Source organism: Geomonas paludis (genome assembly GCF_014193585.1).
Classification (GTDB): Bacteria; Desulfobacterota; Desulfuromonadia; order Geobacterales; family Geobacteraceae; genus Geomonas; species Geomonas paludis.
Genome location: NZ_BLXY01000015.1, coordinates 1 through 57,671, shown reverse-complemented (window position 1 = coordinate 57,671; position 57,671 = coordinate 1). Strand labels below are relative to the sequence as shown.

The 57,671-nt window shown below is 63.4% G+C and carries 46 protein-coding genes and 1 other annotated feature (1 of these 47 running past the window's edge); of the genes, 35 read left to right on the top strand and 11 right to left on the bottom strand.

All coding sequences use genetic code 11. The annotated features are described in order from the left end of the window. Positions 1–808, bottom strand: the 5' portion of a protein-coding gene (gene ilvC / locus H7687_RS19700; protein WP_183350602.1) for a ketol-acid reductoisomerase. Its footprint begins 665 nt before the window's first position; only the first 808 of its 1,473 coding nucleotides appear in the window; it begins with the start codon at positions 806–808; the stop codon falls past the left edge of the window. A gap of 165 nt (positions 809–973) precedes the next feature. Between ilvC and ilvY the strand changes: the two genes are divergently transcribed. From ilvY to H7687_RS19610, 18 genes are all read left to right on the top strand, one after another. After that, the gene (gene ilvY / locus H7687_RS19695; RefSeq protein ID WP_183350599.1) at positions 974–1,864 is read left to right on the top strand and encodes an HTH-type transcriptional activator IlvY; all 891 of its coding nucleotides are present in this window, start codon (positions 974–976) and stop codon (positions 1,862–1,864) included. Between the two features lie 271 nt (positions 1,865–2,135). Beyond that, positions 2,136–2,903 carry a 30S ribosomal protein S2 gene (rpsB, locus tag H7687_RS19690; RefSeq protein WP_183350597.1) on the top strand — a complete coding sequence of 256 codons (768 nt, stop codon included), beginning with the start codon at positions 2,136–2,138 and terminating at the stop codon, positions 2,901–2,903. 92 nt (positions 2,904–2,995) lie between these two features. Next, the gene (gene tsf / locus H7687_RS19685) at positions 2,996–3,646 is read left to right on the top strand and encodes a translation elongation factor Ts (RefSeq protein WP_183350596.1); all 651 of its coding nucleotides are present in this window, start codon (positions 2,996–2,998) and stop codon (positions 3,644–3,646) included. Between the two features lie 176 nt (positions 3,647–3,822). After that, positions 3,823–4,545, top strand: a complete 723-nt coding sequence (pyrH, locus tag H7687_RS19680) for a UMP kinase (protein WP_183350594.1) — start codon at positions 3,823–3,825, stop codon at positions 4,543–4,545. Between the two features lie 2 nt (positions 4,546–4,547). Then, positions 4,548–5,105 (top strand): ribosome recycling factor, encoded by a 558-nt coding sequence (gene frr / locus H7687_RS19675; protein ID WP_183350592.1) that lies wholly within the window; start codon positions 4,548–4,550, stop codon positions 5,103–5,105. Positions 5,106–5,223: 118 nt separating this feature from the next. Next, the gene (gene uppS / locus H7687_RS19670) at positions 5,224–5,970 is read left to right on the top strand and encodes an undecaprenyl pyrophosphate synthase (RefSeq protein ID WP_183350590.1); all 747 of its coding nucleotides are present in this window, start codon (positions 5,224–5,226) and stop codon (positions 5,968–5,970) included. A gap of 34 nt (positions 5,971–6,004) precedes the next feature. Then, the gene (locus H7687_RS19665; protein WP_183350658.1) at positions 6,005–6,793 is read left to right on the top strand and encodes a phosphatidate cytidylyltransferase; all 789 of its coding nucleotides are present in this window, start codon (positions 6,005–6,007) and stop codon (positions 6,791–6,793) included. 112 nt (positions 6,794–6,905) lie between these two features. After that, complete coding sequence (locus tag H7687_RS19660; protein ID WP_183350588.1) at positions 6,906–8,063, top strand: 1-deoxy-D-xylulose-5-phosphate reductoisomerase; 1,158 nt, start codon at positions 6,906–6,908, stop codon at positions 8,061–8,063. A gap of 80 nt (positions 8,064–8,143) precedes the next feature. Then, positions 8,144–9,211, top strand: coding sequence for an RIP metalloprotease RseP (rseP, locus tag H7687_RS19655; RefSeq protein WP_183350586.1), 1,068 nt, complete (start codon positions 8,144–8,146; stop codon positions 9,209–9,211). A 5-nt stretch (positions 9,212–9,216) separates the two neighbouring features. Beyond that, complete coding sequence (gene tsaB, locus H7687_RS19650) at positions 9,217–9,909, top strand: tRNA (adenosine(37)-N6)-threonylcarbamoyltransferase complex dimerization subunit type 1 TsaB (protein ID WP_183350584.1); 693 nt, start codon at positions 9,217–9,219, stop codon at positions 9,907–9,909. Between the two features lie 154 nt (positions 9,910–10,063). Further along, on the top strand, positions 10,064–11,725 hold the full coding sequence (gene ilvD / locus H7687_RS19645) for a dihydroxy-acid dehydratase (protein ID WP_183350582.1): 1,662 nt from the start codon (positions 10,064–10,066) through the stop codon (positions 11,723–11,725). Between the two features lie 155 nt (positions 11,726–11,880). Further along, on the top strand, positions 11,881–13,581 hold the full coding sequence (gene ilvB / locus H7687_RS19640) for a biosynthetic-type acetolactate synthase large subunit (RefSeq protein WP_183350580.1): 1,701 nt from the start codon (positions 11,881–11,883) through the stop codon (positions 13,579–13,581). Positions 13,582–13,607: 26 nt separating this feature from the next. After that, positions 13,608–14,099: an acetolactate synthase small subunit gene (gene ilvN, locus H7687_RS19635; RefSeq protein WP_183350578.1), complete on the top strand. Its 492-nt coding sequence runs from the start codon at positions 13,608–13,610 to the stop codon at positions 14,097–14,099. Positions 14,100–14,251: 152 nt separating this feature from the next. Continuing rightward, entirely contained in the window at positions 14,252–14,911 is a 660-nt protein-coding gene (locus tag H7687_RS19630; protein WP_183350576.1) for a phosphatidylserine decarboxylase family protein, read from the top strand. Positions 14,912–14,943: 32 nt separating this feature from the next. Then, positions 14,944–15,696 carry a CDP-diacylglycerol--serine O-phosphatidyltransferase gene (gene pssA / locus H7687_RS19625; RefSeq protein WP_183350656.1) on the top strand — a complete coding sequence of 251 codons (753 nt, stop codon included), beginning with the start codon at positions 14,944–14,946 and terminating at the stop codon, positions 15,694–15,696. A gap of 197 nt (positions 15,697–15,893) precedes the next feature. Further along, positions 15,894–16,147, top strand: a binding site (T-box leader). Positions 16,148–16,264: 117 nt separating this feature from the next. After that, positions 16,265–17,812, top strand: coding sequence for a 2-isopropylmalate synthase (locus tag H7687_RS19620; protein ID WP_183350574.1), 1,548 nt, complete (start codon positions 16,265–16,267; stop codon positions 17,810–17,812). A gap of 301 nt (positions 17,813–18,113) precedes the next feature. Further along, entirely contained in the window at positions 18,114–18,626 is a 513-nt protein-coding gene (locus tag H7687_RS19615; protein ID WP_183350572.1) for a hypothetical protein, read from the top strand. Next, a complete protein-coding gene (locus H7687_RS19610) occupies positions 18,626–20,497 on the top strand; it encodes an MXAN_6640 family putative metalloprotease (protein WP_183350570.1) in 1,872 nt (623 codons plus the stop codon). Before H7687_RS19615 ends, H7687_RS19610 begins: the two co-directional genes overlap by 1 nt. A gap of 246 nt (positions 20,498–20,743) precedes the next feature. Here H7687_RS19610 and H7687_RS19605 read toward each other — a convergent pair whose 3' ends face one another. Both H7687_RS19605 and H7687_RS19600 read right to left on the bottom strand, forming a co-directional pair. Then, positions 20,744–20,947, bottom strand: coding sequence for a cold-shock protein (locus tag H7687_RS19605; protein WP_183350568.1), 204 nt, complete (start codon positions 20,945–20,947; stop codon positions 20,744–20,746). Positions 20,948–21,167: 220 nt separating this feature from the next. Continuing rightward, entirely contained in the window at positions 21,168–22,196 is a 1,029-nt protein-coding gene (locus H7687_RS19600) for an LOG family protein (protein WP_183350566.1), read from the bottom strand. A 161-nt stretch (positions 22,197–22,357) separates the two neighbouring features. On the opposite strand from H7687_RS19600, the gene H7687_RS19595 reads away from it, so the two are divergent. The 8 genes from H7687_RS19595 to H7687_RS19560 all read left to right on the top strand — a co-directional run bounded on the left by H7687_RS19595 (position 22,358) and on the right by H7687_RS19560 (position 30,955). Beyond that, entirely contained in the window at positions 22,358–23,641 is a 1,284-nt protein-coding gene (locus H7687_RS19595) for a 3-isopropylmalate dehydratase large subunit (RefSeq protein ID WP_183350564.1), read from the top strand. 116 nt (positions 23,642–23,757) lie between these two features. Beyond that, a complete protein-coding gene (locus H7687_RS19590; protein WP_183350562.1) occupies positions 23,758–24,285 on the top strand; it encodes a 3-isopropylmalate dehydratase small subunit in 528 nt (175 codons plus the stop codon). A gap of 275 nt (positions 24,286–24,560) precedes the next feature. Beyond that, complete coding sequence (locus H7687_RS19585) at positions 24,561–26,096, top strand: hypothetical protein (RefSeq protein ID WP_246405021.1); 1,536 nt, start codon at positions 24,561–24,563, stop codon at positions 26,094–26,096. Then, a complete protein-coding gene (locus H7687_RS19580) occupies positions 26,093–26,869 on the top strand; it encodes an MlaE family ABC transporter permease (RefSeq protein WP_183350560.1) in 777 nt (258 codons plus the stop codon). Before H7687_RS19585 ends, H7687_RS19580 begins: the two co-directional genes overlap by 4 nt. Positions 26,870–26,905: 36 nt before the next feature. Further along, entirely contained in the window at positions 26,906–27,976 is a 1,071-nt protein-coding gene (locus H7687_RS19575) for an MlaD family protein (RefSeq protein ID WP_183350557.1), read from the top strand. 91 nt (positions 27,977–28,067) lie between these two features. Further along, positions 28,068–28,940, top strand: coding sequence for a carotenoid biosynthesis protein (locus H7687_RS19570; RefSeq protein ID WP_183350555.1), 873 nt, complete (start codon positions 28,068–28,070; stop codon positions 28,938–28,940). Between the two features lie 128 nt (positions 28,941–29,068). Further along, on the top strand, positions 29,069–29,539 hold the full coding sequence (locus H7687_RS19565) for a cytochrome P460 family protein (RefSeq protein WP_183350553.1): 471 nt from the start codon (positions 29,069–29,071) through the stop codon (positions 29,537–29,539). Between the two features lie 141 nt (positions 29,540–29,680). Continuing rightward, entirely contained in the window at positions 29,681–30,955 is a 1,275-nt protein-coding gene (locus tag H7687_RS19560) for a M16 family metallopeptidase (RefSeq protein ID WP_183350551.1), read from the top strand. A gap of 75 nt (positions 30,956–31,030) precedes the next feature. Here the strand turns inward: H7687_RS19560 and H7687_RS19555 are convergent, their stop codons facing one another. The 5 genes from H7687_RS19555 to H7687_RS19535 form a co-directional block, all read right to left on the bottom strand. After that, on the bottom strand, positions 31,031–31,240 hold the full coding sequence (locus H7687_RS19555; protein WP_183350550.1) for a hypothetical protein: 210 nt from the start codon (positions 31,238–31,240) through the stop codon (positions 31,031–31,033). A 22-nt stretch (positions 31,241–31,262) separates the two neighbouring features. Then, a complete protein-coding gene (locus H7687_RS19550) occupies positions 31,263–32,795 on the bottom strand; it encodes a phospholipase D-like domain-containing protein (protein ID WP_183350548.1) in 1,533 nt (510 codons plus the stop codon). Beyond that, the gene (locus tag H7687_RS19545) at positions 32,792–33,532 is read right to left on the bottom strand and encodes an endonuclease/exonuclease/phosphatase family protein (protein ID WP_183350546.1); all 741 of its coding nucleotides are present in this window, start codon (positions 33,530–33,532) and stop codon (positions 32,792–32,794) included. Before H7687_RS19545 ends, H7687_RS19550 begins: the two co-directional genes overlap by 4 nt. Positions 33,533–33,737: 205 nt before the next feature. Beyond that, positions 33,738–35,210, bottom strand: coding sequence for a leucyl aminopeptidase (locus tag H7687_RS19540; RefSeq protein ID WP_183350544.1), 1,473 nt, complete (start codon positions 35,208–35,210; stop codon positions 33,738–33,740). A gap of 24 nt (positions 35,211–35,234) precedes the next feature. Then, the gene (locus H7687_RS19535; protein ID WP_183350542.1) at positions 35,235–36,587 is read right to left on the bottom strand and encodes a class II 3-deoxy-7-phosphoheptulonate synthase; all 1,353 of its coding nucleotides are present in this window, start codon (positions 36,585–36,587) and stop codon (positions 35,235–35,237) included. Between the two features lie 180 nt (positions 36,588–36,767). On the opposite strand from H7687_RS19535, the gene H7687_RS19530 reads away from it, so the two are divergent. After that, on the top strand, positions 36,768–38,270 hold the full coding sequence (locus H7687_RS19530; protein WP_246405020.1) for a C13 family peptidase: 1,503 nt from the start codon (positions 36,768–36,770) through the stop codon (positions 38,268–38,270). Between the two features lie 137 nt (positions 38,271–38,407). Here H7687_RS19530 and H7687_RS19525 read toward each other — a convergent pair whose 3' ends face one another. Together H7687_RS19525 and H7687_RS19520 are read right to left on the bottom strand one after the other, a co-directional pair. After that, positions 38,408–39,790: a TldD/PmbA family protein gene (locus H7687_RS19525; RefSeq protein WP_183350540.1), complete on the bottom strand. Its 1,383-nt coding sequence runs from the start codon at positions 39,788–39,790 to the stop codon at positions 38,408–38,410. Continuing rightward, positions 39,775–40,014: a DUF4911 domain-containing protein gene (locus tag H7687_RS19520; protein WP_183350538.1), complete on the bottom strand. Its 240-nt coding sequence runs from the start codon at positions 40,012–40,014 to the stop codon at positions 39,775–39,777. The genes H7687_RS19525 and H7687_RS19520 overlap by 16 nt, the downstream gene beginning before the upstream one ends. A gap of 212 nt (positions 40,015–40,226) precedes the next feature. Between H7687_RS19520 and H7687_RS19515 the strand changes: the two genes are divergently transcribed. The 5 genes from H7687_RS19515 to H7687_RS19495 all read left to right on the top strand — a co-directional run bounded on the left by H7687_RS19515 (position 40,227) and on the right by H7687_RS19495 (position 51,252). After that, positions 40,227–41,438, top strand: a complete 1,212-nt coding sequence (locus H7687_RS19515; RefSeq protein ID WP_246405019.1) for a COG1470 family protein — start codon at positions 40,227–40,229, stop codon at positions 41,436–41,438. 209 nt (positions 41,439–41,647) lie between these two features. Further along, positions 41,648–47,254, top strand: a complete 5,607-nt coding sequence (locus H7687_RS19510; protein WP_246405018.1) for an OmpA family protein — start codon at positions 41,648–41,650, stop codon at positions 47,252–47,254. Next, entirely contained in the window at positions 47,251–48,474 is a 1,224-nt protein-coding gene (locus H7687_RS19505) for a hypothetical protein (protein ID WP_183350535.1), read from the top strand. The genes H7687_RS19510 and H7687_RS19505 overlap by 4 nt, the downstream gene beginning before the upstream one ends. Before the next feature lie 12 nt (positions 48,475–48,486). Then, positions 48,487–50,271, top strand: coding sequence for a sensor histidine kinase (locus tag H7687_RS19500; RefSeq protein WP_183350533.1), 1,785 nt, complete (start codon positions 48,487–48,489; stop codon positions 50,269–50,271). A gap of 12 nt (positions 50,272–50,283) precedes the next feature. Next, the gene (locus H7687_RS19495) at positions 50,284–51,252 is read left to right on the top strand and encodes a GGDEF domain-containing response regulator (protein ID WP_183350531.1); all 969 of its coding nucleotides are present in this window, start codon (positions 50,284–50,286) and stop codon (positions 51,250–51,252) included. On the opposite strand, the gene H7687_RS19490 is transcribed toward H7687_RS19495, so the two are convergent. Continuing rightward, positions 51,230–52,477, bottom strand: coding sequence for a peptidase U32 family protein (locus H7687_RS19490; RefSeq protein WP_183350651.1), 1,248 nt, complete (start codon positions 52,475–52,477; stop codon positions 51,230–51,232). The genes H7687_RS19495 and H7687_RS19490 overlap by 23 nt on opposite strands. 427 nt (positions 52,478–52,904) lie before the next feature. On the opposite strand from H7687_RS19490, the gene H7687_RS19485 reads away from it, so the two are divergent. From H7687_RS19485 to topA, 3 genes are read left to right on the top strand one after another with little or no spacing between them, the layout of a single operon-like run. Next, positions 52,905–53,897, top strand: a complete 993-nt coding sequence (locus H7687_RS19485; RefSeq protein WP_183350528.1) for a LysM peptidoglycan-binding domain-containing protein — start codon at positions 52,905–52,907, stop codon at positions 53,895–53,897. Positions 53,898–53,916: 19 nt separating this feature from the next. Further along, a complete protein-coding gene (gene dprA / locus H7687_RS19480; RefSeq protein WP_183350526.1) occupies positions 53,917–54,996 on the top strand; it encodes a DNA-processing protein DprA in 1,080 nt (359 codons plus the stop codon). Positions 54,997–55,021: 25 nt separating this feature from the next. Then, positions 55,022–57,364 (top strand): type I DNA topoisomerase, encoded by a 2,343-nt coding sequence (gene topA, locus H7687_RS19475; RefSeq protein ID WP_183350524.1) that lies wholly within the window; start codon positions 55,022–55,024, stop codon positions 57,362–57,364. Positions 57,365–57,671: the final 307 nt, after the last annotated feature.

The following is a 57,671-nucleotide window of genomic DNA, read 5'->3' as shown; positions in this document are numbered from 1 at the left end:
CGCCGTGCTTGAGGGCCTCGGTGATGGTCTCCCAGCCGTACTGGATCAGCTTCACCGCGTAGGGGGCGGCGATGCCGTTCTGGGTCATCTTGTCGAAGCAGAGCAGCGCGCCCGCCTGCAGCATGCCGCAGAGGATGGTCTGCTCGCCCATGAGGTCGGACTTGACCTCGGCGACGAAGGAGGACTCGAGCACGCCGGCGCGGTCGCCGCCCTGGGCGGAGGCGATCGCCTTGGCGATCTCAAGGCCGTCGCCGTTGGGATCGTTCTCGCCGTGCACCGCGATCAGGGTCGGCACGCCGAAGCCGCGCTTGTACTCGGCGCGCACCTCGGAGCCCGGGCACTTCGGGGCCACCATGATGACGGTCAGGTCCTTGCGGATCTGGGTCCCTTCTTCCACGATGTTGAAGCCGTGGGCGTAGCTGAACACGGCGCCCTGCTTCATGAACGGGACGACGGTTTCAACGACATTGGTGTGCTGCTTGTCCGGGGCGAGGTTCATGACGATGTCGGCGCTGGGGAGCAGTTCCTCGTAGGAGCCGACCTTGAAGCCGTTGTCCACTGCGTTCTGGTAGGACTGGCGCTTCTGTTCGATGGCCTCTTTGCGGAGGGTGTAGGAGACGTCAAGACCGCTGTCGCGCATGTTGAGGCCCTGGTTGAGGCCCTGTGCGCCGCAGCCCACGATGACGATCTTCTTGCCTTTGACGTACTCGCAGCCGTTGGCGAACTCGGAAGCGTCCATGAAGCGGCAGGTGCCCAGTTCCTGAAGCTGGCGGCGCAGCGGCAGGGTGTTGAAGTAGTTCTGTCCCATCTTTCCCTCCTGAATATATAGTGTGGTGTGGTTACTGGCGAATGGTGGTGTGAAAGTGTGGCGAATGTATACTAAATTTCACATTGCGTAAATTGATTTGTTGTGCATATTGTGTTGCGTGTGGCGCAATGAGTGGCTGGTGGTATGGGAATGATGGAGGGGTGAATGGATCTGCGGGAACTGGAGATATTTCTTGCGGTGGCGGAGCTTAAGCATTTCGGGCGGGCGAGCCAGGCGTGCAACTTGAGTCCGTCGGCGCTGACGCGCACCATACAGCGCATGGAGGAGGAGCTGGAACAGCCTCTTTTCTTGCGCGACAACCGCACGGTTACCTTGTCTGCGGCGGGGGAGCGCTTTAAGGCGTACGCGCGGCTTTGCCTCAACGAGTGGCAGGGGCTGCGCTCTTCAATGAGGAACGAACAGACCGTGGCGGGGTCGCTATCTATATATGCGTCCATCACGGCGGTCTATAGTCTCCTCCCGGAACTGCTGGAGGCCTACCGGGAAAAATACCCGGAGGTGCAACTGGAACTGCGCACCGGCGCGGCGGAACAGGCGGTGGCACAGGTGCAAAGCGGGGAGATCGATCTGGCCGTGGCTGCCTTCCCGGACGGGCCGCGCTCGAACATCCAGTTCCTCCCCATCGTGACCATCCCACTTATCTTTATAGCGCCCAGACAGTCGGGTGCAGTCGAGGTGCCGGTCAAGGGGGAGTTGCTGGATCTCTCGCGCGCGCCGCTGGTGTTGCCGCAGACGGGTCTTTCGCGCAGGCGCCTGGACCAGTGGCTCAAGGAGCACCGCATCACCCCTAACATCACTTCGGAGGTGTCCGGCAACGAGGCGATCATCGCCATGGTGCGCCTTGGGTGCGGCGTCGGCATCGTGCCGCAACTGGTCCTGGAGCGGAGCCCATTCAGGGACGAGGTGGTCGTGCTGGACAACGCGCCGGTTTTGAAACCCTACGAGGTCGGGCTTTGCACTAGCAAGAGAAACCTGCAGCGACCGAGCGTGAAGGCGTTCTGGCAACTGGCTGAGGAAAGATCGGCTATGGCTTAAGCTGGAAGGGAACGGGAAGAATGGGAAGGCAACAGTCTGAAGGCTTGCTTTGCAGTATCCCTTTTATCAGCTTGTATCCCTGTTAGAGTGATTTGCTGTGAGTCTTTGCGGCTTTGCGTGAGGTGGTTTTCGCCTTGCCTTCGTTTCTCCCCTGTGCTATATAAGTTTGCTGTTTAAAATTCGCACGCCGCTGCAGCTATGCCGGTGGTGCCCGCAATGCGGGTTCCGGCATCGATGGGTGGCGGAGGGAAAACCAAAAGGAGAAGCAAAAATGTCGAACATCACCATGAAAGAACTGCTGGAAGCCGGCGTCCACTTCGGACACCAGACCAAGAGATGGAACCCGAAAATGAAGCCGTACATCTTCGGCGCTCGTAACGGGATCTACATCATCGACCTGCAGAAGACCGTAAGGCTCTTCAAAAACGCCTACAGCTTCGTCACCGACGCGGCCCAGGCTGGCGAGACCATCCTCTTTGTCGGCACCAAGAAGCAGGCCCAGGATTCCGTGGCTGAAGAGGCACAGCGTTGCGGGCAGTTCTACGTCAACGACCGTTGGCTGGGCGGCATGCTCACCAACTTCGCCACCGTAAAGCAGAGCATCGACCGTCTCAAGCGTCTCGACGCCATGATCGCTGACGGCACCATCGAGGCTTACACCAAGAAAGAGCAGCTCAAGCTCGCCAAAGAGCGCGAGAAGCTCGAGAAGACCCTGGGCGGCATCAAGGGTATGGGCAAGGTCCCGGGCGTGCTGTTCGTGGTTGACCCGAAGAACGAAGAAATCGCTGTCAGCGAAGCCAAAAAGCTCGGCATCCCGGTCGTCGCCATCGTCGACACCAACTGCGATCCGGACGACATCAACTACGTCATCCCGGGCAACGACGACGCCATTCGCGCCATCCGCCTGCTGACCAGCAAGATGGCTGACGCAGTCCTCGAGGGTGCTCAGGCTCGCAACGCCCGTCTCCAGACTGGCGCCGAGGAAGAGTTCTCCACCGAGGGCGAGGAAGTCGCTGAAGAGGTTACCGCAGAGGCCTAAGCCTCCCCATCCGCGGCAACCGCACCACCTTTCGATAACACAATGACTAAGAAACCCGCGCCGCCAAGGCGCGGGTGACTGTGGAGGATAACGTGAGCATTACAGCTGCACAGGTAAACGAACTCAGGAAAGTAACCGGCGCCGGCCTCATGGACTGCAAGAAGGCCCTGACCGAAACCAACGGCGATCACGAGAAGGCGATCGACTACCTGCGTACCAAGGGTCTGGCTGCCGCCTCCAAGAAGGCTGGCCGCGCCGCCACCGAGGGCCTGGTCGGCTCCTACATCCACGCCGGCGGCAAGATCGGCGTACTGGTCGAAGTCAACTGCGAGACCGACTTCGTTGCCAAGAACGAGAACTTCCAGGCTTTCGTGAAGGACATCGCGATGCACATCGCCGCAGCATCCCCGCTGTACGTCCGCCGCGAGGAAGTGCCTGAAGAGCTCATCGAGCGCGAGAAGGCCATCTACCGCGAGAAGGCCAAGGAGAGCGGCAAGCCGGCGGCCATCATCGAGAAGATCCTCGACGGCCAGATCAACAAGTTCTTCGGCGACATCTGCCTCCTCGAGCAGGCTTACGTGAAGGACCCGGACAAGACCATCCAGACCGTCCTCAACGAGACCATCGCTTCCATCGGCGAGAACATGACCATCCGTCGTTTCGCCAAGTTCGTGCTGGGCGAAGGGCTCGCCAAGAAGGAGAGCGATTTCGCGGCAGAGGTCGCCGCGGCGGCCGGCGTGTAACACGTTCCAAACGGAGCCGGCCATGAAAATGGGCGGCTCTTTTTTTATCTGCAGCAAGGCAAAAGGCGCTGCGCGGGAGGTTCTTGACCCGGCGGGCGCACCGCATGCGGTACGTCGCTGCGGAACCTGTTCTGCGTAAAGGCTTTTTGCCGTCAAGAAAAGGCAAGGTGACTACGATGGCAGAACCGTATTACAAAAGAGTACTTCTCAAGCTTTCCGGCGAGGCCCTGGGCGGTGAGCAGGGGTACGGCATCGACCCCAACACCATCACCGCAATCGCTCGCGAGGTGAAGCAGGTGGTTGACCTCGGCGTCGAGCTGTGCCTGGTGATCGGCGGCGGTAACATCTTCCGCGGCGTCGCCGCCTCCTCCAAGGGGATGGATCGCGCCAGCGCCGACTACATGGGGATGCTGGCCACCATGATCAACTCCCTCGCCATGCAGGACGCCCTGGAGAAGGTCGGCGTCGACACCCGCGTCCAGTCCGCCATCGGCATGGCCGAGGTCGCCGAGCCCTACATCCGCCGGCGCGCCATCAGGCACCTGGAAAAGGGAAGGGTGGTCATCTTCGGTGCCGGCACCGGTAACCCCTACTTCACCACCGACACCGCGGCAAGCCTGCGGGCCATGGAGATCGGCGCCGACGTGATCCTCAAGGGGACCAAGGTGGACGGCGTCTACTCCGCTGACCCCAACAAGGACAAGACCGCCACCAAGTACGGCACGCTCAGCTACCTGGAAGTGCTCAGGAAGGGGCTCCAGGTGATGGACGCCACTGCCATCTCGCTGTGCATGGACAACAGCCTTCCGATCATCGTGTTCGACGTGACGACCGACGGCAATGTCGTGCGTGTTGTCAACGGGGAACCGATCGGCACTCTCGTCAAAGAAGGAGAATAGACATGATCAAGGATGTCATCGCCGATATGAACGTCCACATGGACAAGACCATAGACTCCCTTAGGAAGGACTACCAGAAGGTCCGTACCGGTCGCGCCAGCACCGCGCTCCTGGACGAGATCAAGGTCGATTCCTACGGGACGCCGTCGCCGCTGAACCAGGTGGCTTCCCTTGCCGTTCCCGAGGCGCGCACCATCACTATCTCTCCCTGGGACAACAAGATGATCGCCCCCATCGAGAAGGCGATCATGAACTCCAACCTCGGACTCACGCCGGCCAACGACGGCAAGGTGATTCGCCTGGTCCTCCCGCCGCTCACCGAGGAGCGCCGCAAGGACATCGTCAAGCAGCTGAAGCGTGACGCCGAGGAGGCCAAGGTGGCCCTCAGGAACATCCGCCGCGACGCCATCGACAAGCTGAAGAAGCTCGAGAAGGACAAGCAGATCTCCGAGGACGAACTGAAGCGCGCCGAGAAGGACGTCCAGGACTCCACCAACAAGTACGTCGCCAAGTGCGACGAGGTGCTGGCCCACAAGGAAAAAGAGGTAATGGAGGTCTGACGGACCGACAGATCGGGGGGGAGCTTGCGCTCCCCCTTGAGCGTCTTTCGTCCGTCCGCCACCACTCCCTCAAGTGAAACCCCCGATCCAAAGGGGATTTTTTGTTTTCAGGATGCTCATGGACCACAGCTTAGACCCGAAGAAACTCCCGAAGCACCTCGCCGTGATCATGGACGGCAACGGCCGCTGGGCCAAGCAGCGCATGCTGCGCAGGATCGTTGGGCATCAAAAAGGTGTCGAGACCGTCCGGGTCATCGTCGAGGAATGTTCGCGCCTGGGGATCGGCTACCTGACCCTGTTCGCCTTCTCGGCGGAGAACTGGCTGCGCCCGAAGACCGAGGTCAAGGCGCTCATGGCGCTGTTGAAGCAGTACATCCGCAGTGAAACCACCCGGATGATGCAGAACAACATCCGCTTCAACGTGATCGGCAACCGCGCCGACCTCCCCGAGGACGTGAATCGGGAAATCCAGGCCACCATCGACAAGACGGCAGCCAACGACGGCATGCTGCTTACCCTGGCGCTCTCCTACGGCAGCCGCCAGGAGATCGTCGCGGCCGCCAAGCGGCTTGCCGGCGAGGTGGCGGCAGGAAGGCTCGCCCCGGAAGAGATCGACGAGAACGCCTTCACAGGGACCCTCTTCACTGCCGGGATTCCGGACCCGGACCTCCTGATCAGGACCAGCGGGGAGATGCGCATCAGCAACTTCCTGCTCTGGCAGCTTGCCTACGCCGAGCTTTACTTCACCGAGGTCAACTGGCCCGATTTCGACAAACACGAGCTGGCGCGGGCCTTCCGCGACTACCAGTCCAGAGAGCGCAGGTTCGGCATGACCAGCGAGCAACTGGTCGACACGCCGTCCTAGTCCATTTCCGGGGCTTGTCCCGAAGGAGTCCGCCATCAAACGACTAGCCACCGCAGCGGTCCTGCTGCCCCTCGTGATTGTTTTCATCCTGAAGGCGTCGGTATTCCAGTTCTCCCTGCTGGTGTCCCTGCTCGCCCTCCTGGGGCTGGACGAGTTCTACCGCATGGCGCTGCCGCAGCGCCGAGGCGAAGGAAGGGCGGCCGCCGTCGCCGGGGCCTGCGCCGTCTTCGCGGTCTTCTCCGCCTCGCCGGTGCTGCCGCTGTTCACCCTGACCGCCCTGGTGCTCGCCTTCACCCTGGTCGCCCTGTTCCGGCTCAAGGACATCAAGCAGGCCGCCCCCGACGTCGCGCTGGTGCTGATGGGCTTTCTCTACGTGCCGCTTTTGCTGGCGCACCTGGTGCTGGTCAGGGCGCTCCCCAACGGGGTCTCCTGGCTGTTCCTGATCATGGTGATCGTCATGGCCGGCGACAGCGCCGCCTACTACGTCGGCTCGACGCTGGGCAAGCACCGCCTTTACCAGGCGGTGAGCCCCAAGAAGAGTGTCGAGGGGGCGCTGGGTGGCCTCTCCGGCAGCGTCATCGGCGCAGTCATCGCCAAGTTCACCTTCTTCCCGGAGCTCTCCATCGGCGACTGCTGCGCCGCGGCGCTCCTTTTGGGTGTGCTGGGCCAGTTGGGCGACCTGTTCGAGTCGCTCATCAAGCGCAGTTGCGGCGTAAAAGATTCCGGCTCCATCATCCCCGGCCACGGCGGGGTCCTGGACCGGCTCGATTCAATTTTGTTCGCGGCTCCGGCAGCTTACTACTACGCCTTTTTCCTGTTTTAAGTGCGAGCGCAGCGCCTGGCGATGACACCGGCGCGATAAGCCCGCGAAGTCGACAAAAAAATCCGCTAGTTAGCCTGCTGTGCCACTTGACTTGAGACATCTGCGAGGGAAAATGAAAAACCTTACCATTTTGGGCTCGACAGGATCGATCGGGGTAAGCACCCTCGAGGTAGTCGCCGCACACCCGGACAAGTTCCGCGTGGTGGCGCTCACCGCGGGGGCAAACCTGGAACTTCTGAAGCAGCAGATCGAAACCTTCCAGCCCGACCTCGTCTCGGTGCTTACGGCCGACAAGGCCAAGGCGCTTAGCCGCTCCCTGAGCGGGAAAAAACCCCAGATCATGCACGGCGTGGAAGGGTTGATCGCGGCGGCCACCGCTTCCGACACCACCATGGTGGTAGCGGCCATCGTCGGCGCCGCAGGGCTCGTGCCGACCGCGGCGGCCATCATGGCCGGCAAGGACGTGGCGCTGGCCAACAAGGAGACCCTGGTCACCGCCGGGCACCTGATCATGAAGATGGTGCGCGAAAAGAACGTGTGCCTGTACCCGGTGGACAGCGAACACTGTGCCGTGTTCCAGTCCATGGCTGGCCACCGCACCGAGGACATCGCCCGGGTTATCCTCACCGCCTCGGGCGGCCCCTTTCTACACTGGGGCAAGGAGAAGCTCGCCAGCGCCACCGTGGCCGACGCGCTGAACCACCCCAACTGGAGCATGGGTAAGAAGATCACCGTGGACTCCGCCAGCATGATGAACAAGGGTCTGGAGGTGATCGAGGCACGCTGGCTCTTCGACATCCCGGTGGATCGGATCGCGGTCAACATCCATCCCCAGAGCATCGTGCACTCCATGGTCGAGTACATCGACGGCAGCGTCATGGCGCAACTTGGTGTGCCCGACATGAAGGGACCCATCGCCTACGCGCTCACCTATCCCGGGCGCGTCGCCTCGGGGGTGAAGCCGCTCGACCTCACGGCGCTGTCGGGGCTCACCTTCTTGAAGCCCGACACCGACCGTTTCCCGGCGCTGAAGCTCGCCTACGACGCGGTGCAGGCCGGGGAGAGCATGCCGGCCGTGATGAACGCGGCCAACGAGATCGCCGTCGAGAGCTTTTTGTCCGGCAGGATCGGCTTCATGGCCATCCCGGAGACCATCGCCAAGGTGATGGACCTGCACCCCCCCCGCTCCCTGCGCTCCATCGAGGAGGTGCTGGAAGCCGACCGCTGGGGAAGAAGGACCGCTAAAGAAGTTCTCGGCTGCACCAATTAACCTTTACCGCCTCGTCCGTCGCCTTATGCCGCTGGGCCGAGGCGCCGGGGTCTACCCGGCCATACCGACAGAGGGACCACATGAGCATATTCTGGGCCATCATCGCTCTCGGCGCGCTGATCTTCATACATGAGTTGGGTCACTTCCTGTTCGCCAAGGCCTTCAAGGTCGGGGTCGAGAAGTTCTCCCTGGGGTTCGGCCCCAAGGTGATCAGCAAGCAGGTCGGCGAGACCGAGTACCTGCTCTCGGCGCTCCCCCTGGGCGGCTACGTGAAGATGGTGGGGGAGGGTGAGGAGGTCGAACTCTCCGAAGAGGACCGCAAACGCTCCTTCGCCGACAAGCCGGTGCTGCAGCGCATTTGCATCGTGGCGGCCGGACCGGTCTTCAACCTTCTCTTCGCCTACGTCATCTTCATCGTCATCTACATGTTCCTGGGGGTTCCCGCCGTCACCACCAAGGTTGGCGAGGTGCTCCCGGACAAGCCGGCGGCGCGGGCCGGCATCAAGACCGGCGATGCCATCAAAAGCGTGAACGGCCGCCCGGTGACCCGGTGGGACGAGTTCGCCAAGATCATCTTCGACGGCAAGGCGGTGCCGGTGCAGCTCGAGGTGCAGCGCGGCAGTTCGCTCCTGAAGTTCACCATGGTGCCGGAAACGACCACCAGCAAGAACCTCCTTGGCGAAAAGGTGACCCGGCCGGTGATCGGCGTGGTCGCCGCAGGCGAGACCGTCACCGACCACTTCCCCCCGGGCGAGGCGATCGTCAAGGGGAGCGCCCAATGCTGGAACGTGATCGAACTGACCGTGCTCTCTTTAGTGCGCCTGGTGGAGCGGGCCATCCCGCTGGACAACATCGGCGGCCCGATCATGATCGTCAAGATGGCCGGTGAGCAGGCCGCGGCGGGAGGGGTGAGCTTCCTCGCCTTCGTGGCGCTGTTGTCGGTGAACCTGGGCGTTCTGAACCTCCTGCCGGTACCGATCCTGGACGGCGGGCACCTGGCCTTCTTCTTCATCGAACTCGTGACCGGAAAGCCGCTTTCCAAGAGGACCCGCGAGATCGCGCAGCAGGTGGGGCTGGTGCTCCTGATCAGCCTGATGATGCTGGCCTTCTACAACGACATCGCGCGCATGATCGCGAGCAAGGCGTAAACCTCGTGAAGATACTCACCGTCGACACCTCCAGCAACTGCTCCTCGGTCTCCCTGAGCGACGACGCGACGCTCTTGGGCGAGTGCCTGCTTGGCGAAGACCGCAGCAACTCCGGGCGCCTCATGGACTCCATCTCGAGCCTCCTCCAGGCGGCCCGGCTCACCCCCGACGGCCTCGACTGCTTCGCCGTTTCCCTGGGACCCGGTTCCTTTACCGGGGTGCGGGTCGGCATCGCCACCGTCAAGGGGCTCGCACTCGCCACCGGCAAACCCGTGGTGGGTTTTTCCTCCCTGGCCATGCTGGCGATGAACCTCCCCTACAGCTCGGAGCAGGTGGCCCCCCTGTTCGACGCCCGGAAGGGTGAGGTGTACGGCGCACTCTACCGCTGCGGCGCCCTTCCCGATGCCGTCGTTCCCGATACGGTGCTCTCCCCGCAGGACTTCCTTGCCCTGGTGAAGCATCCCACCATCTTCGTCGGCGACGGCGCCGTCCGCTACCGCGAAGTGATCCAGGAATCCCTCGGGGCGCTCGCCATCTTCCCTCCCTGGCACGCCAACCTGCCGCGCGCCTGCGCCGGTGCCGTCATCGCACGCGAAGCAGCCCGTGAGGGGAAGTTCACTCCGCTGGCCCAGTTGAACCCCACCTACCTGCGCGCGTCCGAGGCCGAGATCGCCAAGAGAAAGCGCGAGTCTGTTTAACGCCGTTTTAGCCAGTTGACACCTTGGTTTTAATGTATTATCGTGTCCCTTCCTACCGTTTCCGGTAACTGCTCTCAACTACTAAGCTTTTGGTAAGACCAACAGCCGGTTTGGCGATCCTGAACAAGGTTAGCGCCGGCGCAGGGAGAACTGCATGCGTAGCGACATGATCACACAAGGGCTGGAGCGCACCCCGCACCGCGCCCTTTTGAAAGGAACCGGCCTGCCGCAAAGCGAGATGGGGAAACCCTTCATCGGCATCGCCACCAGCTTCACCGATCTCATCCCCGGCCACGTCGGGATGCGTGACCTCGAGCGTTTCATCGAGAAAGGGGTCCACACCGGCGGCGGCTACTCCTTCTTCTTCGGCATCCCCGGCGTCTGCGACGGCATCTCCATGGGGCACAAGGGGATGCACTACTCCCTCCCCACCCGCGAACTGATCGCGGACATGGTCGAGTCCGTGGCCGAGGCGCATCGCCTGGACGGCCTGGTGCTCTTGACCAACTGCGACAAGATCACCCCGGGCATGCTCATGGCGGCGGCACGCCTGGACATCCCCTGCATCGTGGTCACCGCAGGCCCCATGATGAGCGGCCGCGGCGACGCCGGCCGCAAGTACTCCTTCGTCACCGACACTTTCGAGGCCATGGCCCGCTACAAGGCCGGCGTCATCGACGACGCGGAGTTGGCTCGCTGCGAGGAGAACGCCTGCCCGGGCATGGGCTCCTGCCAGGGGCTCTTCACCGCCAACACCATGGCCATCCTCACCGAGACCATGGGCATGAGCCTGCCGCGCTGCGGCACAGCACTCGCCGTCTCCGCGCTCAAGCGCCGCATCGCCTTCGCCTCCGGCGAGCGCATCGTGGACCTGGTGCGTGAGAACGTCACCCCGCGCTCCATCATGACCCGCGAGGCGTTCGAAAACGCCATCCGCGTCGACCTGGCGCTGGGGGGCTCCTCCAATACCGTGCTGCACCTCCTCGCCATCGCCCACGAGGCGGGCGTGGAGCTGCCGCTGAACACCTTCGACATCCTCTCCAAGACGACTCCGCAGATCGCCTCGATGAACCCCGCGGGCGAGCACTTCATGGAGGACTTGGACGCCGCCGGCGGCGTGGCCGGCGTCATGAAGCAACTGGGAGGCAAGATCCACGACTGCCCGACCCTGATGGGGCTTTCCACCAAGGAGATCGTGGCCAGCCTGAAAGGGGTGGACGAGGACGTCATCCGCCCGGTGGACGCGCCGGTCAAGAAGGAAGGGGGCATCGCCGTCCTCTTCGGCAACATCGCTCCCCAGGGCGCCGTCGTCAAGCAGTCCGGCGTGGGCGAGAAGATGATGCAGTTCACCGGCACCGCGCGCTGCTTCGACTCCGAGGACATCGCGATGGCCGCCATCATGAACGGCCAGATCAAGAGCGGCGACATGGTGGTGATCCGCTACGAAGGTCCCAAGGGTGGCCCGGGCATGAGGGAGATGCTGGCGCCGACCGCGGCCATCATGGGGCTTGGCCTGGGCGACTCGGTCGCCCTCATCACCGACGGGCGCTTCTCCGGCGGCACCCGCGGCCCCTGCATCGGCCACATCTCGCCCGAGGCCGCCGTGGGCGGTCCCATCGCCCTCGTCGAGGATGGCGATAAGATCGAACTCGACATTCCGTCCCGTTCCCTGAAGCTGCTCGTCAGCGACGAGGAACTGGCCAGCCGGCGCGCCCGCTGGGTCGCGCCCGAGCCGAAGATCAAGAAGGGTTGGCTCGCCCGCTATGCTAAGGTGGTCACTTCCGCCCACACCGGCGCCATTACCACCGCTGAATAAAACCCCGACCCCCTTTACCAAGGGGCAGAGGGAGGCCCTCCTTTCACCGGGGAGGGTCGGCCTCAGGGGAAGTCTTCATTACTAGTGATCCGGCGCTTACCAAGCGCGGGATCGATCAATAGCGGCAGGTTTCTGCCGCGGCATGGGGGTACTACATGAAGCTGAACGGAGCACGCATCCTGCTGGAGTGTCTCAAACGGGAGGGGGTCGACACGATCTTCGGTTATCCCGGCGGGACCGTCATCAACCTCTACGACGAGCTTTTCTCGTTCAAGGAGATCAGGCACATCCTGCCCAGGCACGAGCAGGCCGGCGTCCACGCCGCCGACGGCTACGCCCGCGCCACCGGCAAGGTCGGTGTCGCCATCGCCACCTCGGGGCCCGGCGCCACCAACACCATCACCGGCATCGCCACCGCCTACATGGACTCCATCCCGATGGTGATCATCACCGGGCAGGTCCCCACGGCCCTCATCGGCAACGACGCCTTCCAGGAAGCCGACATCATCGGCATCACCCGTCCCTGCACCAAGCACAACTTCCTGGTCAAAGACGTCAAAGACCTCGCCACCATCATGAAGAAGGCGTTCTACATCGCCCGCACCGGCCGTCCCGGCCCGGTCGTGGTCGATCTCCCCAAGGACGTCCAGATCGCCCAGACCGAGTTCCACTACCCCGAGAGCGTCGAGATCCGCGGCTACAAGCCGACCGTGGAAGGCCACCCCAAGCAGATCGAGAAGGCGGTCGGCATGATCATGCAGGCCAAGAAGCCGGTGATCTACGTCGGCGGCGGCGTCATCCTCGCCAACGCTGCGGCGGAGCTGGTCGCGGTGGCCAAACGCCTGGGCATCCCGGTCACCACGACGCTGATGGGCCTGGGCGCCTACCCGGAGAACGATCCCAATGCCCTCGGGCTTCTGGGCATGCACGGCACCTACTACGCCAACATGGCGGTGTCCCACTGCGACGTCCTGATCGCCATCGGCGCCCGGTTCGATGACCGTGTCACCGGCAAGATCGCTTCGTTTGCGCCGCACGCGAAGATCGTCCACGTCGACGTCGACCCCACCTCGATCAAGAAGAACGTCCGCGTTGACCTCCCCATCGTCGGCGACGTGCGCGACGTCCTCGTCAAGATGCTCAAGGTGGCCGACGAAATCGGCCCGGATGCGAAGGCCTGCCAGGCGGCACTAGCCCCCTGGATCGCCGAGATCGACGAGTGGAAGAAGAAACACCCGATGACCTACAAGCAGTCCGCTTCCGTGATCAAGCCGCAGTACGTGATCCAGAGGCTGCGCGCCCTGTCCGACCCGGACGCCATCGTGGCCACCGACGTCGGCCAGCACCAGATGTGGACCGCGCAGTTCTTCGGCTTCACCGCACCGAGGACGCTGCTCTCCTCCGGCGGCCTGGGCACCATGGGCTTCGGCCTCCCTGCTGCCATGGGGGCGCAGGCGGGCTTCCCCGAGCGCCAGGTCATGGTGGTCTGCGGCGACGGCGGTTTCCAGATGAACATGCAGGAACTCGCCACCATCGTGCAGAACCGTCTCAACGTAAAGATCGTCATTCTCAACAACAACTTCCTGGGCATGGTACGCCAGTGGCAGGAGCTCTTCTTCGACAAGCGCTACTCCTCGACCTGCATGGAACTTCCCATCGACTTCATCAAGCTCGCCGAGGCCTTCGGCGCCACCGGCCTGCAGGCCACCAAGGTGGAAGAGGTCGACGAGGTCATCAAGAAAGGGTTCGCCACCGACGGCCCCGTACTGATGGAGTTCAAGGTCGCACGCGAGGAGAAGGTGCTGCCGATGGTCCCGGCCGGCGCTTCGCTGACCGAGATGGTGCTTGCCAGCTAATTTGCCAACTGCCTTAGGAGGGTAATATGAGACATACCATTGCTGTTCTGGTCGAGAACGAGTTCGGCGTTCTCTCCCGCGTGGTCGGACTTTTTTCCGGGCGCGGCTTCAACATAGACTCGCTCACCGTGGCTCCCACCAACGACGAGGCGCTCTCCCGCATCACCCTGGTGACCCGCGGCGACGAGCAGATCATCGAGCAGATTACCAAGCAGCTCAACAAGCTGATCGACGTGATCAAGGTGATCGACTTCGAACCTGAGAACGCCATCGAGCGCGAGATGGTGCTGGTCAAGGTTTCCGCGGAGGATCAAAGCCGCGCTGAGGTGCTGAGGATCGCCGACATCTTCCGCGCCAAGGTCATCGACGTGACGCCCAAGTCCTACACCCTGGAGGCTACCGGGGCACCGGCCAAGGTGAGCGCCATGGTCGAGCTCTTGCGCCCCCTGGGGCTCAAGGAACTGGTCAGCACCGGCCCCGTCGTCATCGGGCGCGGCGCCAAGGCCTGGAAGGGGTAGCAGCTTCTTTTCATTGCATGAAAGGCCGTTTTCGGGCTATACTCCCGCTTTGGTGCGCAGGGGCCCGGAAACGGCCTTTTTCCGTCCCGGTTCCGCGGGGCGCCTCACCGGCTCCCACAGTTCCCGCACGACTACTTAACAAGAGGTACTAGATGCGCAACACAAATACCCCCGTCGCAGTCGAGGGGTACCCGTTCATCGCCGGTTTCGCCGCAGTTGCGGCCCTGCTGGCGCTGCTTGGCCAGTTCCTGCATTTCGGCTTTTTCATCCCCGCAGCGCTTTTCCTGCTGCTCGCCCTGTTCTCCGTCTTCTTCTTCAGAAACCCCGAGCGCACCACGCCTGCCGGTGAAAACGTCGTGGTTGCTCCTGCCGACGGCGAAGTGATCTTCCTCGGCAAGGTGACCGAACCGCACACCGGCGCCGAGATGGAAAAAATCAGCATCTTCATGTCCGTCTTCAGCGTGCACATAAACCGCGCCCCCATCACCAGCAAGGTGGTCGACTCCTTCTACAACAAGGGGAAGTTCTACGACGTGCGCGACGAGCGTGCGACCTTCGAGAACGAGCAGCAGGGTCTGGTGCTGGAATCGGCAAGCGGTTTGCGGATGGTGGTGGTGCAGGTTGCCGGGCTGATCGCGCGCCGCATCATCTGCTACGCCAAGGTGGGGGATCAGCTGACCCGCGGGCGCCGCTACGGTCTGATCCGTTTCGGCTCCCGGCTGGACGTGTACCTGCCGCTGGGGACGCGCATTGACGTAGTCATGAACCAGAAAACCGTTGCCGGTGAAACCGTGCTGGGGATACTGCCGTGAGCGAAGAGAGACCGAAAGTAGAAAGGGAAGGGATGCGCAAGGGGATTTACATCCTCCCCAACCTGTTCACCGCCGGAAGCCTGTTCGCCGGCTTTTACTGCATGGTGTCCACCGTGAACGGCGACTACCGCACCGCCGCGCTGTGGATCCTGGCCTCCTCCATCTTCGACGGTCTCGACGGCAAGGTGGCACGCCTGACCGGCACCGCCAGCAAGTTCGGGGTCGAGTTCGACTCGCTGGCCGACGTGGTTTCCTTCGGCGCCGCGCCGGGGCTCCTCATGTACTGCTGGGCCTTGAAGCCCTTCGGGCGCCTGGGGTGGCTGGCCGGATTCCTGTTCCTCGCCTGCGCGGCGCTCAGGCTGGCGCGCTTCAACGTCCAGGTGGAAACGGTGGAAAGCAAGCGCTTCGTCGGCCTCCCCACGCCGGCTGCTGCCAGCATGGTCTCGGCCACGGTGCTGTTCTTCTACCACATGGGGTGGCCCGCCTCGTACAACAAGCTCGCCATCCTGGTGCTGATCTACTTCCTGGCCCTGCTCATGGTGTCCAACGTCAAGTACTACTCCTTCAAGGATCCCAGCCTGATCAAGAGGCAGCCGTTCGCCATCCTCGTGCTGGCCGTGCTGCTTCTGATCGTGATTGCCGCTGAACCGGTGATCATGCTCTTCACCATCTTCATCTGCTACATCCTCTCCGGTCCCATCGGCTTCCTTGTCACGTACCCGCGCCGGCGTCGCCTGGAGCGCGCCATGCACCGCGGCCACGAGGGGATGAAGAAGAACCATTAACGGCAGGTTCTACGTTCTAGGTTCTACGTTCTACGTTAACCAGAACGGGGGATGTGCCGGCAGGTCGAATTGGAGTTTTACGCGATCAAAAGAACACGGCGTTGTCATTGCGGCAACGCCGTTTTAGTACCGGCTTTACGAAAATAAAACAAAAAGCGCTTGACAGCCGTCGGCGCCTTTTCTATTATCTCCCGAAACTAAAGGCAGTGATGAGGAGTAGTAGCCTTTCCCTTCCCCTACAGAGAGCCGGTGGTTGGTGCAAACCGGTGAGGAAGCAGGTGAACTCGCCTTGGAGCCGTCGTGGTGAACAACGGTCGTTCTATTTTCCTGAAAGGGGAGCGACTGCTGCTAGCTGCGGCCGTCGGCCCGCGTAAAGGGCGCAAGAGGTCCGTCTACCAGACGGATGAATGAGGGTGGTACCGCGGAAGCTTTCAAAGCCTTCGCCCCTTACTGGGGCGGAGGCTTTTTTATTTCGGCCTGCTGGTTTTTGCCACCCGGTCTGTTTTAATTAGCAGGCGGGGAAGGGCAGGCTAACGAAGCAGCATAACCACACAAGGGGGAAGCGCAAGTGAACAACACGGAACCGAAGACCATCAAGATCTTTGACACCACACTCAGAGACGGGGAGCAGTCCCCGGGCGCCAGCATGAACATCGAGGAGAAACTCCGCCTTGCCAAGCAGCTCCAGAAACTGAACGTGGACGTCATCGAGGCGGGTTTCCCGATCGCCTCCGAAGGGGATTTTGAGGCGGTGAAAAAGGTGGCCCAGACCATCAAGGGGCCGGAGATCGCCGGTCTTTGCCGCGCCGGTTTCAAGGACATCGATCGCGCCTGGGAGGCCCTGAAGTACGCCGAGGACAAGGGGCGCATCCACACCTTCATCGCCACCTCCGACATCCACATGAAGTACAAGCTGCAGATGACCCCGGCCCAGGTGCTGGAGGCGGCAGTGAAAGGCGTCAAGCGCGCCCGCTCCTACACCGCCAACGTCGAGTTCTCCTGCGAGGACGCGGTCCGCACCGACCTCAAGTTCCTCGCCGAGGTGGTGGGTGCGGTCATCGACGCCGGTGCCACCGTGGTCAACATACCCGACACCGTCGGCTACACCATACCCTTCGAGTACTTCAACATCATCAAGTACCTGAAGGACAACGTGAAGAACATCGACGATGCCGTCATCTCGGTACACTGCCACAACGACCTCGGCCTCTCGGTGGCCAACTCCATCGCCGCCGTCCAGGCCGGTGCGGGGCAGGTCGAGTGCACCATCAACGGCATCGGCGAGCGCGCCGGCAACTGCTCCCTGGAAGAGTTCGTCATGGCCATCAGGACCCGCGGCGACATCCTCCCCTTCAGGACCAACGTGGTCACCGAGCAGCTTACCCCGGCCAGCCGCCTGCTCACCCAGGTAACCGGCATCGCCGTGCAGCAGAACAAGGCCATTGTCGGCGCCAACGCCTTTGCCCACGAGGCGGGCATCCACCAGCACGGCATGCTGATGGACAAGTCGACCTACGAGATCATGACCCCCGAGTCGGTCGGCCTCAAGGCGAGCGCGCTGGTGCTCGGCAAGCACTCCGGCCGCCACGCCTTCAAGAAGAGGCTGGAGGAACTGGGGCACGACCTGGACGAGGAAGCGCTGAACAAGGCGTTCACCCGCTTCAAGGCCCTCGCCGACCTGAAAAAGGAGGTCTACGACGAGGACCTCGACGCCATCGTCGCCGACCAGACCAAGAAGATCGACGAGAAGTACAAGCTCTCCCACATCACCGTGACCTGCGGCTCCTTCGCCGTCGCTACCGCGACCGTGCAGATGGAGATCGACGGCATGCAGGTGCGGACCGCGGAACTGGGCGACGGCCCGGTCGACGCGACCTTGAAGGCGATCAAGAAGCTCGCCAAGCGCGACGCGCAGCTTTTGCAGTACAACGTGGGCTCCATCACCGGCGGCACCGATGCCCTCGGTGAGGTCACCGTGCGCATCACCGAAGGGGAGCGCAACCCCGTCATTGGCCGCGGTTCCTCCACCGACATCATCGAGGCCTCTGCCAAGGCCTACATCGACGCGCTGAACCGGCTCTACTTCGCCACCGACCGCGACGTCGAGTCGCTTTAAAACCTAAAAGCGGAACGCAGAGGACACAGAGGTGCACTGAGGACACAGAGGGAAAACCTTCTTTCCCTTTTTCTCTGTGCCCTCTGTGGACCTCCGTGACCCCTGTGGTAAAGCCTTTTGCCCCGCTCTTGCAGTTGAAACTGTGAGTGCGGGGCTTTTTATTGCCCTGTCAGGTGCGATACCCCTGCTCTTCGTTTTTCTTTACATTTTTTTACTGTAATTGTTATTACTACTGTGTAATCTTAAGACTCATTTCACTAAACCTTTTTCTACGCCATCCGATCCATTAGAGGTGACAACCATGTCCAGTGGTCTCCGCTTCTGCCTTGTCGCTTTGACTGTGGCCCTGACCTGTCTGACTGCTCATGCTTTCGCCAAGAAGCCGGCTGAGCTATGGTCCTTCTTTTATTTCGACGGCACTGCCTTTGTAGCCGGCAGGCCCGCGCCGATGACACCCTTCGTCGCGTTGAGGGACGGCTTCCTCCCGGTAGTCGAGACCAGGGACGAGCGGATCAGGGAAGTGAAGATGCCCGAAGGGACCGGCGCCTTGGTCGGCATCTGTTACGTCCAGTCCCACGGCGGGAAACTCCAAGCGGCAGGAGGGGTCGACCCGGTTCCCATGCTGCCTGTGCAGGTGTTGAGCGGAGACAAGGCGGTCGCTGCTGTCCAGAGTGACAGTAACGGTTTCTTTATCGTCAACTTGGCGCCAGGAACCTACAGGATTAGCGGCAACAACCGGTTCACGGAAGTCACTGTTGTGAAAGGTAAGGTAATATTTGCCCCGCTGCGGGTGGGGAAAAGGATGGTGGATTGATGGGTAAATTCTGCAAACTGCTGGTCGCTCTTGCAATTCTCGTTCTGACTTCCTCTCAGTGTGTTGCTGCCAGTTTGGATGACTACTACCTCGAGGCTTTTGGCCTGAAAACGGACAACATTCTGGCCAAGGCTCTTCTCGATGTCCAATCTGTGGGAGCCAAAGCCGTCAAGTGTAACACCAACCTGAGACATTCCTTAAGAAGGGACTGGAGCAAACTCGAAAGCAGCACGCAGACGGCTTTGAAGACCGTACTGGAAACGCCGCCGGTGCTCGCTGCTCCCGCCTCGGTCATCTCCTCAGGTGGCCATTTCAGAATTCACTACTCAACCACGGTAGCCGGAGCTCCGGACCTTGCTGCGATCAATACGTACACCGGCCTCAACCTGGTCAGCTACGCCGCTTGGGCTTCTATGGTCGGAGATATATTCGAAACGGTCTACAACTATTACCTGCAGCACGGCTACCATATGCCGCCTGCTTCGCCGTATGATGTCTACATGCATACGCCCACTAGCTCCAACCGTTTGGTGTATGGATTGACCTCGGACCTGAACCCTGTCCCCTCGGCATCTTACCCGCACGCTTTCAGCAGCTTTATCGAAGTCAACAAAGACTTTACCGCTTCGGTCTTTCAGCCCACCATTTACACACCTGTACAAAATATGGAAGTAACAGCTGCGCATGAGTTCCATCATGCTATCCAGTTTGGTTACAACGGCTACTTTGACTACTGGTATGCGGAGATGACGTCAACCTGGTACGAAGATGAGATCTTCGACGATGTCAACCAGGCATACGAGTATCTGGAAAGCTACCTCTTATACGACCCCCAGTCGGTCGAGCCCCCGCCGGTCGACCCCCATTCCGTCTCGCTTACCGCTCCCAGAGACGGGGCTACAGAATATGCAAGGTGGATCTTTAACCGTTCACTCGCTGAGGAGCACAACACTATTGATGTCGTGCGCAGCATCTGGGAAACGCTTGCTGGGGTTTCACCTGTAAACACCTCAGTAGACATCAACATGGTTCCGGTGATTGAAGCCAGCCTTAACGCCTCACCCTACAACAGTACTCTTGCCACGGACTTCTGGACCTTCGTGAAAAAACTATATTCGCGCCAGTGGACGACCCACCTTGCCGATTTGGCGCGGATCTCGCCTCCCAGCATGCTGGGTAATTACAACACCTATCCAGTGCCATCGCACAAAGTGACCTTGCCGCGCTACAGCTTCGCGTTCTACCGCTTTGTGCCTTCCTCACAGTCCTTGACTGTGACATTGAGCAAGACCCCTGGCATACAGGCCATGCTCTTCAAGAAAGCAAGCGGCACGGTGACCGAAGTCCCCTTGGACGCGGGAGGCACCAGCTATACCGTGAGCGACTTCGCTGCCATGAACCCTTTTACCGACGAAGTGGTTTTGCTGGTCGCCAACACGACCAACACTAATAGCCACGAGGTGAGTTTCAGCACCGACGGCAGCACCTCTACCGTTACCGACCCCACCGTGACCACTGGCGGCGGTGGCGGAGGCGGCGGGGGAGGGTGCTTCATCGCGACTGCGGCCTACGGCAGCTACCTGCACCCCAAGGTTGCGGAGCTGCGGGCGTTCCGGGACCATTACCTCCTGACCAACGCGCCGGGGCGGATCTTCGTGGCGGCCTACTACCGGCTGAGCCCGCCGATCGCCGACGTGATCGCCCGGCACGAGTGGATGAAGAGCGGGGTGCGGTGCCTGCTGTTGCCGCTGATCCTCGCGGTGGAGCATCCGGCGGCGGCGTTGGGGCTGCTGCTGTTGGTTGCTGGGGCGTGTCTGCGCTGGGGCGTTCTTTTCCTGAAGGGGAGGGGGCGGGAGGCTGCGGCGGCTTGAGAGTCGCCCTCACCCCTGCCCCTCTCCCGAAGGGCGAGGGGGTGGACCAGCGGTTTTTATTGAAGAGGCGGGCGAATGATTATTCGCCCCTACAGGTCTTGCCCGCAGGCCACACCGGCAGGGACAACACCGGGCAGGGACAACACCGGGCAGGGACAACAAAGTTTACAGCAGTGTCGGGTTAGACTACAAAAAAAAGGCCCCGCCGGGATTCCGGCGGGGCCTTTTGACGCTCGAGGCTAACTCTTAGCCCAGCTTCTTGACGTTGGCTGCCTGCAGACCTTTCGGCCCGTTGGTCACGTCAAAGGAGACAGACTCCCCTTCAGCCAGGGACTTGAAGCCTTCCCCGGTGATAGCGGAGAAGTGCACGAACACGTCCTCGCCGTTCTCCTGCTCGATGAAGCCGAATCCTTTCGCGTCGTTGAACCATTTAACTTTGCCCTGTGCCATTGTCCTGCCTCCTTTTCTAACCTCCGGAACTCTGCCGGATCTACGTTTGATGCTGCAATTTCCGGAAGGTTCTTGGGCTGGAAATGGCTCAAAGTGGCGGTAACCCTTTGGCTTTTCGGCGCGGCAAACTTCCAGAATCAGCTGCTGGGATAAAAATTAACATCGTGTAATAACCTTGTCAAGAAAATATTTACAAAACGTTTTTTTCAAAGAGACTCTACTAAAAGGTGTTTAACCTCCTAATGAAGGCAATGAGCAGGCCGTAGTGCTGGTGGTGGAAGCGGAAGGCGATGCGCGGCAGATCAAGCAGATCCGGCTCGTCGGCCTCCTCGGGGCGTGCACTAATGAGCTCGATCCGGCTCCCCTCTAATCTCAATTCGGGGAATTCGTTCTCCAGCATTTCGATCTGCTCCGGGGTGAGCACCTTGGTGAGCCGGATGATGAGCTCGCCGTTGACGAAGCGAATAGAATGGTAGTTGGTGTAGAAGTCGTCGATGACCTGGACTGCCTCTTCGTAGCTCTTGGTGATGGTGAAGATGGAGAAGTCCTCGGCGGAGATAAAGCCCATAACCAGCAGCCTTTCCTTGATGAACCGGAAGAAGTGCTCCCAGTAGCCTTCCTCGTCGTCCACCAGAACCAGTGGTTTGGGGCTGGTCTTGCCGGTTTGGACCAGGGTGAACACCTCCATGGCCTCGTCCAGCGTGCCGAAGCCGCCCGGGAAAACGGCGATGGCGTCGGATTCTTTTACGAAGGCGACCTTGCGGTTGAAGAAGTACTTGTAGGTGATCAGCCTCGGGTTCTTCAGCATGATCGGGTTGGCGCTCTGCTCGAAGGGAAGCTTGATGTTGGCGGCAAAGGAGGCCTCGCTGCCGGCTCCTTCGTTGCCCGCCTGCATGATCCCGCCACCGCCGCCGGTGATGATCATGTAACCCTTGTCCGCCAACAGCCGGCTGAACTGGATGCATTTCTTGTACATGGGCTCTTCGGGAAGGGTGCGCGCGGAGCCGAAGATGGTGACTTTCTTCTTCTGCCGGTAGGGTGCGAACACCATGGTGGTGTAGCGCATCTCCTTCATCGTGTTGCTCAAAAGCTTCAGATCTGCCAGGTAACTCGTGTCCTGCCCCGCCTTGAGGGCCGCGATGATCATCTCGCGCGTCTGGTCGGGGTGGTGCACCCCTCCCGCCTTCTGCATCAGCTCGTCGATCATCTGGTCGATTTCATTGTTTGTTCTGTTGAAACGAAGTTGCATACGGGGCTCCCAGTTGGATTGAGGGGGCCATTATAGCACGGGTATATCTACAGGCAAATGTTTAATAACATTGAACAATTATTAGTTTGATTTGTTGCTGTTATTTTATTATCTTGGCTGCTGTGAAAAACCATTCCAACCGTTAAAAGGAAGCGCAATTTATGGGTATGACTACGGCTCAAAAGATATTCGCGGCCCATCTGGTTGATGAGCCTTTTGCAGGAACCAAGGTGCTCGGCATCGACGTGGTCATGTGCCACGAGATCACCACCCCCATCGCCATCGCCGACCTCATGGCGCGCGGCAAGGACCGGGTCTTCGACAAAACCAAGATCAAGGCGGTCATCGACCACGTGACCCCGAGCAAGGACTCCAAGACCGCCACCCAGGCCAAGATGCTCAGGGACTGGGCGCGCCGCCACGATATCAAGGATTTCTTCGACATCGGCGCCAACGGCGTCTGCCACGCGCTCTTCCCGGAGAAGGGGTTCATCCGCCCCGGCAACACCGTGATCATGGGTGACTCGCACACCTGCACCCACGGCGCTTTCGGCGCCTTCGCCGCGGGCGTCGGCACCACCGACCTCGAGGTCGGCATCCTGAAGGGGGTCTGCGCCTTCCGCGAGCCCAAGACCATCAGGATCAACCTGAACGGCACCCTCCCCAAAGGGGTCTACGCCAAGGACGCCATCCTGCGTGTCATCGGCGAGTTGACCGTGAACGGGGCCACCGACCGCGTCATCGAGTTCGGCGGGCCGATCGTGGACGGCATGACCATGGAGTCCAGGATGACCCTGTGCAACATGGCCATCGAGGCGGGGGGCACCTCCGGCATCTGCGCCCCTGACCGCGTCACCGTGGACTACCTCTGGCCTTTCATCTCCGACTCCTTCGCTTCCAAGGAAGCGGCGGTCGCCGAGTACAGCAAGTGGGCCTCCGACGCCGACGCCGAGTACGACAAGGTGATCGATCTGGACCTCTCCAACCTGACCCCGCTCTGCACCTTCGGCTACAAGCCGGACCAGGTGAAGAGCATCGACGAGATGGCCGGCCAGCCGGTGGACCAGGTCTACCTTGGTTCCTGCACCAACGGCCGTCTCGAGGACCTGAGGGTCGCCGCCCAGATCCTCAAGGGGAAGAAGATCGCCCCGACCGTGCGCGGCATCCTCTCCCCGGCAACCCCGCAGATCTACAAGGATGCGGTGGCCGAGGGGCTGATCCAGATCTTCATGGACGCAGGCTTCTGCGTCACCAACCCGACCTGCGGCGCCTGCCTGGGCATGAGCAACGGCGTCCTGGCCGAGGGCGAGGTCTGCGCCTCCACCACCAACCGCAACTTCATGGGCCGGATGGGCAAGGGGGGCATGGTGCACCTGCTCTCTCCGGCGACCGCCGCCGCCTCCGCCATCGAAGGCAAGCTTGCCGACCCGCGCAAGTACTTGTAAGCAATTGACAATGGAGAATTGACGATTGACAATGACGGACCGTCGTTGCCTTTGTCCCAGACCATTGACACACTGACAACGAAAATGCGGGAGCTCCCGCTAGACAGGAGATCGATATGAAAAAATTTGGCGGCCCGGCCCTTTTCCTGGACCGTAGCGACATAAACACCGACGAGATCATCCCGGCCAAGTACCTCACCGAGATCACCAAGGAGGACCTCAAGCCGTACCTGCTCGAGGACCTCAAGCTCCCGGGCTTCGACCCCAAGAGCGAGAAGACCTACGGCGCGGGCGCCGTGGTGACCCGCGCCAACTTCGGCTGCGGCTCCTCCCGCGAGCACGCCCCCTGGGTCTTCGAGGTAAACGGCATCAACGTGGTCATCGCCCAGTCCTTCGCCAGGATCTTCCGCCAGAACATGTTCAACTGCGGCATGGCGGCCATCGAACTCTCCCCGGAGAAGATCGACCAGCTCTTCACGTACGCCGGCGCTGCCGACGCCGCGATCGAGGTGGACGTGGCCAATACCACCCTCACCATCAAAGGGGGAGGGCGCGAGGAGTCGATGCAGTTCGAAATCTCTCCGTTTGACAAGGCGCTGGTTCTTGCCGGCGGCTGGGTCGACTACGCCGACAGCAAATATTGATCGACCCCCACTCCAAAGCAGATCATCATTCAGCGAGGCAGGAGACAGACGTTTCCTGCCTCGTTGTTTTTCGCTTCAAAGCTGGACATTTGCCGAAGTAGTGGCATAACTTTCGCGTGGAGTTTTAGATGGTGGCTGCTGAAGCGGAAATTGTCCAGAAAGCGCTCCTCTAGATTCATTCGTGACTGCCGTCCAGACTATATTTTGATTGACTATGCCTGATTGCAGCAGTTACTATCCAAAATCCATCTCATTATTCAAGTCGTAAGAGGTACATGACACGTTCCACGTCGTCCATAACTGCGTTGTCCGCTCTGCTATTCCTGGCAACCGTGGCTTGCGCCGATGCGCAGCCCGAGTCGCAGCCGGTACCGAGGCCTGAGCCTGCGGCCGAGCAGAAGCCCGAGCAGAAGCCAGCGCAGGTGTCCGAGGAGAAAGGGACCATTTTCACCTTGTGGCCCCTGATCGACTACCGCGAGAGCCCCAAGGAGCGCTTCAGCAATCTCGCCATCCTCGGCCCGTTGTTCAAATACCAGAAAAACGGGGACGACAGGGACGTCGCCCTGCGTCCGCTGTTCTACACGACCAGCCACGCCAAGGAGCAGGCTTCCTCTTCCTACTACCTCTATCCGGTGGCAACCAGGGACAAGACCCCCGAAGCCGACAACTTCGAGGTGCTGCAGCTGTTCAGGACCTCCAGCTACCGCAAGCAGGAATCGGAGCCGGAACGGGAAAAGTCGACCATGCTCTTTCCGTTCTATATCTCGGGCGACTCGAAGCAGCACGGCCACTACCGTGCCTTCTTCCCGATCTACGGAAACATCTATGAGCGCTTCTGGCGCGACGAGTACCACTTCGTCATGTTCCCGCTGTACGGGAGCACGGTGAAGAAGGGAACCACCACCAGGCACTACCTCTGGCCCATTTTCTCCACCACCTCCGGCGAGAACGAGTCCGGCTTCGGCGTCTTCCCTCTCTACGGCGAATCCCACAAAGAGGGGGTGTACCAGAAGCGCTTCGTGCTCTGGCCGTTCTACACCTCGGAGAGCAGCGGGCTAAACACGGACAACCCGACGCGGAAGAAGTTCATCTTCCCGCTCTACGCCTCGACCGACTCACCCAAAAAGACCTCGCGCAGCTACCTGTGGCCCTTCTTCGGCTACACCGACGACCGCGGCAAGAAGCAGGAGGAGGTGGACTACTTCTGGCCCTTCTTCACCAAGGTGCGCGGCGAGAAGAAGAACAGCGACAGCTACCTGCCGTTCTACTCGCACGAGACCTTCTCCGGCGGCGAGAAGAGCTGGTACCTGTGGCCCTTGTACAAGCACGAGGAACTGAAATCGGAGAACTTCGGGCAGGAACAGGACCGGATCCTGTTCTTCCTGTACCGGGATAACCGCGAGTTCTGGCCTAAGGACGGCAACGAGCGGCGCCGCACCGCCATGTGGCCGCTGTTTCTGTACCGCAAAAGCCCCGAGGGGGTCTCTTCCTTCTCCTTCCCCGCCCTCATCGAACCGGTCCTGGACAAGGAAGGGATCGAGAAGGATTGGGCGCCCTTGTGGCGCATTTACCAGAGACGCTGGGATCAGGCAGGTAACTCCACCTCGACCCTGCTCTGGAACCTGTTCTGGCACGAACGGCGCGGCAGCGACCTCGCCTACGAGTTCTTCCCGTTCATCTCCTACCGTGATACGGCCAGGGAGAGGGAACTGAAATTCCTGAAGGGGCTGGTAAGCCTGAAGCGCGATGGCGGGCAAGAGGAGCTGAGTCTCTTCTGGCTCCCCTTCGGACTGAAATGGGGGGATAAGTGACCCAAGTTTTCGAACCGCTAGGCAAGAGGGTGCTCTACTTCTACCAGGTGCTGGGGGAGATGACCATCCTCATGGGGAAGGTCGTGTATTTCATACGCGAGGCGCCCCGCAACATCCCGAGCATCCTGACCCAGATGGCCATTATCGGCTGGGATACCCTGCCGGTGGCATCGGTCATGGCGTTCTTCGTGGGGATGGTGCTCGCACTGCAGACCGGCGTGGAGTTGCAGAAGTACGGCGGGCAGAACATCATCGGCGCCATCGTCGGCCACTCCATGGTGCGCGAGCTGGGACCGGTCATGACCAGCTTCCTGGTGGCCGGGCGCTGCGGTTCGGCCATGGCGGCGGAGCTGGGCGTCATGACCGTGTACGAGGAGATCGACGCGCTGAAGACGCTGGATATCGACCCGGTGCGCTATCTGGCCATGCCGCGTTTCATCGCCTGCATCATCTGCGTCCCCGCCCTGGTGCTCTACTCGGACCTGATCGGCATCACCGGCGGCGCGTTGATCAGCAACCTGCACCCGCAGATCTTCGTCTCCTACGCCACCTACTACGACAGCCTCACCGCCGCACTCAAGATGAAGGAGATCGGCATCGGCCTCACCAAGTCCATGTGCTTTGGCGGCATCATAGCGCTGGTCTGCTGCTACGTCGGCTTCGCCACCTCGGGGGGCGCCCGTGGGATCGGCCAGTCCACCACCAGGTCCGTGGTGCTCTCGTTCATGCTGATCCTGATCGCCGACTACGTGCTGACCAGGCTGCTCATGTAGCACTTTTACGTTTTCCGTTTCCGGAGGAATAGATATATGGCTCTATCAGTCGAGAAAAAGGTCGGCATGTTCTTCGTGTTCGGTCTCATCATACTGGGCGTACTGCTCGAGGTGGGGGAGAAGTGGAACCCGTTCGAGAAGAAGATCATGTACCGGACCTACCTCACCAGCATCACCGGCCTCAAGGTGGGCGACCCGGTCCGCCTGGCGGGTGTCGACGTCGGGCGCATCACCAAGATCATCGTCCTGAACGACAAGATCGAGATCGACTTCGAGGTGAAACCGGACACCCGCATCAAGGTAGACACCGTGGCGGGACTCAGGCTCACCAACCTGTTGGGCGGGCAGTTCCTGGGGCTTTCCTTCGGCTCCCCCAACGCTCCGCTCTTGCCGGAGGGGGGGACGGTGCGCGGCAAGGATGTCGCCAACATAGACATCATCGTGGACAACCTCTCCGACGTGGTCAAGGACACCAAGGTCCTCATCAACAGCCTGAACAAGAACCAGGAGGACGTGCTCAAGAAGGTGTCGGGGATGCTGGACGAGAACCGCGGCAACCTGAGGGATGCCATCTCCAACATCAGCAGCATCACCGGCAAGATGGATCGCGGCGAAGGCTCGCTGGCCATGCTCCTGAACGACAAGAAGCTCTACGACGACGCCTCCAGCGCGGTGAGCAGCCTCAAGGTGGTCTCCACCAAGATCGAGAAGGGGGAGGGGACGCTCGGCAAGCTGGTCAACGACGAGACCGTCTACAACGACGCCTCCGCCTTGATCAAGGACCTGAGGAGCGGGGTGAAGGACCTGAACGCGGGCATGAAAGACGTGAAGGACATCACCGCCAAGATCAACAAGGGCGAAGGGACGCTGGGCAAGCTGGTCTACGACGAAAGCCTCTACACCGAACTGCGCGACGCCTCGAAGAACGTGAAAGAGATCACCCAGAAGATCAACTCCGGCCAGGGGACCATCGGCAAGCTGGTCAACGAGGACCAGCTCTACCGCGACACCACGGCCACCCTCAAGAAGGCCGAGCGCGCCATGGAAGGGCTGGGGGACTCCGGCCCGATCTCGGTGCTCGGCTCCATCGTCGGGACCCTGTTCTAACAATCAAACAACAGTGCTGGCGGCGTGGGGGCGGAACAATCCGCCCCCACGTTTGCGTGACGCCGCCTTTTTCTATAAGGAGCTCTCCGGCATGACCCACATCCTCGATATCGCAGTGGGGACCTTCACCATGCGTCCCTACGTGTTCGCCTTTTTCGCCGTCTACCTGGTGGCGGCGGTACTGCACCTGGGGTGGAAAAAGACCATCTGGTTCACCGTGTGCGGCTACCTGGTCGCCTTCGCCTCCGAATTCTCCTCCATCAATACCGGCTTCCCCTACGGCTGGTATTACTACGTCGACGTGACCCGCGACCGCGAGCTCTGGATCGCCGGCGTCCCCTTCTTCGACTCGCTTTCCTACGTTTTTCTGACCTACTGCAGCTACGCCACCGCCCTGTTGGTGCTGGCGCCGGCCAAGCGGGTCAAGGGGGACCTAGTTCTCCTCGAGACCGGCCGCATAAGGCGCTCTTTCGCCGTGCTGCTCTTGGGCTCGCTGTTCCAGGTGTTCCTCGACATCGTCACCGACCCGGTCGCCCTGCAGGGGAGCCGGTGGTTTTTGGGGCGGATCTACGGCTACCGCGAGGTCGGCACCCATTTCGGCATCCCGATGTCCAACTACTTCGGCTGGTGGCTGGTGAGCGCCCTGCTGGTCCTGGTGCTGCAGATGATCGACCGCATGGGCTCCGGCAAGGAGCGCCCCGCCGGGGTCGGCGCGGCACCCTACCGCTCGCTGTACGGCCCGTTTCTCTACCTGTGCGTGATCGCCTTCAACCTCGGCGTCACCTTCTACATCGGCGAGAACCTGATGGGGCTCACCGGCCTGTTCATCTTCACGCTGCCGGTGGTGATGACCCTGGTGCTTTTCCGTCAGAAGCTGGACCGCTACCACAAAGACGAGCTGGCGGCCCACCTGGCCGATTACCCCTGGTCGCCGGCCGCTTCCGGACCCGACGGCCGCACCTGAACGGGATTAAATATCTCCAATTACCGCTTTGAACGGGACGCCGCCGTGTGGTATCCCTGTAGGGGCGAATAATCATTCGCCCATCCTGTCCGCGCAAGGACCAACTTTTCCGTCTTAGGAGGCCTGACATGAAAAAGACGCTTTCGATCCTCACCCTCGCCACCGTCCTCGGTGTTGCCGGTGCCGCCTGCGCCGCCGACTCGCTCCCCAAAAACTACGAGAAGTGGGAGAAAAGCAAGGCCAGGGTCATCACCGACAAGAAATCGATGTTTTACGGCATCCACTACATCTACGTGAACAAGAAGGCCATGCCGACCTACAAGTCCGGCGGCGCCAACTACCCGGACGGAAGCAACTTCGTCGCGGTCAACTACTCCATCAAGGAGGAGGGGGGCAAGCAGGTGCCGGGCAAGAAGACCATGATCGTCATGATGCAGCGGGACAAGAAGGCGCAGGAGACCGGCGGCTGGCGTTTCGTCGGCTTCACCCCGGACGGCAAGAACTCGGGGCTGGACGGCAAGCGGGACTGCTTTAGCTGCCACGAAAAGGACGCCAAAGACCGCGGCTTCGTCCTTTCCCGTTACACCGACTTCAAGTAAGCTCTACCATTCCCTCGATCTCGACAACGCGCCTGCCGGTCCACCGGCAGGCGTATTTTTCCCTGACTGTTTTCCTTAAGGCGCCGTGTTATAATTCCTGACAGCGAAACCGAAACGATTCCACAGCTTTAAGGAGCTTATATGTTTACTTCGTCGACTCCCCCAAAACTTCGCCTCACCACGCTCCCCAACGGGGTGCGGGTAGTCAGCCAGCAGATCCCGGGGATGCAGAGCGCCGCCATCGGCATCCGCATCGACAGCAGCACCCGCAACGAGCAACCCGACACCGGCGGCGCCTCCCACTTCATCGAGCATCTCCTCTTCAAGGGGACCCCTAGCCGCACCGCCGACCAGATCACCGACGAGTTCAACAGCATCGGCGCACGCGCCAACGCCTACACCAGCCAGGAGGAGGTCTTCTACTACGCGGTCTCCCTCGCTTCCATCATCCCGGCCACCTTCGATATCCTGGCCGACATGTTCGTGCACTCCTCCCTCCCCGAAGAGGAGGTGGAGAAGGAGCGCGGCGTGGTGCTGCAGGAGATCCTGATGAACCAGGACAACCCGAGCCGGTTCATCTACAACCAGTTCCACCAGGGCTTCTGGCAGGGGCACCCGCTGGGGACCCCGATCCTTGGCACCGCGGAAACCATCGGCGCCATCTCGCGTGAGCGCCTGATGGAGCACAAACTGTCCAACTACCTGACCAACGCCACCATCGTCTCGGTTGCCGGCAACGTGGACCACGACCAGATCGCCGAGCAGGCGGCCCGCCTCCTGGGAGAACTCCCGACCGGGACGCCCAAAGGCAAGAAGGCCGCTGCAGGCTACCGGGTCGCCGTCGGTGACCACGTGCACTACACCCGCACCATGGAGCAGACCCACTTCTACATGGGCTATCCCCTCCCGCCCGCGGGCAACGAGCATCGCCACAAGTTGGCCGTCTTTAACCAGATCCTGGGGAGCGGCATGAACTCGCGCCTGTTCCGCGAGGTGCGCGAGCGCCGGGGCCTCGCCTACACGGTCTACTCCATGATGTCCTCCTACACCGATTCCGCCGGTCTCATGATCTACGCCGGGACCGGCCCGGAACGGGCCCAGGAGGCGGTGGACGTCTGCCACGCGGAGGTGCTGCGCTTTTGCGAGGAAACGGTGACCGATGAGGTCCTGGCGGCCGCCAAGGAGCAGATCCGTTGCGCAAGACTGATGGCCCTGGACGACTGCGAGACCCAGGTGCGCAGGATTTCCAACACCACCTCGCTGTTAGGCGCGCCTGAGCCGATCGAGTCCTCATTGGAGGCCGTTGCCGCGGTGAGCGCCGACGAGGTGCGGGAGGTGGCACAGTTGCTGTTCAGGGACGTGGTGCCGCGCGTCGAATCGGTGGGACCGGGAGAAGGGCCGGGACTGCCCCGCTAGGGGAACAGGTGCCGGAGAAAATGGAAAGGGGCGAGATGACTCGCCCCTTTTTTTGCGCCTGCCTGAAACCGATCGTCAACTCATCTCGTCGGTGTCCCCGCACAGGTGCGGGAAGTGCTCGTGGTGCATCTCGTGTTTCAGCCCCTCGATGGTGCCGCACGTGGTGCAGAGGTATTTTTCGCTTTGATCGCTGTACACGTTGCGTTCGCAGGACGAGTTCCAAACCCTGACGCCGCAGGAATGATCATCCATCTCGACTCCCGTCTGTCTCCTTTCGCCTGTCATGTCGGTCGCCTCCTCTCCCTCGTTAAAGCCCGATGATCATCTGGCTTAATTTAAATATACCCCTTGCGAAGGAACCAAGCTCGGATTTTGTGAGGCTCTCGAAGATGAGCTCGTTGCCAACCGGGTGCTCCGGGTCCACCACCCGCTGGATCGGCTCCAGGACCTCGGGGAGATCACTGTTCTCGAAGGTGGTGTCGGGCTGGTAGCGGCACAGGCGGGCATCGTGGTCATCGGCCAGGCACTCCAGGTGGCGGGTCAGGTTTTCCACGTTCTCGAAGCGCCAGTCCTCGCCGCAGCCCAGAAGCCCGGCGTGCTCGGCGAGCAGCGAGGCGCGCAAGCCCCGGATCGCCGTCATCAGCTCCTCCTTCCGGCTCCCCGGCTCCGCTTCCCAGGCCACGTTGAGCTCCGTATCCAGTCCCATGCTGCGGTTGGTGGCGTTGGCCGACCCTATGGTGAGGAAGCGGTCATCGATCAGGAGCAGCTTGCTGTGGATGAAGGTCATCTTGCGGTTGCCGTGGTCCATCTCGGCCGAGGAGTAGACGCTCAGGGTATGCCCGGTCTTCCCGGCCACCTGCTGCAGGGCGCGGATCATGCGCATCTGGGGCAGCCCCAGGAACAGCTCCTCGGTGAGCGGCAGCCGGTCCGGGAGTATCATGATGATCTGCAGCGGGGGGCGCTCGGCCATGCTCATCCGGGCCACCAGCGACCAGAACACCACCTGCGAACTGAAGTATTGGTTTTCCAGGTAGATGAGGTGCTGCGCCGACATGATGGCGTTGACGAACAGGTGCCGGATCTCGTGCACCTCGCGCTGGTTGGTGAGCGGCGTGCGCGCGACGGTGCGGCAGACCGCGACCCTGGACGTGGGGAGGGGAAAGGCCCCGGCAGGAAGCGTCGGCGTCAAAGCCCCCGCCTGAGGCAGCTTCAGTTCGCCGCCTCCCGAGTCCCGCCAGCGCTGCCGGAACAGCCCGAGCAGGACACCGACCACCGGCCCGGTGTGATAGGTCTGGATGTCATGGTAGGAGCCGTACCTGGCGCCGTCGACGTCGACCCGGTCCGGGTTGTCCTTCATGTGCCGGCGGTCGTCCCAGCGTGCGGAGCAGATGTCCATCCCCCCCACGTAGGCTATGGCGCCGTCGGCGATGACGAATTTTTGGTGGTGGGTGGCGCCGGTCGCGTGGACGCTGTCGAAACGAAACTGCACCCGCTTGTTGGTGGTCCAGTTGAAGATGATGTCCTGGAACCACTCCCTTTCCAGCGAGAAGACGGTGCTGAAGTCCCAGGCCAGGATGTAGATATGCAGCTGCGGGTTCGCCTGGCAGAGCCGCTGCAGGAACTGCAGGAACCTGGTGTCCCCGATGGCCCCGTGCTCCTCGTCCCCGCGCAGAAGGCGCACCTCCGAGTCGAACTGCCATCCGGCCAGGAGCAGGTAGCTGCGAGCGGCCAGGGCGGTGTGGTAGAAGGCGCGATAGTAGTCTTCCGCGTCGACCAGCACCCCCGTGTCCTCCACAGGGTAGATGCCCATGCAGTTGGTGCCGGGTTTAAGTACGGTCATGGCAGCTCCAGCGTGACGACCAACGGCAGGTGGTCCGAGGCGACCCTGGTGAGCGGCGTGCGCGGCACCCAGACCTGGCGCACCTTGAGCTCCCGCGACACGAACATGTGGTCGATGCGCATGAAAGGGAGCTGTGAGGGCCAGGTGCCGCGGGGGAGGCGCCCCTTGAGGCCGCGCTGCACGTCGTGCAGTTGCCGGGTCAGCAGCCGATACACGGGTGAGCCGGCCATGGCGTTGAAGTCGCCGCACAGCACTACCGGGTGACTGCATTCGGGATGTTCCAGCCATTCATGGCCGGTGATCGCCCGCGCCTGCTGCATCCGTTCGCCCCGGTTCAGCCCGAAGTGGGTGGCGAGCATCTGGATGACGTGGCCGCGCAGCGTCACCTCGGCCCAGATGGCGCCGCGGCGCTCGAATGACGGGCGCAGCGGATCGGTCGGCACCGCGCCCGCCCTGATGAGCCGGACGTCGCCGCGGCTCAGCACGGCGTTGCCGTAGCCCCCTTCCTTCAGGTGGATGGAGGAGTGGAAGTGAAACGACATCTCCAGTGTCATGGCGATGAGGTGGGCCTGGTCGATCATCTGGGTGCGGGGCAGCCCGGCGTCGAGTTCCTGCAGCGCCACGATGTCCGGGTTGCACCGGTCGATGACCTCGGCGATGCGCAGCGGGGAGAGCTTACGGTCGGTCCCGATGCAGCTGTGGACGTTGTAGGTCATCACGGAGAATGTCTTGGGCATGGGGGGCTCCCGGGGCCTGCGGCCCTAGGATTAAAAAGCTTTTATAGAGTACATAGCAGGTGGGGGATGTCAATCGGAGCACTGTCGGACGTCTGACTGGTCTGACTGGTCTGACTGGTCTGACTGGTCTGACTGGTCTGACTGGTGGGGCTGGTGGGGCTGGTGGGGCTGGTGGGGGCGCGCCCGGTGACGGGCGCGCCTATCTTTATCGCGCCTGCAGGAACTCCAGCAGCACCCGGACGCCGACGCCTGTGGCGCCTTTGGGGCCGTAGGGGCGGGCCTTGTCGTTCCAGGCGGTACCGGCGATGTCCAGGTGGGCCCAGCGGGTGTCGCCGACGAACTGCTTCAAAAACCACCCCGCGCTGATGGCGCCGCCATCCCTGCTGCCGGCATTCTTGAGGTCGGCGACGTCACTCTTCATCACCTCGCCATACTCCTCCCACAGCGGCAGGGGCCAGACCCGCTCGCCGGTCTCGTCGCCGGCCCGCTTCAGGGCATCCACCAGGCGCTGGTCGTTCCCCATCAGGCCGCTCGCCTCATGCCCCAGGGCGACCACGCAGGCACCGGTCAGTGTGGCCAGGTCGACCATGGCGGCCGGCTTGAACTGCTGCCGGCCGAAGTGGAGCGCATCGCACAGGATCAGGCGACCCTCGGCGTCGGTGTTGGTGATCTCGATGGTGGTTCCGGACATGGAGGTGAGGATGTCGCCGGGCTTGAAGGCGTTGCCGTCGGGCATGTTCTCGGCGGTGGGGATGATCCCCACCAGGTTCACCGGGAGCTTGAGCCGTGCCGCCGCTTCCATTGTCCCGAGGACCGCTGCACTGCCGGCCATGTCCGTTTTCATCGCCTCCATGCCGGCGCCGGGCTTGATGGAAATGCCGCCGGAATCGAAGGTGATCCCCTTGCCGACCAGGGCGACCGGGCGCCCCTTGCCGCCGCGGTACTGCAGCACGATGAGGCGCGGCGCCACGGCTGCCCCTTTGCCGACGCCGATCAGGGCATTCATCCCCATCTGCTCCAGTTCTTCCTGCTCGTAAACCCGGCACTCCAGCCCGTTACGCTCGGCCAGTTCCCTTGCCGCCTGGGCCAAGTAGGCGGGGGTCACCACGTTGCCGGGGTGGGAAACCAGGTCGCGCGCCAGCGTGACGCCGTCACAGATGATCCGGGCCCGCTCCAGCGCCTGGCGCCCGGTCGCCTCCTGGTCGGAGGGGAGCAGCACGGTCATGGTGTCGAAGGCAAAACGCTCTTCTTTTTCCTTGGTCTTGTACTGCTCGAAGCTGTAGCTGCCGAGCAGCATTCCCAGCGCCGCGTTACCGGCGGCCTCAGGGGCGGCAACGGCGAGGTGCAGGGCGCTGCTGAAGGAGGAGACGCGCGCTCCGCGCAGCGCGGTCACCGCGTTGCCGGCACCCTGGCGCAGGCGCTCGGCGCTCATGTCCTTTTTCTTCCCCAGACCCACCAGCACCAGGCGTTCGGCGGGGAGCTTCCCCAGCGTATGCACCACCTTGGCGGAGCCGTTCTTGCCGGTGAACTCCCGGCTCTGCGCCAGGCGCCCGAGCAGCCCCTCGAGAGCGGAGTCGCAGTCGTGGTACAACTGGTCCTTGTCATCCTCGAAACAGCCGAGGACCAGGGCGGAGGTGGTGTGCCGCAGCGGATGGGCAGAGCTGATTTCGGTTTTCATGGGAGATACCTCGCTAGGGTTTGGTTACTTGCACGGGTGCAGCATCTCGGCCAGCTCGAAGGCGAGCTCCACGCTTTGTTCCGCGTTGAGGCGCGGGTCGCAGTTGGTCTGGTAGTTCAGGTGCAGGTGCTTGTCCATAAGCTGCCTGCTGCCGCCGGTGCACTCGGTGACGTGGTCGCCGGTCAACTCCAGGTGCACCCCGCCCGCCACGGTTCCCTCGGCCTTGTGGATCTCCCAGAAGGTCTTGATCTCGCGCAGGATATCCTCGAACTTGCGCGACTTCTGCCCGAACTCGTTCTGGTAGGTGTTGCCGTGCATCGGGTCGCAGCTCCAGACTACGCGGTACCCCTCGCGGCTCATCTCGCGCAGCAGCTTGGGGAGGTAGTTGGACACCTTGTCGGCGCCGAAGCGCGTGATCAGGGTGAGGCGCCCCGCTTCGTTGTCCGGGTTCAAGCGCTCCACGATCGCCTTGATGTTGTCCAGGTCGTAGTTGGGACCGATCTTCATGCCCAGCGGGTTCTTCACGCCGCGCAGGAACTCGATGTGGGCCCCCTCCAGCTGCCGGGTGCGGTCGCCGATCCAGAGCATGTGGCCGCTGCAGTCGTACCAGCCGCCGGTGGTGGAGTCCATGCGGGTCAGCGCCTCCTCGTAGTCGAGCAGCAGCGCCTCGTGCGAGGTGTACAGGGTCACCTGGTTCAACTGCGGGGTGTGCTGGGGATCCAGGCCGATGGCGGTCATGAAGTTGATGGTCTTCCAGATCTGGCGCACCAGGTCCTCGTACTTCTGGCCGGCGGGGAGGGCGTCCAGCGAGGCGCGGTGCCAGGCCTGCACCCGGTCCAGCGCGGCGTAGCCGCCCAGGGTGAAGGAGCGCACCAGGTTCAGCGTGGCGGCGGCGCGGTAGTATCCCTCCAGCATGCGGCGCGGGTCGGGTGTTCTCGCCTCCAGGGTGGCCTCCGGGCTGTTCACCATGTCGCCGCGGTAGCTGGGGAGCTCCACCCCGTTCACCATCTCGGTGTCTGAGGAGCGGGGCTTGGCGTACTGCCCCGCCATGCGCCCGATCTTGATGACCCGCTTCTCGCCGGCGTAGGCGACGACCACCGACATCTGCAGGATGACCTTCAGCAACTCACGGATGTCGGGACCGGTGCAGCGGGAAAAATCCTCGGCGCAGTCGCCGCACTGCAGCACGAAGGCGTTGCCGTCGACCGCCTCGGACAGCTGTGCTTTCAAGGTCTGGCACTCGCCCGCGAAGACCAGCGGCGGCAGCTGCGACAGCGTTTTCAGGGATTCGTCCAGTGCGGGCCCTGCCGGCCACACCGGCTGCTGCAGGGCGGGAAACGAGCGCCAGCTCGATTTGCTCCATTTCGTGGTAGGCATGCTGAAACCTCTTTCATCGGTGAGAATGGGTATCCGTGGCAGGCGCGCAGGCGTGCCGGCGAACGCGTTGCAATGGTAGCAGGATTGCACCGGATTGAAAAACTAAAAAGTTAATAAAATCAATGAAGGGCATGTTAAAGACTCTTCCAAACCGGCGCTGTCGTGGTATGATGCACGACCATGACTGAGGATCGCCGCACCGACATGACACCCGATGGCCCCACCGAACCACCTGCCGAAACTGCGTCCGACACAGCTTTCGAGACACAGCCGTACACCGCGCAAGACAGTGCACCTGCCGGGCCGGTAACGCTAAGAAGCACCCTGTCCCGCTTCCGGTCCGATCTGTACGGCGGCCTGCGCGGCGCATGCTTTCTCCGCTCCGGTTTCGAAAAGCTCGACTCCACGCCGCTGAGCCTGGTGCTGTTGATTGTCGCGGACCTGGTGCTGAATCTGCTGGTCTCCCTGCTGCTGGTCGGCCGCGGCGGGAACTTCTCTTTCTACTCGGTGCCGTACTTTCTTTTCTACCTGCCGCTTTTCCTGCTCTTCGGGATGGCGGGCCGGTACCTGGTGCACCGTCCCCTGGCCATCTCCGGCATCGCCGCCGCGCTGGTCGCCTTCAGCATCCCCATCGAGGTCTGCCACGGCATCCTGGAGTGGCTCGCCCAGTGGCGCCCCTTTGAACGGCTCTCGGACCACCTCGCCGCCCCCCACTACTACCGCTTCTTCGGCTGGTGGCTCGCAGCAGCGCTGCTATTCCTGCTGCGCCTGGAAGGTCCCCGTGGAGTTGCGCGTCGCCTCCGGTTGGTGCTCCTGTTCCTGGTGCTGGTGGCGGTGCCGCTCTATTATTACCAGCGCGGCGACCTCTGGGTGAGCAAAGAGGAAGGTAACGAAAGCGGCGCATTGACGCTCACCGACGAGGTGCTCACCGCACAGAACCGGCTCCTTGATGAGCAACTCGCCCCCCTGCTGCCTGGGCGTCCCGGCCACCCCGACCTCTATTTCATCGGCTTTGCCGGGGATGCCTCGCAGGACGTCTTCCTGAAGGAACTCAGTGTGACCCGGCAACTCTTCGATACCCGCTTCGGAACCGCGGGGCGGTCGGTGCTGCTGGTCAACAACCCGCAGAGCGCCACCGCGCTCCCCTTCGCCACGGTCGGCAACCTGGAGCGTGCCCTGGTGCGGGTAGGGGAGGTGATGAACCGGGACGAGGACGTACTGTTTCTGTACGTAAGTTCGCACGGTTCCCGCGACCACGAACTGGAGGTGAGCAATCCTCCCCTGGAACTCAAACAGGTGACGCCGGAACTGCTGCGGCGCCTGTTGCGCAAGGCGGGGATCAGGTACAAGGTGGTGGTGGTGTCGGCCTGCTTCTCGGGAGGGTTCATCCAGCCGCTGCAGGAAGACGGCAGCCTGCTGATCACGGCGGCGGACGCGACCCACGAATCCTTCGGCTGCGGTTTCGGGGAGAACTACACCTGGTTCGGGGAGGCCTTCGTCGGTGACGCGCTGCGCAGCACCTACAGCTTTACCGATGCCTTCGAAAAGAGCCGCGACACCATCAGGAAATGGGAAACAGAGAAGGACGAGACCCCGTCCAACCCCCAGATCTGGGCCGGGAAGGAGATCTGGCCGGTGTTGAAGAGGCTGCAAAAGGAACTGGAGCAGCGGGGAGCAAAGTAGACAGCAGCTTCGGAGGGGGACTGGCTCCGCTAGGTGCCTGTCCCCTTACTGTTTGGGCAAGGTGGCTGAGCTGGAGGGAGCGTTCCGCTAAGAGGGACAGGCACCTGGCGGAGCCAGTCCCTCCCCGGCGCGGAGCCTTACCGCGCACCGCCGACGGTGATGGCGGGGATGAGGAGCGTCGGCTGCGCGTCGGAGACCGGCACGCCCTGGCCGTCCTTGCCGCAGGTGCCGATGCCGAAACCGAGGTCGTTGCCCACCATGGCGATCCGGCGCAGCACCTCGGGGCCGTTCCCCGCCAGGGTCGCTCCCCGGACCGGTTCGCCCACCACGCCGTTCTCGATCAGGTATCCCTCGGTCACCTCGAAGACGAAGTCCCCGTTCACCGTGTTCACCTGTCCCCCGCCCATGCGCTTCACGAACAGGCCATTGGCCACGCTCTTGACAATCTCCGCCGGATCGCTCTGGCCCGGCGCGATCAAGGTGTTGGTCATGCGCACGATGGGGCGGTTGCGGTAGGACTCGCGCCTTCCGTTGCCGGTGGAGGCGCAGTTATCCTTCAGGGCCGAGAGCCGGTCGTACAGGTATCCCTTGAGAATGCCGTTTTCCACCAGCACCGTTTTCCGGGCCGGCGTCCCCTCGCTGTCGAAGCCGAAGGAGCCGCGCGCGTAAGGGATGGTGGCGTCATCGATGACCGTGATCAGTTCCGAGGCGACCTGCTCCCCGATCCTCCCCCGATACACCGAACTCCCCGCCTGCACCAGGTCCGCCTCCAGACCGTGGCCGATGGCCTCGTGCACCATGGTCCCCCCCGCCTCGCTGGAAAGCACCACCGGGAACTGCCCCGCCGGAGATTTCCGCGCACCCAGCATCATCACGCCGCGCGCCGCAGCCCTGAGCGCCAGTTCCTCGACCGGGCAATCGTCGAAGAGCTCGAAGCCGCGGGCGGCTCCCACGGGTTCGTACCCGGTCTGGGTCACGGTGCCGTCCTGCGCCACCACCTGGGTGAGGAAGACGGTCGAGCAGGAGCTCTCCTCGTGGAACTCTCCCAGCGAGTTCACGCTCTGGGTCTTGACCCGGGTATCACGGTACACCGCCAGCACCTGTCTGATGCGCGGGTCGTAGCCGCGCGCGGCGCGGTCTGCCCGCCCTACCAGCGCGACCTTGTGCGCCAGCTCCACCTGGTCCGGCGGGATCGCCACCGCATATCCCTGCGCCGACTTGCGTACGCAAAGATTGAAATCGGGGTGGGGGACGCCGCTGCGCACGCCTCGGCTCACCGTTTCGGCCAACTGCAGCAGGGAGTCCTGGCTCAGCTGGTTGGTGTAGGCATAGGCGGTCGAGAAGCCGGAGATGACGCGGATGCCGATGCCGCGGTCCGCCGCCGACAGCACCCGCTCCACCTTGCCGTCCTCGCAGGTAACCGAGGTGTAGGCGCCGTCCTCGTAGTAGATGTCGGCGAACTCGCCCCCTGCGGCCAGGGCGCGCTTCAGGATCGCCTTGGCGTCTACGCTTTCGAGCACGGTTCACCTGCCTCGGTCACCTCGGTGACCTGTATCTCCTGTCCCAGCGCCTGCATCATCGAGTCCACCTGGTCGGCGAAGCATACCGGGTAGTTGACCCGGACGATGCCCCGCTTGCCGTCCATGGTGCTCATCATGGTCAGCCCCTCGTGGGCCTCCAGGATGTACTTCATGTACACGATGTCGCGATTGGCCAGCTGGTAGTAGCGGTTTGCGGTTTCCATCATTCCTCCCTCGGGCATTGCGGCCCGGTTTCCGTTCATACCATTTGGAACTTCAAAAGACAAATTTTCTTTCCCCTTGGTTGCCTATGCGCCACCGTCTGATATTTTTCTAAGACATGAAATTAATCCATTCTAATAAATTGACTGAGTGGCCCAAGCCCCTGATCCGACTGTTTGCGCAGCTTTGCTGCGTTTTGTTTTTCTCGTTCTTCATGGGAAATGAGGCCTGCGCCGCGTGCCGTCCCGACCTCATGGTCCGGCTTGCCAGCGAAACCGATGCCGCCTACCTGGGGGAGGGGATCTACGAGAGCACGGCGGTGGTGCAGACCCGGTCCCAGCCCGCCTATCCTGGGCTTCCGGCCCAGTTCCGGGTGCTCCTGAAGAACGCCGGAGACCAGCCCGACCGCTTCCTGCTTACCGGCCCGGGCAGCGGCAGCGCGGTCACGGTCAGCTACCTCGATGGCGCCGGCGCAGACCGGTCCGCCGCCTTGTCCGGTGCCGGCTATCTCACCGCCGCGCTGGCTCCGGGAGAGTCGCTGGTTTTATTGGTGCGGGTGAGCCCGATCGCCTTCACCCTCGGGGCCAGCTACCGGGTAGCCGTGACGGCGCTCTCCATCGGGGACCCGCAGGCCGTGGACCAGGCGAAGACTGAGACGGTGGCATGTGTCCAGACCCCGGCGGTCACCATCTCGGCCCCTCCGGACGGCTCCGGCGCCCCCGGCACCCTGGTCAACTACCCGTACACGGTAACCAACGTCGGCAACGGCGACAATGCCTTCGCCCTCTCCGTCACCATGGGGAGCGGCTGGCGGGGGGAGCTCTTTGCCGACGACGGCGCCGGGGGGGGGATCGACGGCGACGGCATACGACAGCCCGGTGAGACCAACGCCTGCCTGGGGACGGGATCCCTGGCGCCGGGATCGTCCTACCGCTTCTTCCTTGCCGTCACCGTTCCGGATACAGGCGCCGACGGGGCCCGCGGGGAATCGCTGCTCGCGGCGTCGGGTAACGGCGCCAGCGGTACCGACCAGGTCAACACCACTGCCGTCGCCCCCGTGGTGGTGCTGAGCGAGGGGGTACGAAACCTCACCAGGGGGGGGATTTTCGCGGCCAGCGCCGATGCCGTGCCCGGAGACCTGTTGCAGTACCGCATGGCCGTCACCAACGGCGGATCGGTCCCGGCCACCGCGGTTACCATCGATAGCCCCATTCCCGCCGGACTTTCCGTGGCGCCGGATTCGCTGCTGTTGTCCCTGGCCTCGACCGGGGAGGGGGCACCCTGTGCAGCAGCGGAATGCGGCCTAGCCAGGATCGCGGAGGGAAGCGTCGTCGCGCAGCTCGGCACCGGGGCCACGGCCAGCACCGGCGGCGCCCTGCCACCTGGCAAGACCATCTATCTCTTTTTCAAGGCGCAGGTTCAATGATGCACACAGATTAGGGACCATCTTGCGCTAGTCCCTCTCCCTCTGGGAGAGGGTGCCCAACGGGCGGGTGAGGGCTCTGCCGGCTCAGATAATCTCGGGGCTCGTCCGGGCAACGCCCTCACCCTAGCCCTCTCCCAGAGGGAGAGGGGATGTAGAAGCATTTGGCGGAAGATCATGCCTAAAAGCTAATGCAATGATCGGGGAAAGTCATGACGGTCCCGGGATGGCGCAAGATGGGAGGGAAACTGGTCCGGGCATGCCTCCTTGGGGTGGCGCTCACGCTCGCCCTCCCCGGTGCTGCGCTCAGCCTCACCCCGTCCGGGACCGTGATCAGCCACGACTTCTCGGTCCGATTCGCGATGCCCGCCCTGCGCCAGGCCCGCTCCAACCAGACCCAGATCGCCATCAAAGATCTCGCCGACCCGGCGTTGGTCCCTCCCCGGACCACGTCCGCCAAGGCCGGTGTCCCGGTGGACTTCCAGCACACCCTCACCAACAAGGGAAACACTGCCGACAGTTTCCAGCTGAAAGCGGTGGTGGCGCAGGGAGTGCCCGACACCGGCCCCGCGCCCACCTGGCGTTTCTACCTGGCCGACGGCGTGACGCCGGTGCCCACTACCCCGGAGGGGGTGCAGGTCGTCGGACCGATTCCCGCGGGCGGTTCCGTAGACCTGGTGCTGAGGGCGGTTGCTCCGGTCGGGAGCGAGGGGAAGGTGGCTAACATCGTCGCTTCGGCAACGTCGGTGCTGGTCCCGGCCAGGAGCAGCAGCGTCAACGACCAGTTGCTGGTCCCCGTTCCCGGCAGCGTCGCCGTGTTGAAGACGGTGAGCCCGGGGGGGGCGGTGCTGCCGGGGGCGGTGCTCTCCTACGGCCTCTCCCTGATCAACGGCGACGCCTCGCCCGTGTCCGGTGTGCTGGTGGTGGATCCCCTGGATGAGCTCCTCGAGTACCAGCCGGGGAGCGCGACGCTCCCCGAGGGGGTGGCCGGCACGGTCAGCTATGATGCAGGGAGCAGGTCGTTGCGTTTCGAGATCCCGGTGCTTCCCGCAGGTTTCCGCGGTGAAGCCACCTTTCGTGCCGCGGTGCGCAAGGATGCCCCCGGCAATGCCCCCATCGTCAACACCGCCGGCATCACCAGCAGCCTGAACGGCGCGCCCATTCTCAGCAACAGCACCTTCAACACCGTGCTGGCCCGCGCCCTCCTGGTCACCAAGCAGGCGGGCAGTACCGTGGCCGAGGCGGGGGACATCGTGGCCTATACCGTGCGGGTAGAGAACGTCGGCGCGGCGCTTATGGAGCACGTCACGGTCGAGGACCGCATCCCCAGGGGATTCCGCTACCTCAAGGGATCGAGCCACGTGGACGGCTTTGCCGTCGCCGACCCGCGGGGCGCTTCGCAGCTGCTGAGTTGGGACGTGGGAAGCATGGCGCCGGGCGCGGTGAAGGTGCTCTCCTACCGGCTGGTGCTGTCGCCAGAAGTACCCGTCGGTACCAGCGTCAACTGGGCCCGGGCCTCCGGCGTCACCGGGAGCGGGAGCAGCAGTATTTCCCCCCCGGCCTCTGCGGCGGTTAAGGTGCGTCCCTCCATTCTGGGGGACAAGGCGGTCATCATGGGCAGGATCTTCCGGGACGGCAACGGCAACGGCGTGCCCGACCCCGGCGAGCCGGGCGAGCCCGGGGTGAGAATCTACCTGGAGGACGGCTCCTTCGTGTTCAGCGACGGTGAGGGAAAGTACAGCTTCACCGGGGTCGCTGCCGGCGACCACGTGCTGAAGATAGACCGCGGCACCCTCGACCCCGCGCTGCGCTCGCTGCCGTACAACACCGCCTTTGCCGGGGTGGGGTGGTCGCAGTTCGTCACCGTCCCCTTCGGCGGCCCCGCGCGCGGCGACTTCGCCCTGGTGCCTGCAATGGACGCCCTTTCACCCCCTGCCGCCGCTGCGGTCGGGGCAGCTCCCCCGACCCCGGTCTCACCGGCGCCCCCCCTGGCGCCCATGTCTTCGCGCTCTCCCATGAGCCCCGCTCCTTCGGACGACTGGCTCCTGGTCGGCCTGGGGAGTGTCATCGTGGGAGTGAAGGCCGGCGGCGACGCCGGCATCTTCGACGACGAACGGCTTGCCTTCTACACCCGTGGCCCCCTGTTGGGCGATTACCGCTTTACCGCCGCCTACGACTCGGACAAGGAGCGCCGCGACGGGGTGTTCCAGACCATCGACCCGGAGAAGTATTACCCCGTCTACGGCGACGCCACCGACATCGGCTACGACGCGGAGTCCCGGGGGAAACTCTTCCTCAAGGTCGAATCGGGCCGCTCCTACCTCATGGCCGGCGACTACCGTACCGACCTCTCCGAGAACGAGTTCTCCCGCTATGACCGCGCCCTGAACGGGGTCAAGCTGGAAGTGAACCGGGACAACCTCACCGTGAAGGGGTTCGAAAGCCGCACCGAGGAGACCATCATCCGGGACGAGATCGCGGGCAACGGCACCTCCGGCCATTACCTGCTGTCGCGCAGGCCGGTGTTCGAGAACAGCGAGCGGGTCCGCATCGAGGTGCGCGACCGCTACCACTCGGAACGGGTCATCTCCATCACCGAAAAGGTCCGCTACGCCGACTACTCCATCGATTACCTCTCCGGCACCATCCTGTTCAAGGAGCCGGTCCCGTCGCTGGACCAGTTCCTGAACCCGGTCACCATCGTGGTCACCTACCAGGCCCAGGGGGGCGGCGACAAGCGCTACCTCTACGGCGGACGCGCCCAGCTCCGCAGCGACCAGGGCGCGTACCTCGGCGCAACCGCCGTGGTCGAGGAGCACGCCGGCAAGGACACCTCGCTGTACGGCCTCGATGCGGGGTGGCGCCTGGGCAAGTGGCTCACCGTGAAAGGCGAAGGGGCGGTCAGCGAGAGCCTGGAGAAGGGGAGGGGGAGTGCCTGGAAGACCGACCTCACCCTGCGCCCGCTGGACCCGGTCTCCCTCGGGCTCTACTACCGCAAGGTGGACGCCGACTTCTTCAACCCCTCCATGAGCGGCAACGAGACCGGCACCGAGAAGTACGGCGGCCGGCTCGACTACCGCGCCCCGCTGAGCACCCTGGTCTTCGCGGAGAGTTTCGTGCAGCGCGACGAGATCGCGCGGCGCAGGCTGATCGGCAATCAACTGGGGGTGGCCCGCAAATTCACCCTGCTGGACGCGGAGGCGGGCGTGAAGCTTTTGAGCGAGGAGAAGGAGGGAAGAAGCGGCGACTCCGACCTCGTCTACGGCGGGGTGAAAGGAAGCCTCACCCAGCGACTTGACGCCACGCTGCACCGCGAACAGCTGCTCTCCTCCTCGAGCATCGCGGAGTACCAGTCCAAGACCTTCTTGAAGCTCGACTACCGCCTGAGCGACCGGACCAGGGCCTTTCTCACCGAGGAATACCAGGAGGGGTCGCCGCTGATCCGGCACGCCACCCTGTTCGGGCTGGAGAGCAGGCTTTCCGAGCGGATGCGCCTCACCACCGGCTACAGCCTTTCCAGCGGCGTCCTCGGCAACACTGGGCAGAGCAACATCGACCTGCACAGCAAGCTGGTGGAGCAGGACGGCTTCAGCCTGGCATCGCGCACCGGCTACCAGTTGGAAAATTCCCTGTCCGGGGAGCGCGGGCAGGCGGTCCTGGGACTGAACAGCCGCTACCGCGTGGCACAGGGGCTCTTCGTCAACTCCAGTTTTGAGCGGGTGCAGACGGTGCAGGGGAACAGCGGTACCCGGACTGCTTTCACCCTGGCGGGCGAGTACCTGCGCCCCCAGGACCTGAAAGTGACCGGCCGCTACGAAGTCCGCACCGGGCCCGGCGAGACGGCATCGCTCTACGGCGCCCATGCCGCCTACCGGTTGAGTCCCTCGTTCACGCTGTTGGGCAAGGCCTCCTTCTGGGACCGCGACACCGATGCCGGCAACGACGTCACCGTGGACAGCTACGTTGGGGGCGCCTTCCGCCCCCTGGCCGGCAACCCGCTCCAGCTCCTCTCCCTGGTGCGCTACAAGGTGGAGAAGCGCGGCACCCTGGCCGGCGGACCTGACCTGCGCAGCGTGATCGTCTCGGCGGAGCCGACCTACCGCCTGGTGAGCCGCTGGACGGCACAGGGGAAGTACGCCGGGAAACTGAGCTGGTCCGCAGGGACCGAAGGGCGCTGGAACAGCTACACGGACCTGGTCCTGGCCGGCATTTCCTATGACCTGGCCGAGCGCTGGGAGCTCTCCGCCTACCTGAAACTCACCAACCAGTACGATGCCGGCATGCACGCGCTGGGCGCGGTGGGAAGCGCGGGTTACCGGGTCTACCGCAACGTCGTCCTCTCCGCCGGCTACAACTACGCCCGGCTCGACGACCGCGACCTCACCGGCGAGACCTACCAGGGGCAGGGCCCCTTCCTGGGCATCAAGGTGAAGTTCGACGAAGACATGTTCGCATCCGCGGACGCTAGGGTGCTGCCGCTGCCCGACCCGCCCCCGGCGCCGGTGGCAGCGCCCCCGCCCGCGCCGGACCCGGAGCCGGTCCCGGCGGTGCTGGTGACCCTGGAGCGCGTCGACGAACCGCTGCTCTTATCCGGCAGCGCCGAACTCTTCACCCTGCTGGTGAACGGCGAATCGGCCCGGCTCCCCTCCACCGCGGTCACCCTGTCCAGGGAACGGCTCGCCTCACTGGACCTGAAGGGGGGACGCTTCGCCACCCCGCTGCGGCTTCTGGCCAGCGTCGACGACCCGGACCAGATCCGTTCCTGGAGCATCGTGTTCATGAACCGCGCCGGAGAGGAGATCCGGAAGATCGGCGGCAAGGGCGCACCCCCCAAGCGCATCGACTGGGAGGGGAAGACCGACCGGAGCCGGGTGGAACAGGGGGAGATCTACCAGTGCCAGCTCCAGGTCACCTACCTGGACGGTTCCGTGTTCCGCACCGGGCGCGAACTCTTCGGCGTCAACCGGCGCGAGGCCGTGCTTTTGACCCTGGCCGGCGGCGCCTTCGTTTTCGACAAGTCCGCCCTGACCACCGAGGCGAAGCGCCTCCTGAGCGGGGCGGCGCGGGTGCTGCGGGAGCACCCCGACGAGAAGGTCATCGTCGAGGGGCACACCGACGGTATCGGCCGCGTGGAGTACAACATGGCCCTCTCCAAGAGACGCTGCGACGCGGCCGCGGATTACCTGGTGCGGTCGGAAGGGATCGCCCCGGCGCGGCTGCTGCGGCGCTGGTACGGCAAGACCAGGCCGGTCGCCGACAACGTCACCACTCCGGGCCGGCGGCTGAACCGCCGCGTGGAACTGAAAGGGGACTACGAGCAGCTGCGGCCAACCGGCCCCGACGACAGGTACCGCACCCGTCCCTTCGTTAACATCAACGGGCGCGACATCCCCGTCGACCCCCTGGGGCGCTACGAGTCCTCCCTCCCCGGCGAGACCAGCCGCCTCAAGGTCGAGATGGGGGATTCCCGCGGCCGGTTCCTTGCCACCGAGTTGCCGCTGCCGGAGCTGACCGTGGCGCAGCCGGCCGGTTCCGTCGTGGTCCGCTACGGCGCCGCCGCCTCCGGCGTCAGCGTTTCGCCGGACGGCGCCATCGTGTGCCGGGTCTCCGGTTCTGCCGGGGAAGGGGAGCGGCTGGAGCTTGACGGCCGCGAGGTCCCGCTGAGCTCCCTGGGGACCTTCGCCCTCGACTTCCCGCTGGGAAGCGGCGACCGGGTGCTGGGCATGGTGATCAGAAACGGCGTCGGCTGTTCCAAACTCCTGAACCTGCGGCTGCGGTCCGAAAAACAGCTGGTCCAGCCGGACGTGGTGCAGCCATGACGGCCCGGGAGCGTTTGCGCAAATGGGCCGGCGTGGCCGCCGAGACGGCACTCTCCCTCTTGCTCGTCCTGGTGCTCTTCTGGCTCTTCATCCTGTTCCTGTTCGCGGTGTTCCCGTCCGGGACCCCCTTGAAGGAGCTGGTCTCGGAGTCGGGCGAAGCGTCGCCGCTTGCGCGCAGCGGCGTGAAACGCCCCGAGGCCGCCCTGCAGTCCCTGGTGCGGGACGTGCGCTGCCGGCGCGGCGATTCCGTCGCCTGGGGGGACGCCAGCGAGGGGATGCTGCTGTATAACCGCGACGCCATCCAGACCTTCGACCGCTCCGGCGCCACCATCTCCTTTGCCCCGGGGGACGCGCTGGCCATGGGGAGCAATTCCATGGTGGTGGTGACCCGCCTCAACGAGACGCTGGAGGGGGGACCGAAGTCGTACCGGGTACACGTGGAAGGCGAGCTGCGGGGGAGTTTTTCGGCAGAGAAGCGGGTGCGCCTGGAGGTCGCCACCGTCGGTCACCTGGCCCGGGTCGTGCCGGGACGCTCACGCTTCACCTTCACCCCGCTGGGGGACAACGCCTCCAGTCTCACCGTCCATGCCGGGGAGGTGCGGGTCCAGGGAGAGGACGGGGTGATCAGGGTCCCGGCCCGCTTCGGGGTGACGCTCAGGCGCGGAGTGCCGGTGGGGCCGGCGCTCCCCATGCCGGGCTCCCCCAAGCTGAAGAACGAGAACCTGCTCTACCGTTACCGCCAGCTCCCCCCCAGGGTCCGTTTCAACTGGACCGGCGGCGAAGGGGTCTATCACTTCCAGCTCTCCGACGAGCCGCGTTTCAGGAAGGTGCTGCTGGACAGCAGGGTCAGCGGCACGGAGTTCGCCGCCGGGCTGCTCGACGCCGGGAGCTACTACTGGCGGGTGAGCCGCATCGAGGACGGCAGGGAGGGCCCCTTCAGCCGCACCGGGCGCTGCCGGCTGCAGCAGCTGTTGGACCCGCCCCGGCTCCTGGTGGAGTTTCCGCCCTCCACCGTCGGCATTGGAAGCTTCCGCCTCACCGGCAGGTGCCAGCCCGGCTCCACGGTCTACGTGAACGGTACGGCGGGGAGCATGGGCGACGACGGCAGCTTCAGCCACGAGATCGAGCTCAAGTCCGGCGTCAACCTGATCAGGGTCGAGGCGGTGGACCAGGCCGGCAACGCCAGCTACGCCTCGCGCGTCGTGTACGGTAAAGAATAGGGGAGGCCATACATGCAAAGCAGACTGAAATTCCCGCTCCGGTTCAAGATGCTCCTCTCCCAGCTGCTGGTGGTCTCGGTGGTGCTGAGCCTGATCACCTTCACCATGGCCAACCTGTTCCAGGCCGACAAGACCGCCTACATCCACGACCTCACCTCGACCATGGTGCTGCACACCGCCGAGGAGGCGAACACGCTGGTGGCCGGCTACACCGAGAAACTGAAGCTTTTTTCCCGTCTCATGGGGGACCAGGAGATGGCAGGGCGCGAACAGGCGCTGCAGGGACTCTTCGAGGAGTTCGGCGAATTCATCATGGTGAGCCGCAGCGGCCCCGACGGCGAAGAGAACGTCTACGACCAGGAGGCGCTGGCAGGCGCCGGGGTGAGCGCCGAGCAGCTGTTGTCCTACCGCGAGAGCCACCCGGTCCCCGCACCCACACCCGGGGGAGCGCCACGGCTGCTCCTCTCCACGGTCACCCCCGGCCTCCCCACCCTGACCCTCTCCATAGCAGAGCCCGCCGCCAAGGGGGAGGAGCCGGTGGTGGCCTCGGGGGTGATCCGCCTGGACCGGCTGCAGCGGCTGGCGAGCCGTTCCCGGGTTTTCGACACCTTCCTGATCGATGCCTCCGGCAACTACCTGGCCCATGCCGACCGCCGCAGGATCGGGCAGGCCCCGCAGACCGGCTGGTGGGGCAAGGTCCGGGGCACCCCGCGCCTGAGCGGGCTGACCCTCGAGTACCAGGAGCGTGACCGCGCCATGGTGGGAGGCTTCTCCCGCACCGGGGTCGGCGGGATCACGGTCGGGGTGCAGATTCCCAAAAGCACCGCCTTTCTTACCTCCCGCGCGCTGCTGGTGGACCTTCTGGTGCTCTCCCTGGTCCTGCTGGGGGGCGCGGCGCTCCTGAGCCAGTTCTGGTCGCGCCGGCTCACCCGTCCCATCGAGAAGCTCTCGGAGGCGACCAGGATGGTCGGGCAGGGGCGTTTCGAGATCGAGGTGCCTGCGGTCTCCGGCGACGAGATCGGCGCCCTGGCCGGATCCTTCAACCGCATGGCCGTGGAACTGAAGCAGCGCGAACAGGCCCTGAAAGACCTCTACGGGCAGCTGGTTCAGTCCGAGAAGATGGCGGCTTTCGGGGCCCTCGGGGCGGGCATCGCCCACGAGGTGAAGAACCCGCTGGCGGGGATCCTCGGCATCACGCAGCTGTCGCTGCGCGGCGTCGAGAGCGGCCATCCGCTGGAGAAGAACCTGCACATCATCGAGAAGGAGACCAAGCGCTGCAAGACCATCATCGAGAACCTCTTGAAGTTCGCCCGGCAGGAACAGGTGGAGTTCGGCGAGGTGGACCTGGCCCAGGTGGTGGCGGATGCGCTGGCCATCGTGGACCACCAGCTGGGGATCAACAGCGTCAAGGTGGAGCAGGTGGTGGAGCCGGGGCTCCCCGCCTGCCGCGGCAACGCCAACCAGCTGCAGCAGGTGCTGATGAATTTGATGATCAACGCCCAGCAGGCGATGGGGGGGACGGCGGGAGTGGTGCGGCTGTCGGCGCGCCGGCTGGAAGAGGGGGGGCTGGAGCTTAGGGTCTCCGACAACGGTCCGGGCATCCCCAAGGAGGTCCAGGGCAAGATCTTCGACCCCTTCTTCACCACCAAGCCGGCGGGGCAGGGGACCGGGCTGGGGCTTTCGGTAAGCTACGGCATCGTCAAGGATCACGGCGGCGAGATCCGCCTGGAGAGCGAGGAGGGGGTGGGGACCACCTTCATCATCACCCTTCCCCCTCCCGCCGCCAATGCGGCCTAGAGGAGGACGGACATGGAACTGTTAGTCGTCGACGACGAAGAGACCTTGAGAAGCGTGGTGTCACAGGTGCTGTCCGCGGACGGGTTCACCGTATCGGAGGCTGCCAGCGGCGAGGAAGCCCTGGAGGCGTTTCGCGCCGGTTCGCACCAGCTGGTGATCACCGACATCAGGATGAGCGGCATGAGCGGCATCGAGCTTTTGAACGAGATCAAGAGCCACAACCCGGACACCCAGGTGGTGATCATGACCAGCCACGCCTCGCTGGACAGCGCGCTGACAGCGCTGCGTGCCGGCGCCTACGATTACCTGGTGAAGCCGTTCGAGAGCCTGGACCTGATCTCAGCGGTGGCGGGGCGGGCGGCGGAGAAGGCGCGCCTGGTGGCGCAGAACCGCGAACTCCTGGAACAGTTGACCCGGGCCAACCAGGAACTGCAGGAGGCGAACCAGGCGCTCAAGGAGATGGCGGTGCGCGACGGCCTTACCGCGCTGTACAACCACCGCTACTTCCAGGAGGCCTTCGCGCAGGAGGTGGCCCGCTCCAAACGTTTCGGCAAGCACTGCAGCCTGATCTTCTTCGACGTGGACAACTTCAAGCACTACAACGACACCCACGGGCACCCCGAGGGGGACCGGCTCCTGAAGGGGCTGGCCCAGATCGTCATGTCCCACTCCCGGGCCTGCGACATCGCCGCGCGCTACGGGGGGGAGGAGTTCGTGCTGCTCCTGCCGGAGACGGGTAAGGAAGGGGCGGTGACGGCGGCCGAGGAGATGCGGGCGCGGGTGGCGGAGCACCCGTTTGCGGGGAGGGAGACCCAGCCCCTGGGGCGGGTCACCGTGAGCGTGGGGGTGGCCTCGTTTCCGGAGGACGGCAGCGAGGCGCAGGCGCTTCTGGAATGTGCCGACCAGCTCCTGTACCGGGCCAAGAACAGCGGCAAGAACAGGGTCGAGGCGGGCGGGGCTACCCCGTCTTCTCCCGCCTGATCAGGTCGAACTCGCCGGCGCCAGTCACCCCGCAGAGGACCACGTGCTGGTTGGGGTGGGCCACGGTGAGCGGGACGCCGTCCAGGTCGGTCATGGCGGAGAGCGTGAAGCGGGTGAAATGGGCGCCCTGGCCGATCAGCTCGAGGACGTCCCCGGCCTGGAGCCGGTTGCGCACCGCGACCTGGACCCCTCCTTCCGTCTCCTTTTCCACCAGCGCCACGAACTCGAAGTTGCGCACGTAACAGGAGAGGTACTCGTGGTCCACGTCGCGCGGCTTGCCCAGGAGGAACCCGGTGGTGTAGCCGCGGTGGCTCACCTTGGCCAACTCTTCCAGCCACTCCGGTTTGAGCCGGTACCCCTGCGGGTCCTCCCAGTAGCGGTCCAGCGCCTCGCGGTAGATGCGGATCACGCTCGCCGCGTAGTAGATCCCCTTCATGCGCCCCTCGATCTTCAGGGAGTCGACGCCGCACTCCACCAGGGCGGGAAGCTGCTCGATCAGGCAGAGGTCCTTGGAGTTGAAGATGAAGGTGCCGCTTTCGTCTTCGTGGATGGGGAAGTACTCGCCGGGACGGGTCTCCTCGACGATGGAGTAGTTCCAGCGGCAGGGCTGGGTGCACTCCCCCTTGTTGGCGTCGCGCCCGGTCATGGCGGAGGAGAGCAGGCAGCGCCCGGAGTAGGAGATGCACATGGCACCGTGGATGAAGACTTCGAGCTCCATGTCGCAGCGCTGCGCCGTTTCCCGGATCGCGTCCAGGGACATCTCGCGCGCCAGGTTGACCCGTTTCACCCCCTGGGCCTGCCAGAAGCGGGCGGCGCGCCAGTTGGTGGTGTTGGCCTGGGTGGAGAGGTGGATGTCGCGTCCCGGGCAGCGTTCGGCGATAAGCGCCACCACGCCGGGATCGGCGGCGATGAAGGCGTCGAAGGGGATGTCGGCCACCTCGGCCAGGTAGCGCTCCAGGGCCGGCAGATCGTCGTTGTCGGCGAAGGCGTTCACGGTGAGATAGACCTTCACGTTGTGCCTGTGCGCGTAGGCCACCGCCTCGTCCAGTTCCAGGCGGGTGAAGTTGCCGGCCAGGTTCCTCAGGCCGAACGCCTTCCCCCCCAGGTAGACGGCGTCGGCGCCGTAGCGGATCGCCACCTTCAGCTTCTCCATGTTGCCCGCCGGGGCCAGCAGCTCCGGTTTCAACCGCGGCCGTGTCACCCGCTCGTCCTGTGTTGCCGTCATGCCCGCCTTCTCCAGCTCCATCCCGTTACCAGTCAAACCATGCTCCTTGTCGGCGCTTCACTGCCGGGCTGCCTTACCGCTTGCGCGGCGCACCCGGACACCGGACAACCTAGCATACACCGGGCTGCTAAGGGAACCCCCCAAAGGCGCTTTCCCCTTGACATTGATAGGCAAAAGGCTTTAATTATGTTAAATTTTTTCGGTACCAAGGGTTGCCGGGCCAAAAAAGCGGTCGGCTAAGCTCGCGGTTTCAGAGGCTTATACGGCACCCTTTTCGCGCTTTCCCATCAAAATGCGTCCCGAAAACTAATGAATGGTTCGCTGTCGATCCGGTTACCGATGTCATGAGCGCTGTATCACTTTGCACACCTCGCCGGGGGTAAGGGCGAGGAGGAGGGTGGGGCGACTGGTGCCCCTAAAGGAGCCTATGAAAAAACACCTCTGTCTGGCACTGCTCTTCCTGGGCCTGACCGCACCGTTTGCGGCGGCGCAGGAACAACCCACCATCTACACCATCGTCCCCGGCGACACCCTGTGGGGACTGTCGCAGCGCTTCCTGAAGGATCCCTACTACTGGCCCAACGTCTGGGCCAACAACCAGTCCGTCGGCAACCCCCATTTCATCTATCCGGGTCAGAAGGTGCGCATCTACTCCGACCGCATCGAGGTCGAGCAGGCGCCGGCCGCCCCGGCGCCCCAGGCGCCCGCCGCTCAGGAACTGCGCGAGGAGCCGCAAGCGGTGACCTTCTCGGTCAACGGCAGCGAAGGGTTCCTGATCGAGAACGGCATGAAGCCCTCCGGCAACGTCATCTCCCTGCACCAGAACCGGGAGATGGCCGGCACCGACGACATCGTCTACACCGACATCGGGCGCGCCCAGGGCGCCAACCCGGGCGACCGCTACCAGATCTTCAAGAAGATCGGCCCGGTCAGCCACCCGGTCACCAACGTGATCCTGGGGCAGCAGGTGATTCCGCTGGGTGAGCTGCAGCTCTCCGAACTGGAGGAGAAGGCCTCCAAGGCCATCGTCACCAAGTCCTTCCAGGAGATCAGCGCGGGCTCCTTCCTGCTCCCCTACCAGGAGCGCAAGCTGACCATCCCGCTCAAGTCCGCCGACCGCGACCTCACCGGCTACATCGTGCAGACCCAGACCGGGAACCAGGCCCTGGCGGTGAACGACGTGGTCTTCCTCGACCTGGGCAAGGCCCAGGGGATGCAGGCGGGCAACATGCTGTACATCGTGCGCGACGTGGTGCCCGACCAGCGCTACGCCAACGCCAAGATCGAGAAGCTTCCGGTGGAGGTGGTCGGCGCGCTGGTGGTGGTCGCTACCGGCATGAACAGCTCCACCGCCGTCATCGTGAAGAGCGTGGACACCGTGTACCGCGGCGACCGCGTGGAGATGAAAAAGAGCAGGTGACGCCAAAGGGGGTAACCCCATGGATCACTACTACTGGTTCGCGCTGAAGTCCGTGCCGCAGGTGGGTAACGTCACCTTCCTTCGGCTTTTGGCGCACTTCGGCTCCCCGCAGGCGGCGCTCGAGGCCTCCCCGGAGGAGCTGGCCGCGGTCAAGGGTGTCAGTGCAGCGGCCGCCCGGTCCATCGCCGGATACGACTGCCGCGCGCAGGCCGAGGCCGAATGCGAGCGGGTGCGGGCCGGCGGCGCGCAGGTGGTGGACATCCTATCGGGGCGTTACCCGCGCCTTTTGATGCAGATATCCGATCCGCCCCCGTTCTTCTACCTCATGGGGACGCTCGATGGGAGCGAGACCGCGGTGGCCATGGTCGGCTCCCGGCATGCCTCCCAGTACGGCCTGTGCACCGCGACCCGCCTCGGCAAGGAACTGGCCGGGCAGGGCGTCACGGTGGTTTCGGGCATGGCGCGCGGCATCGACACCGCCAGCCACTGGGGGTGCCTCAAGGCGGGAGGGCGCAGCATCGCCGTCCTTGGCTGCGGCGTCGACGTGATCTACCCGCCGGAAAACGACGCGCTGTACCGTGCCCTGTGCGAGCAGGGCGCGCTGATCAGCGAGTTCCCCATGGGGACCTCCCCCATGCCCGAGAACTTCCCCAGGCGCAACCGCATCATCAGCGCCCTGGCCAAGGGGGTGCTGGTGGTCGAGGCGGGGGAGGGGAGCGGATCTTTGATCACGGCGCAGTACGCGCTGGAGCAGGGACGCGAGGTCTTCGCCGTCCCGGGCAACGTCACCACGTCCGGCAGCCGCGGCGTCAACGGCCTCATCAAGCAGGGAGCCAAGCTGGTAGAGCGGGTGGAGGACATCCTCGAGGAGCTTGGCATCGTGCCGTTGGCGACCCACCCCCAGGAACAGCCCCCCTCCTTCCCGCTCACCCCGCAGGAGGCCGAGCTCTACGCCCTGCTTTGCCAGGGCGTGCTGCAGATCGACGATATCATCGTACAGAGCGCGTTGACAGCAGGCGAGGTTTCCGCTACCTTACTTCGCTTGGAAGTGAAAGGGATCATCATTCAGCTTCCCGGCAAGCGCTTTGCGGTCGTCTGAACCAATACCGTAACCAGGTGGACACATGTCTCAGAATCTCGTCATAGTCGAGTCTCCCGCCAAGGCGAAGACCATAGAAAAATTTCTCGGCCCCGATTACAAGGTGCTGGCGTCGTTCGGCCACGTGCGCGCGCTCCCCAGCAAGCAGGGGTCCGTGGACGTGGAGCACGATTTCGAGCCCAAGTACGCGGTGCTCCCGGAGAGCAAGAAACACATCGACGCCATCAAGAAAGAGATGAAGGGGATCTCCTCGCTGCTCCTGGCGACAGACCCCGACCGCGAGGGGGAGGCCATCTCGTGGCACCTCCTGGCGGCGCTCGGACTGGACGGCAAGAAGAAGATACCGTTCGACATCAAGCGCGTGGTGTTCCACGAGATCACCAAGGACGCCATCGTGCACGCGGTGCAAAACCCGCGCGGCATCTCCGGGCACCTGGTGGACGCGCAGCAGGCGCGCTCGATCCTGGACTACCTGGTCGGCTTCACCCTCTCCCCCTTTCTGTGGAAGAAGATCCGTTACGGCCTCTCCGCCGGGCGCGTGCAGTCGGTCGCACTGAGACTCATCTGCGAGCGCGAGAAGGAAATCCAGGCCTTCAAGGAGCAGGAGTACTGGACCATCGGCGCCAAGCTGGAGACCGCGAAGAAACAGGGGCTCACCGCGGCGCTGGTCGAGGCGGAAGGAAAGAAGCTCGCCAAGTTCGACATCCCCGACCGCGAGGCGGCGTTCCGGCTCTACGAGAAGCTCGGAGGCAAGGGGGAGTTCCCGAAGCAGGAAGGGGACGATGGCGCGACGCCGCTCGTGGTGAAGACGCCGGCAAACCCCGAGTACCGCGTCGACAAGGTCACCAAGAGCGAGCGGAAGCGTTCGCCGTCGCCGCCGTTCACCACCTCCACCCTGCAGCAGGAGGCGGCGCGCAAGCTGGGCTTCTCCGCCAAGAAGACCATGTCCACCGCGCAGAAACTCTACGAGGGTATCGACGTCGGCGAAGGTGCGGTCGGTCTCATCACCTACATGCGTACCGACTCCGTGGCGCTCTCCAACGTGGCGCTGGAGGACGCGCGGCAGCTGATCACCTCGCTCTACGGCAAGGAATACGCCCTGGAGAAGCCCCGCTTCTTCAAGAACAAGTCCAAGAACGCCCAGGAGGCGCACGAAGCGGTGCGCCCGACCTACATCTCCAAGACCCCGATCGAGGTGAAGAAGTTCCTCACCTCCGACCAGTTCAAGCTCTACGACCTGATCTGGAAGAGGACCGTCGCCTGCCAGATGGCCGAGGCGCTGCTGGACCAGACCTCGGTCGAGATCACCGCCGGCGAGGGCTTCCGTTTCCGCGTGGCCGGCACCGTGATTCGCTTTGCCGGTTTCATGAAGCTCTACATCGAGGGTGTCGACGACGAGGCCGAGGACAAGGAGAAGGAAGGGACGCTCCCGCCGATGGCCGAGGGTGACATCCTCAAGCTGCAGCAACTCCTCCCCGAGCGCCACTTCACCCAGCCGCCGCCGCGCTACACCGAGGCGACCCTGGTGAAGACCCTGGAGGAGTACGGCATCGGGCGCCCGTCCACCTACGCCTCGATCATGAACACCATCATCGAAAGGAAGTACGCGCGCCTGGACAAGAAGCGCTTCTTCCCCGAAGACGTCGGGATGGTGGTCTCCGACCTTTTGACCAACCACTTCAACCAGTACGTCGACTACAACTTCACCGCCAACCTCGAGGAACAGCTCGACATGGTGTCGCGCGGCGAGAAGCAGTGGCGGCCGCTGCTGCACGAGTTCTGGGGGCCGTTCATCAACCTCTTGAAGTTGAAGGAAGGGGAGGTGAGCAAGTCCGACCTGACCACCGAGGCTACCGACGAGGTCTGCCCCGAGTGCGGCAAGCCGCTGGTGGTGAAGCTCGGCAAGTTCGGCAAGTTCTTCGCCTGCACCGGCTATCCCGAGTGCCGCTACATCCGTCCCTTGGACAAGGAGACCGGCGAGGTGGTCGAGCCCGTGGTTTCCGAGGAAGTGTGCGACAAGTGCGGCAGCCACATGCTGATCAAGGAAGGGCGCTTCGGCAAGTATCTCGCCTGCTCCGCGTACCCCAACTGCAAGAACATCCAGCCGCTGGTGAAGCCAAAAGGGACCGGCATCACCTGCACCGCCTGCGGCAAGGGCGAGCTGATCGAGAAGAAGTCCCGCTTCGGCAAGCTGTTCTACTCCTGCAACCGTTACCCCGAGTGCAAGTTCGCGTTGTGGGATCTCCCGGTGCAGAAGCCCTGTCCCAAGTGCGGTAACCCGCTGTTGGTGAAGAAGGTGTACAAGCGCGAGGGCGAGTTCCTCAAGTGTCCCAAGGAAGGTTGCGACTACCAGAGCAACAAGGAGTAGGGGTGAGGGGACTGGCTCCGAAGGTGCCTGTCCCCTTAGCGCCAGTATCAGCAATGAGCGCGGGGTCTTCGGACCCCGCTTTGATTTTTGAAAGGCATTTATTTAACGCAAAGCCGCAAAGGCGCAAAGAGATGTCGGTTTGGTTTTCCCCTCTAGTCTTTTCGGATTTCTTTGCGGCTTTGCGTCTTGTATGTTTACGATCAAGCAGCTAGATTTTCTGTTCCGGGACATGGCAGTTTGTTCGCGTCTTGGGTTCGAGCCCGTCGCAAAGCGTAAAACGCCATGTCCTCTTCTTCACAGCCCGAAC

What these genes read in the sequence shown, in the direction of transcription:
- ilvY (WP_183350599.1), top strand. Translation starts at nt 974, where the DNA reads ATGGATCTGCGGGAACTGGAGATATTTCTTGCGGTGGCGGAGCTTAAG.
- rpsB (WP_183350597.1), top strand. Translation starts at nt 2,136, where the DNA reads ATGTCGAACATCACCATGAAAGAACTGCTGGAAGCCGGCGTCCACTTC.
- pyrH (WP_183350594.1), top strand. Translation starts at nt 3,823, where the DNA reads ATGGCAGAACCGTATTACAAAAGAGTACTTCTCAAGCTTTCCGGCGAG.
- frr (WP_183350592.1), top strand. Translation starts at nt 4,548, where the DNA reads ATGATCAAGGATGTCATCGCCGATATGAACGTCCACATGGACAAGACC.
- uppS (WP_183350590.1), top strand. Translation starts at nt 5,224, where the DNA reads ATGGACCACAGCTTAGACCCGAAGAAACTCCCGAAGCACCTCGCCGTG.
- H7687_RS19660 (WP_183350588.1), top strand. Translation starts at nt 6,906, where the DNA reads ATGAAAAACCTTACCATTTTGGGCTCGACAGGATCGATCGGGGTAAGC.
- rseP (WP_183350586.1), top strand. Translation starts at nt 8,144, where the DNA reads ATGAGCATATTCTGGGCCATCATCGCTCTCGGCGCGCTGATCTTCATA.
- ilvD (WP_183350582.1), top strand. Translation starts at nt 10,064, where the DNA reads ATGCGTAGCGACATGATCACACAAGGGCTGGAGCGCACCCCGCACCGC.
- ilvB (WP_183350580.1), top strand. Translation starts at nt 11,881, where the DNA reads ATGAAGCTGAACGGAGCACGCATCCTGCTGGAGTGTCTCAAACGGGAG.
- ilvN (WP_183350578.1), top strand. Translation starts at nt 13,608, where the DNA reads ATGAGACATACCATTGCTGTTCTGGTCGAGAACGAGTTCGGCGTTCTC.
- H7687_RS19630 (WP_183350576.1), top strand. Translation starts at nt 14,252, where the DNA reads ATGCGCAACACAAATACCCCCGTCGCAGTCGAGGGGTACCCGTTCATC.
- pssA (WP_183350656.1), top strand. Translation starts at nt 14,944, where the DNA reads ATGCGCAAGGGGATTTACATCCTCCCCAACCTGTTCACCGCCGGAAGC.
- H7687_RS19615 (WP_183350572.1), top strand. Translation starts at nt 18,114, where the DNA reads ATGTCCAGTGGTCTCCGCTTCTGCCTTGTCGCTTTGACTGTGGCCCTG.
- H7687_RS19610 (WP_183350570.1), top strand. Translation starts at nt 18,626, where the DNA reads ATGGGTAAATTCTGCAAACTGCTGGTCGCTCTTGCAATTCTCGTTCTG.
- H7687_RS19605 (WP_183350568.1), bottom strand. Translation starts at nt 20,947, where the DNA reads ATGGCACAGGGCAAAGTTAAATGGTTCAACGACGCGAAAGGATTCGGC.
- H7687_RS19600 (WP_183350566.1), bottom strand. Translation starts at nt 22,196, where the DNA reads ATGCAACTTCGTTTCAACAGAACAAACAATGAAATCGACCAGATGATC.
- H7687_RS19595 (WP_183350564.1), top strand. Translation starts at nt 22,358, where the DNA reads ATGGGTATGACTACGGCTCAAAAGATATTCGCGGCCCATCTGGTTGAT.
- H7687_RS19590 (WP_183350562.1), top strand. Translation starts at nt 23,758, where the DNA reads ATGAAAAAATTTGGCGGCCCGGCCCTTTTCCTGGACCGTAGCGACATA.
- H7687_RS19585 (WP_246405021.1), top strand. Translation starts at nt 24,561, where the DNA reads ATGACACGTTCCACGTCGTCCATAACTGCGTTGTCCGCTCTGCTATTC.
- H7687_RS19575 (WP_183350557.1), top strand. Translation starts at nt 26,906, where the DNA reads ATGGCTCTATCAGTCGAGAAAAAGGTCGGCATGTTCTTCGTGTTCGGT.
- H7687_RS19570 (WP_183350555.1), top strand. Translation starts at nt 28,068, where the DNA reads ATGACCCACATCCTCGATATCGCAGTGGGGACCTTCACCATGCGTCCC.
- H7687_RS19565 (WP_183350553.1), top strand. Translation starts at nt 29,069, where the DNA reads ATGAAAAAGACGCTTTCGATCCTCACCCTCGCCACCGTCCTCGGTGTT.
- H7687_RS19560 (WP_183350551.1), top strand. Translation starts at nt 29,681, where the DNA reads ATGTTTACTTCGTCGACTCCCCCAAAACTTCGCCTCACCACGCTCCCC.
- H7687_RS19555 (WP_183350550.1), bottom strand. Translation starts at nt 31,240, where the DNA reads ATGACAGGCGAAAGGAGACAGACGGGAGTCGAGATGGATGATCATTCC.
- H7687_RS19550 (WP_183350548.1), bottom strand. Translation starts at nt 32,795, where the DNA reads ATGACCGTACTTAAACCCGGCACCAACTGCATGGGCATCTACCCTGTG.
- H7687_RS19545 (WP_183350546.1), bottom strand. Translation starts at nt 33,532, where the DNA reads ATGCCCAAGACATTCTCCGTGATGACCTACAACGTCCACAGCTGCATC.
- H7687_RS19540 (WP_183350544.1), bottom strand. Translation starts at nt 35,210, where the DNA reads ATGAAAACCGAAATCAGCTCTGCCCATCCGCTGCGGCACACCACCTCC.
- H7687_RS19535 (WP_183350542.1), bottom strand. Translation starts at nt 36,587, where the DNA reads ATGCCTACCACGAAATGGAGCAAATCGAGCTGGCGCTCGTTTCCCGCC.
- H7687_RS19530 (WP_246405020.1), top strand. Translation starts at nt 36,768, where the DNA reads ATGACTGAGGATCGCCGCACCGACATGACACCCGATGGCCCCACCGAA.
- H7687_RS19520 (WP_183350538.1), bottom strand. Translation starts at nt 40,014, where the DNA reads ATGGAAACCGCAAACCGCTACTACCAGCTGGCCAATCGCGACATCGTG.
- H7687_RS19515 (WP_246405019.1), top strand. Translation starts at nt 40,227, where the DNA reads ATGGGAAATGAGGCCTGCGCCGCGTGCCGTCCCGACCTCATGGTCCGG.
- H7687_RS19510 (WP_246405018.1), top strand. Translation starts at nt 41,648, where the DNA reads ATGACGGTCCCGGGATGGCGCAAGATGGGAGGGAAACTGGTCCGGGCA.
- H7687_RS19505 (WP_183350535.1), top strand. Translation starts at nt 47,251, where the DNA reads ATGACGGCCCGGGAGCGTTTGCGCAAATGGGCCGGCGTGGCCGCCGAG.
- H7687_RS19500 (WP_183350533.1), top strand. Translation starts at nt 48,487, where the DNA reads ATGCAAAGCAGACTGAAATTCCCGCTCCGGTTCAAGATGCTCCTCTCC.
- H7687_RS19495 (WP_183350531.1), top strand. Translation starts at nt 50,284, where the DNA reads ATGGAACTGTTAGTCGTCGACGACGAAGAGACCTTGAGAAGCGTGGTG.
- H7687_RS19490 (WP_183350651.1), bottom strand. Translation starts at nt 52,477, where the DNA reads ATGACGGCAACACAGGACGAGCGGGTGACACGGCCGCGGTTGAAACCG.
- H7687_RS19485 (WP_183350528.1), top strand. Translation starts at nt 52,905, where the DNA reads ATGAAAAAACACCTCTGTCTGGCACTGCTCTTCCTGGGCCTGACCGCA.
- dprA (WP_183350526.1), top strand. Translation starts at nt 53,917, where the DNA reads ATGGATCACTACTACTGGTTCGCGCTGAAGTCCGTGCCGCAGGTGGGT.
- topA (WP_183350524.1), top strand. Translation starts at nt 55,022, where the DNA reads ATGTCTCAGAATCTCGTCATAGTCGAGTCTCCCGCCAAGGCGAAGACC.